The 42,940-nt window shown below is 54.9% G+C and carries 38 protein-coding genes and 2 tRNA genes (1 of these 40 running past the window's edge); 17 read left to right on the forward strand and 23 right to left on the reverse strand.

Features of this window, described 5'->3' with window-relative positions:
* On the forward strand, positions 1 to 605 hold the 3' portion of the coding sequence (locus tag AVO44_RS03340) for a response regulator (protein WP_068332436.1). The gene continues 529 nt to the left of window position 1, outside the view; only the last 605 of its 1,134 coding nucleotides appear in the window; its start codon lies off the left edge, out of view; it ends in the stop codon at positions 603 to 605.
* 58 nt (positions 606 to 663) lie between these two features.
* On the opposite strand, the gene AVO44_RS03345 is transcribed toward AVO44_RS03340, so the two are convergent.
* The gene (locus AVO44_RS03345; protein WP_068332438.1) at positions 664 to 2,010 is read right to left on the reverse strand and encodes a cytochrome P450; all 1,347 of its coding nucleotides are present in this window, start codon (positions 2,008 to 2,010) and stop codon (positions 664 to 666) included.
* A 287-nt stretch (positions 2,011 to 2,297) separates the two neighbouring features.
* Between AVO44_RS03345 and AVO44_RS03350 the strand changes: the two genes are divergently transcribed.
* The gene (locus AVO44_RS03350) at positions 2,298 to 3,710 is read left to right on the forward strand and encodes a sensor histidine kinase (protein WP_068332440.1); all 1,413 of its coding nucleotides are present in this window, start codon (positions 2,298 to 2,300) and stop codon (positions 3,708 to 3,710) included.
* A 45-nt stretch (positions 3,711 to 3,755) separates the two neighbouring features.
* Here AVO44_RS03350 and AVO44_RS03355 read toward each other — a convergent pair whose 3' ends face one another.
* Positions 3,756 to 4,415: a class I SAM-dependent methyltransferase gene (locus AVO44_RS03355; RefSeq protein WP_233421904.1), complete on the reverse strand. Its 660-nt coding sequence runs from the start codon at positions 4,413 to 4,415 to the stop codon at positions 3,756 to 3,758.
* An 88-nt stretch (positions 4,416 to 4,503) separates the two neighbouring features.
* Between AVO44_RS03355 and AVO44_RS03360 the strand changes: the two genes are divergently transcribed.
* Positions 4,504 to 5,397, forward strand: a complete 894-nt coding sequence (locus AVO44_RS03360; RefSeq protein ID WP_068332445.1) for a LysR family transcriptional regulator — start codon at positions 4,504 to 4,506, stop codon at positions 5,395 to 5,397.
* A 156-nt stretch (positions 5,398 to 5,553) separates the two neighbouring features.
* On the opposite strand, the gene AVO44_RS03365 is transcribed toward AVO44_RS03360, so the two are convergent.
* The 3 genes from AVO44_RS03365 to AVO44_RS03375 form a co-directional block, all read right to left on the reverse strand.
* Positions 5,554 to 6,675 carry an adenylate/guanylate cyclase domain-containing protein gene (locus AVO44_RS03365; protein WP_068332447.1) on the reverse strand — a complete coding sequence of 374 codons (1,122 nt, stop codon included), beginning with the start codon at positions 6,673 to 6,675 and terminating at the stop codon, positions 5,554 to 5,556.
* 70 nt (positions 6,676 to 6,745) lie between these two features.
* Positions 6,746 to 7,153 (reverse strand): universal stress protein, encoded by a 408-nt coding sequence (locus AVO44_RS03370; protein WP_068332449.1) that lies wholly within the window; start codon positions 7,151 to 7,153, stop codon positions 6,746 to 6,748.
* A 59-nt stretch (positions 7,154 to 7,212) separates the two neighbouring features.
* On the reverse strand, positions 7,213 to 7,662 hold the full coding sequence (locus tag AVO44_RS03375; RefSeq protein ID WP_068332455.1) for a phasin family protein: 450 nt from the start codon (positions 7,660 to 7,662) through the stop codon (positions 7,213 to 7,215).
* A gap of 641 nt (positions 7,663 to 8,303) precedes the next feature.
* Here AVO44_RS03375 and AVO44_RS03380 point away from each other — a divergent pair.
* Entirely contained in the window at positions 8,304 to 9,524 is a 1,221-nt protein-coding gene (locus tag AVO44_RS03380; RefSeq protein ID WP_068332458.1) for an APC family permease, read from the forward strand.
* 45 nt (positions 9,525 to 9,569) lie between these two features.
* The gene (locus AVO44_RS03385; protein WP_068332467.1) at positions 9,570 to 11,186 is read left to right on the forward strand and encodes an MFS transporter; all 1,617 of its coding nucleotides are present in this window, start codon (positions 9,570 to 9,572) and stop codon (positions 11,184 to 11,186) included.
* Here AVO44_RS03385 and AVO44_RS03390 read toward each other — a convergent pair whose 3' ends face one another.
* On the reverse strand, positions 11,187 to 12,779 hold the full coding sequence (locus AVO44_RS03390; protein WP_068332470.1) for a trypsin-like peptidase domain-containing protein: 1,593 nt from the start codon (positions 12,777 to 12,779) through the stop codon (positions 11,187 to 11,189).
* Between the two features lie 174 nt (positions 12,780 to 12,953).
* Positions 12,954 to 13,457, reverse strand: a complete 504-nt coding sequence (locus AVO44_RS03395) for an Hsp20/alpha crystallin family protein (RefSeq protein WP_068332473.1) — start codon at positions 13,455 to 13,457, stop codon at positions 12,954 to 12,956.
* A 268-nt stretch (positions 13,458 to 13,725) separates the two neighbouring features.
* Here AVO44_RS03395 and AVO44_RS03400 point away from each other — a divergent pair, with 268 nt between their 5' ends.
* Positions 13,726 to 15,030 carry a ferredoxin reductase family protein gene (locus AVO44_RS03400; RefSeq protein WP_068332474.1) on the forward strand — a complete coding sequence of 435 codons (1,305 nt, stop codon included), beginning with the start codon at positions 13,726 to 13,728 and terminating at the stop codon, positions 15,028 to 15,030.
* A 212-nt stretch (positions 15,031 to 15,242) separates the two neighbouring features.
* Here the strand turns inward: AVO44_RS03400 and AVO44_RS03405 are convergent, their stop codons facing one another.
* From AVO44_RS03405 to AVO44_RS03445, 9 genes are read right to left on the reverse strand one after another with little or no spacing between them, the layout of a single operon-like run.
* Complete coding sequence (locus AVO44_RS03405) at positions 15,243 to 16,067, reverse strand: 3-oxoadipate:acetyl-CoA acetyltransferase (protein ID WP_068332475.1); 825 nt, start codon at positions 16,065 to 16,067, stop codon at positions 15,243 to 15,245.
* A gap of 1 nt (position 16,068) precedes the next feature.
* Positions 16,069 to 16,953 carry an intradiol ring-cleavage dioxygenase gene (locus tag AVO44_RS03410; protein WP_068332476.1) on the reverse strand — a complete coding sequence of 295 codons (885 nt, stop codon included), beginning with the start codon at positions 16,951 to 16,953 and terminating at the stop codon, positions 16,069 to 16,071.
* Between the two features lie 39 nt (positions 16,954 to 16,992).
* Entirely contained in the window at positions 16,993 to 18,750 is a 1,758-nt protein-coding gene (locus AVO44_RS03415) for an FAD-dependent oxidoreductase (RefSeq protein WP_068332477.1), read from the reverse strand.
* A gap of 13 nt (positions 18,751 to 18,763) precedes the next feature.
* A complete protein-coding gene (locus AVO44_RS03420; RefSeq protein ID WP_233421905.1) occupies positions 18,764 to 19,849 on the reverse strand; it encodes a branched-chain amino acid ABC transporter permease in 1,086 nt (361 codons plus the stop codon).
* Complete coding sequence (locus tag AVO44_RS03425) at positions 19,849 to 20,712, reverse strand: branched-chain amino acid ABC transporter permease (RefSeq protein WP_068332478.1); 864 nt, start codon at positions 20,710 to 20,712, stop codon at positions 19,849 to 19,851. Before AVO44_RS03425 ends, AVO44_RS03420 begins: the two co-directional genes overlap by 1 nt.
* A complete protein-coding gene (locus AVO44_RS03430) occupies positions 20,709 to 21,419 on the reverse strand; it encodes an ABC transporter ATP-binding protein (RefSeq protein WP_068332480.1) in 711 nt (236 codons plus the stop codon). The genes AVO44_RS03425 and AVO44_RS03430 overlap by 4 nt, the downstream gene beginning before the upstream one ends.
* A complete protein-coding gene (locus tag AVO44_RS03435) occupies positions 21,419 to 22,138 on the reverse strand; it encodes an ABC transporter ATP-binding protein (protein ID WP_068332485.1) in 720 nt (239 codons plus the stop codon). Before AVO44_RS03435 ends, AVO44_RS03430 begins: the two co-directional genes overlap by 1 nt.
* A 45-nt stretch (positions 22,139 to 22,183) precedes the next feature.
* Entirely contained in the window at positions 22,184 to 23,458 is a 1,275-nt protein-coding gene (locus tag AVO44_RS03440) for an ABC transporter substrate-binding protein (RefSeq protein WP_068332488.1), read from the reverse strand.
* 25 nt (positions 23,459 to 23,483) lie between these two features.
* A complete protein-coding gene (locus tag AVO44_RS03445; RefSeq protein WP_068332491.1) occupies positions 23,484 to 24,545 on the reverse strand; it encodes a maleylacetate reductase in 1,062 nt (353 codons plus the stop codon).
* A 104-nt stretch (positions 24,546 to 24,649) separates the two neighbouring features.
* Here AVO44_RS03445 and AVO44_RS03450 point away from each other — a divergent pair, with 104 nt between their 5' ends.
* From AVO44_RS03450 to AVO44_RS03460, 3 genes are all read left to right on the forward strand, one after another.
* Positions 24,650 to 25,576 carry a LysR family transcriptional regulator gene (locus tag AVO44_RS03450; RefSeq protein ID WP_068332495.1) on the forward strand — a complete coding sequence of 309 codons (927 nt, stop codon included), beginning with the start codon at positions 24,650 to 24,652 and terminating at the stop codon, positions 25,574 to 25,576.
* A 202-nt stretch (positions 25,577 to 25,778) separates the two neighbouring features.
* A complete protein-coding gene (locus tag AVO44_RS03455) occupies positions 25,779 to 26,498 on the forward strand; it encodes a vWA domain-containing protein (protein WP_068332498.1) in 720 nt (239 codons plus the stop codon).
* Positions 26,498 to 27,172, forward strand: a complete 675-nt coding sequence (locus tag AVO44_RS03460) for a DnaJ domain-containing protein (protein ID WP_068332501.1) — start codon at positions 26,498 to 26,500, stop codon at positions 27,170 to 27,172. Before AVO44_RS03455 ends, AVO44_RS03460 begins: the two co-directional genes overlap by 1 nt.
* Positions 27,173 to 27,310: 138 nt before the next feature.
* Here the strand turns inward: AVO44_RS03460 and AVO44_RS03465 are convergent.
* From AVO44_RS03465 to AVO44_RS03475, 3 genes are all read right to left on the reverse strand, one after another.
* Positions 27,311 to 27,396: transfer RNA gene (locus AVO44_RS03465), tRNA-Leu, on the reverse strand.
* Positions 27,397 to 27,765: 369 nt separating this feature from the next.
* Positions 27,766 to 29,076, reverse strand: coding sequence for a GH1 family beta-glucosidase (locus AVO44_RS03470; protein ID WP_068332505.1), 1,311 nt, complete (start codon positions 29,074 to 29,076; stop codon positions 27,766 to 27,768).
* A 1-nt stretch (position 29,077) separates the two neighbouring features.
* Complete coding sequence (locus AVO44_RS03475; protein ID WP_068332508.1) at positions 29,078 to 30,109, reverse strand: LacI family DNA-binding transcriptional regulator; 1,032 nt, start codon at positions 30,107 to 30,109, stop codon at positions 29,078 to 29,080.
* Positions 30,110 to 30,325: 216 nt separating this feature from the next.
* On the opposite strand from AVO44_RS03475, the gene AVO44_RS03480 reads away from it, so the two are divergent.
* The 8 genes from AVO44_RS03480 to AVO44_RS03515 all read left to right on the forward strand — a co-directional run bounded on the left by AVO44_RS03480 (position 30,326) and on the right by AVO44_RS03515 (position 40,039).
* Positions 30,326 to 31,684 carry an ABC transporter substrate-binding protein gene (locus AVO44_RS03480; protein WP_068332511.1) on the forward strand — a complete coding sequence of 453 codons (1,359 nt, stop codon included), beginning with the start codon at positions 30,326 to 30,328 and terminating at the stop codon, positions 31,682 to 31,684.
* 55 nt (positions 31,685 to 31,739) lie between these two features.
* A complete protein-coding gene (locus AVO44_RS03485) occupies positions 31,740 to 32,765 on the forward strand; it encodes a carbohydrate ABC transporter permease (protein WP_068332514.1) in 1,026 nt (341 codons plus the stop codon).
* A 3-nt stretch (positions 32,766 to 32,768) separates the two neighbouring features.
* Positions 32,769 to 33,917, forward strand: a complete 1,149-nt coding sequence (locus AVO44_RS03490; RefSeq protein WP_068332517.1) for a carbohydrate ABC transporter permease — start codon at positions 32,769 to 32,771, stop codon at positions 33,915 to 33,917.
* Between the two features lie 9 nt (positions 33,918 to 33,926).
* Complete coding sequence (locus tag AVO44_RS03495; RefSeq protein ID WP_068332519.1) at positions 33,927 to 35,582, forward strand: alpha-glucosidase; 1,656 nt, start codon at positions 33,927 to 33,929, stop codon at positions 35,580 to 35,582.
* 3 nt (positions 35,583 to 35,585) lie between these two features.
* Positions 35,586 to 36,671: an ABC transporter ATP-binding protein gene (locus tag AVO44_RS03500; RefSeq protein ID WP_068332523.1), complete on the forward strand. Its 1,086-nt coding sequence runs from the start codon at positions 35,586 to 35,588 to the stop codon at positions 36,669 to 36,671.
* 550 nt (positions 36,672 to 37,221) lie between these two features.
* Positions 37,222 to 37,297 (forward strand) — tRNA-Thr (locus AVO44_RS03505).
* Between the two features lie 107 nt (positions 37,298 to 37,404).
* Entirely contained in the window at positions 37,405 to 38,211 is an 807-nt protein-coding gene (locus AVO44_RS03510) for a hypothetical protein (RefSeq protein WP_233421906.1), read from the forward strand.
* Positions 38,186 to 40,039 carry a 7-cyano-7-deazaguanine synthase gene (locus AVO44_RS03515; RefSeq protein WP_233421907.1) on the forward strand — a complete coding sequence of 618 codons (1,854 nt, stop codon included), beginning with the start codon at positions 38,186 to 38,188 and terminating at the stop codon, positions 40,037 to 40,039. Before AVO44_RS03510 ends, AVO44_RS03515 begins: the two co-directional genes overlap by 26 nt.
* Here the strand turns inward: AVO44_RS03515 and AVO44_RS03520 are convergent, their stop codons facing one another.
* The 4 genes from AVO44_RS03520 to AVO44_RS03535 all read right to left on the reverse strand — a co-directional run bounded on the left by AVO44_RS03520 (position 40,040) and on the right by AVO44_RS03535 (position 42,758).
* Positions 40,040 to 41,101: a tyrosine-type recombinase/integrase gene (locus tag AVO44_RS03520; RefSeq protein WP_068332528.1), complete on the reverse strand. Its 1,062-nt coding sequence runs from the start codon at positions 41,099 to 41,101 to the stop codon at positions 40,040 to 40,042. It abuts the gene before it with no gap.
* On the reverse strand, positions 41,079 to 41,585 hold the full coding sequence (locus tag AVO44_RS03525) for a helix-turn-helix domain-containing protein (protein WP_068332531.1): 507 nt from the start codon (positions 41,583 to 41,585) through the stop codon (positions 41,079 to 41,081). The genes AVO44_RS03520 and AVO44_RS03525 overlap by 23 nt, the downstream gene beginning before the upstream one ends.
* Positions 41,585 to 41,788: a helix-turn-helix domain-containing protein gene (locus AVO44_RS03530; RefSeq protein ID WP_058272705.1), complete on the reverse strand. Its 204-nt coding sequence runs from the start codon at positions 41,786 to 41,788 to the stop codon at positions 41,585 to 41,587. The genes AVO44_RS03525 and AVO44_RS03530 overlap by 1 nt, the downstream gene beginning before the upstream one ends.
* Before the next feature lie 310 nt (positions 41,789 to 42,098).
* Positions 42,099 to 42,758 (reverse strand): LysE family translocator, encoded by a 660-nt coding sequence (locus tag AVO44_RS03535; RefSeq protein ID WP_233421908.1) that lies wholly within the window; start codon positions 42,756 to 42,758, stop codon positions 42,099 to 42,101.
* Positions 42,759 to 42,940 lie beyond the last annotated feature (182 nt).

Genomic DNA, 42,940 nt, shown 5'->3' on the forward strand with positions numbered 1-42,940 from the left:
AGGACCCGCTTTCGATAGAAGGGCTGGAGCGGTGTTTGCGCTATGTCGAATTCGACAATTACGTTGATCAGCTTTCAAGGGGGCGCCGCTTTGACACCTGGGTGACTGCGGTCAAGCTTCAAGGGGCCGAGTACCGTTTTGACATGAGTGACTTCGGCATGTTTCGGCGCGTGATTTCTGACATCGGTAAATGCATCGAAAAGACATCCAAGAAGGCAAACGCAGTATTCTCGTACCGGGGAAGTGGTACTTTCCTGGTTGTCACGCATGGACGCAATCGTACGAACCAACTGCCAACCGAAGAAGTCCTTAACCGAAAACTAAGAATGGTCCTGAGCAGCCGGCTTACCTCGTCGCATTTAAAGGTCGCGATGAGTCCGCCTGTGTCAATGCGGTCATTCTCAAAGTCAGGCGCGATCTCAGCTTTGAACCTGGCATGCGAAAAAGTAAACGGCAGAGAGAGGGCAATGACCAAAAGCGTTACAGTACAATCCCACGTTCGTCCAAAAGAAGAACCCGTGCGCGAAGAACACATGACAGCAAGACTGTATGACACAGTTCTACGAGAGCTTTACGGCGACAACACCTATCTGAACGGAAAATAGCCGATAATCAGATAAAAACATGCTTTTTAAAGACTCCGCAGGATACCCACCCACCACGTCACGGCGCTCGTTCGGCTTCAAGTACGAGCGGGCCACTGGTGCGCATGGTGAATGTCAAAACCGGTTCGGGCATTTTGGCCTCACCCAATGAAAAATGCACGCGCCGCAAGACCGACGCCATCAGAACCATGATCTCTGTCTCCGCGTATTGGGCACCAATGCAGATTCTGGGCCCATCACCGAATGGAATGTACTGGCCGCGCGGCAGAGTAGCCCCCAAAAACCGCTCTGGCCGATAGTGGTTCGGAGCCTCCCACAGTTTTTCATTCCTGTGCAGCGAATAGACAGGGAAAAACAGCGCGTCGCCCTTTTCAATCTTTACCCCCTTGATTTCGACGGCTTCCGCTGCATCCCTGGCGAAAAACGCTGCAGATGGGTAAAGGCGCAGTGTTTCCTTAACATGCGCACGCAGAAGTGGCATGGATTCAAGGTCAGAAAACTCGACCAAGCCTTCGGCGCGTACTGACCTGATTTCCCTACGAATTTTGTTCTGCACTTCGGGGTTCAGTGCTAACAGATAATATCCCCAAGCCAGTGCATTGGCCGAGGTTTCGTGCCCTGCAACAACGAAGGTCAACAGATTGTCGACTGTAGTCTCTTCGTCTTCAAAGTCGGTTTTCAATGCCTCAATCATAAAATCAAGAAAATCTCGGGGTTCGCTCCGGTTTTCAAGTCGGCGTTGCTCGATCACTTGTCGGGCAAGTTCGCGCATCGTGGTCACAGGTGCCTTGCTGGCCAGCCATTTCTTTCGCGGCATCCATTTTGGTAACCCCATCAAGTCAAACAGAGAAATATCTGAGATGTACTTGAAATACTCGATCAACCCCACACGGATTTGTTCCGAACTGACTTCTTTATTGCCTGAGAAAATCACCCGAGAGATATTCGTCAAAGTCGATGCAGGGGCAACCTGGGATACATCCACAGGGCCTTCGTTTTCCACCAGTGACTCAGCGACCTCGGATCCGGTTTCCGCAAAGTAACGGGCAAGCGTCGGCAGGTTTCTGGCTGCAAACAAAGGGGAATACCGCCGCCGCTGCTGCCGCCATTTCTCACCTTCGGAAAGGATCAAGCCGTTACCGACAGCCGATCCAATGATATCCTTGGTAAACTTGGCTTTCGGAAATGACCGCCCCTGCCCAACCAGCAATTCGGTGATCATTTCCGGGTCGCAGAAATAATGAATGTTCAACGGGCCGCGCACATAGGTCTCGCGCAGAGTTTCGGCTGGTATGACTTCGAGCATGTTTCGCCCTGCCGACCTTGCGAATTGAAGCAATGTCACCGGTTTTTCCGCAAGCCGCGCCGCAACCGGAGTGACGTCGAACTGCTTCATTTTCGTCATTCCAAACGCCGTCAAAACGCAGCTCCTTGGTGTATCTCAGCCTAACCTCGCCTCAATTTAGGTGGAAAATCGCCATATTAGCAACAAAATCATAGGCTTTTGGCTGCAATGTGGGCAGTTGCGCAACAATAATGTCACCCGCAGATCCTGCCTTAACTTAGTTAGAACTCAACAATTTGGTGATGAGCGTCTGGATTATTGCCAAACTGTGAACCCAATTCCGACCAACTGCGTCCTCATTGTTCCGCTATCGCAGTTCCAAGAGTGTCAGAAACGAAGATTTTGGAATGACGGCCATCGATCCAGGGCAGTTGGACCGGTCAACCGGCGAGCCGGAAAACCGGCTTCTGCAAAACATCAAGGACTACACTGCCATGAGCTTTGCGCTTTTGTGGCAGCGACAGGCTATTTTTCTGGCGACGACAATCCTGACCGGGTTCTTTTTCGAACCCATGAACGCATTTTTGTTCTATGGAACGATCCTGGTCTGCGAAGCACAGGACTTGATGCTTGCCAAACGTGTGCCACGCCTAAAGCCGGACCAACACAAGGCCATCGCAATGATGGTCGCTTGGATCATCCTGAATACGATCCTAAGTTCATTTGCGATCTGCGTTTATGCCATTTCAGTGGCTTTGAAACAGCCAACTGGCGGACATTTTACACCCCTGTTCTTCCTGTTCGCCGCAGCGTTGTTTGCAGCGATGAACAATCACCAGTTTGTCTGGGCAATGATTGTGCGCCTGACGATGTACGGTGTTTCGTTCATGGTGATTGTCGTAAGCGACATATGGATTGTGCGACCCGAGCTTTCCTCTGATCTTTGGTTGCAGTTTTTCACAGTCATTTTTGTCATGTACTTCCTGATCGACTGTTCCTTGGTGTTTCTCAAACTCTACCGCAGAAATCTTGAACAGCTTGAAAAACTAAAAGAAGAACATGAGAGAACAAAAGCAGCGTTTGTTGCCAAATCTCAATTCATTTCAACCGTCAGTCATGAACTGCGCACACCCCTGACCTCCATCAAGGGCTCACTTGATCTGATCAATTCCGGCGCATTGGGTGAGGTTCCTGCCCCTATGCAAAACCTTGTTCAACTGGCAAGCAAAAACAGCGAACGCCTCGCTTCACTGATCAACGACGTGCTGGACATTCAGAAAATGGAAGCCGGAGAAATGAGCTACCGCGAGGGCACGATCGACGTACACGAACTGATCCGCGAAGCAATTGCGTGTAACTTGGGATATGTCAGCGCTCATAACGTGGAAATCACCGAGGATATTCGCGGCAAGGACAAGGTCTTTATCAAGGGGGATGACTCGCGGCTGCTTCAAGTGTTGGCAAACATGATTTCCAACGCGGCCAAGTTTTCCTTTGAAGGTGGTACAGTCACCGTCGGTTGCGAAAAAATGGGGACGCATATACGAATTTTTGTAAGAGACCAAGGCGTCGGTATTCCAAAAGGCAGCCGGGAAAAGGTTTTTGACCGTTTCTCGCAGATCGACTCATCGGATGAACGGCACGCGGGTGGCACTGGGCTTGGGATGCATATCTCGAAGGAAATTGTCGAGCATTTTGGTGGCCGAATTGATTATCACAGCGTTCTTGGCAAAGGCTCGGTGTTCTATATTGAGCTGCCCATCCTGAAAAGCAGCGCAGCGGAACCTAACGAACCGGCGCGCGCCATGCAGATCGGTTAGGCGTCGCCGGCATCGTCGAGGTGTTTCGGATATCTGCCAGACCGATCACAGTTTTCGTGCGACTACATAGTGGCTTGTTAGCATTCCAGTCTTATCCCCGGCCTCAACGATGTCGAAGCCCGCGGTTTTGATTTTCTGTTCAAGAGTGTCTGGAGTAATGAAGGACACAAACGGAGCCTTCCCAATGGCCTGCATCACCGGAATCGCGACCTTGCTAATCAGGGCGTATTTCCAGCCACCATGTGCAGGGGCGCACACGGTTTTCGAGATGAAAAGACCGCCAGGTTTAATCAGCGCGGCTATGGATGCAAGGGCGCGGTCAAGCTCGGGCAGAAGATGCAGCAAGTTATGCGCCAGCACGGCATCGTATGGTGCTTCGGCACTTGAATGATCACGAAGCTCGGCCACTTTGAACGTGACATTTTTCAAGCCTTCGCTTGCCAGCTTTTCGTTAGCAATCTCGATCATTCCCGGCGCAATGTCAGTGGCGGTGATGTGCGCAACATCTGGTGCGATCAGCAGGGCCGTCGATCCGGTGCCGCATCCGATTTCCAACACGTTGTCTTTTGGTTCCAAATAGGATTTCGTACGTTCAAGCGTCTTGAGATACCCATCCATGTCCCGGATCGGGCTGGACGCATATTTACGAGAAATTTTGCTCCAGAATGCGGCGTCTTTGGGTAAGGCTCCCATTGTCAAACTCACTTATTCAAAATGCGGTGTGGGCGCGTCATACGCTGCCATGTGATTTAATGGAATTGCGTCTGTTTGCAGTAGTGATATGCATAAATGCATGAATTGGGGGGCGATCAACTTTGACTGGAACCAGGTGCGTTCGTTTTTGGCAACCGCCGAAAAGGGATCTTTTTCTGCGGCCGCGCGTGTGCTTGAGCAATCCCAGCCAACCGTTGGTCGTCAGGTTGCTGCGTTGGAGCACTCGCTCGGCGTGACATTATTCGAACGTGTCGGCAAGTCGCTGAATCTTACCAGCGCTGGCGAGGAATTGCTGGTTCATGTTCGGGAAATGGCCGATGTCGCAAATCGGATTTCGATAACTGCGACAAGCCAGTCTAACACCATTGAGGGACAAGTCAGGATAACGGCATCTGACGTTATGTCCGTCTACCAACTGCCGCCCATCATCAAGCAAATACGCGAAATGGCCCCGCGCCTGGAAATTGATGTCGTTGCGGCCAACGACCTACGTGACATCCAACGCCGCGAAGCGGACATCGCCATCCGACATGTTCGCCCGACCCAACCGGACTTGATCGCAAAGCTGGTGGCCGAGGCAAACGCGCATTTCTATGCCGCCTCTTCTTACCTTGATCAGGTCGGGCGTCCGAAAACCGAAGAAGACCTCGCCAAGCTCGATTTTGTTGGTTTTGGGGATGTGACAACGATGATTGGCCTTCTCAACTCCGCCGGTATTCCTGTCACTGCGCAGAACTTTCGAACAGGGTCGAAAACCGGGATCGTTGCTTGGGAACTGGTGCGCCACGGCCTGGGCATAAGCGTGATGGCGGACGATGTCGCCGCAATGACACCCGGTGTTGAAAGGGTGCTTCCAAGTCGTGAGCCGTTTAAATTTCCGATCTGGCTGACAACGCATTCTGAACTGCATACCGCACGGCGGATAAGATTGGTTTTCGACCACCTAGCCAAGCAATTGCGCAACTACGCATGATCGCCCGACGATGGGCGCGGATACCCAAACTGACCTGCGTTCGTCACGAACGGCTTCTGTCGCTGACCAGAGGCTGCGCCGTCCGTTGAAAACGGTCGGAGCCAACGGAAAATCAGTGAAAGCGGCAGTTTTCAGATCACGTCGAAGTCCGTCAGGTCAGTTCGTAAAGACATCAAGCTCACCAATGTTTTTCGCCCGAACGCGGAATTGGCTGCTAAACCGTTGCCTCTGGAACTCGCTTAACTCATCCCAAAACTCCCGGCTGAGTCTTATCCCGCCCAAAACGCCATTCCCTTGCACGATGTCATCAGAGTGAGCTTGCTCCAACCTTGCCGCCTTGTTGACTTCGGGACCAATCATCGTGAATTGGTGGCGGGTTGCCGAGCCGAAATCCCCGCTGACCACCAATCCCAGATGCAACCCGATCCGCAATGACAAGGGCTCGTTCCCAATTCTAATTTTTTCAACATTTCGGGCCGCCTGCTCTGCTGCGTTGAGAGCTTCGGCGCAAATTGCTGTGGCACTGTTACTTTTGTCTTTCATGACCCAAAACGCCATCAACCCGTCACCGATAAACTTGTCTATGTGACCGCCAGCATCCAGAACCGGTGTCGTTTGTGCGTTGAAGAAACGTTGGACGACATCCGCAACCCGTTCCGGCGCTGTCTTCAACGTGAATCTGCTGAAATTTACCACATCCGAAAACCAGATGACCGCACGTTCAACAACGTAGTCGGCCTGATGTGCGCTGCCTGACTGCATTCGGCGGCTCAGGGCGTACTGGTTTGTATAGGCATGAAGAATGCGTGTGTCGTCTGCCAGTTGACGACCCAGAGAAGCCGTCTTTCTGGTGGCGTTCCGCAGCTTGATCGAGATGATCTTTGCGATGTTTCGCCAAATAACACCCGCTTCGGGATGTTCCTCGATTTTCGATTTGTCGATGATCAACACTTCGACGTTGCTTTCGTCGGCGACCAATTCATAGACGCGGCGATATCCGTTCCCTGCCAAATGCTGCTCGCCGATCACTTCATTTCGGTGCCTGACGAACAACGTCTGGTGGTTCAGCCTTACGGCAACCGAACCGGTTACGATAATCCAAAGGCATTCGGCCGGATCACCGGGCTGGCAGATACTTTCACCTTCGGCATACCTGTATGGCCGCGGTTCCAGCGCCAGCGGGTCTTTGACATCGTCCACCAAACCGCAAAGAAACAGAGCTTCCTCATGATCTGCGTTGAGTTTCTTGATCCGGGTAATCGACGACTTGGCAGCCATTTCTTACACTCCTCAACCGCTCTGCAGCTCATGAACTGCTCGGAAACAAAAGCGCGTCACCAACATGGGTTCAGCGGATTACATGAACCGAGCACTTCGCATGATGAACGACCCTGTTTGCGGTGGTACCCAGGAATATGTCTTCGAAACCGGGTTTGTGCGACGCCAGGATAATGCAGTCGATGTCGTTTTCATTAGCAAAATCGACAATCGCCCTACCCGCATGCCCGGATATGAGATACGCCTTCGCACCGGGAAGCTCCTTGGCGTTTTGATTCAACTGCTCCTGAATCTCATGCCGCGTGCGCGCAAGAACGTCATTCGGAATCTGAGATGCCGCGTAAGCTGGGATCGGTTCTTGGACATGCACGACGGAAAAAACCGCGTCTGTATCAGCAAGCAGGCGCGCTGCTTGAAATGACGCCTGCGTGTCGTGGGCCTTGTCCAAAACAACCGGGACCAGGATATTTTTGTACATTTGAATAATTCCTTCCTGCTGCCGATGACTTCAGCCTGACTGGTGTGACAACAAAAGCCCTACACCGGTTCAGACTTTGAAGATTTACCGACTTTCTTTGCCGCCGTAGTAACGTCATCAACCGTTTTCTCGACTGCCTCCGCCTCGGTTTCGGCAACATAGGCGGCACAGCGGGTCACGGTTTCGAACCATTCCTGGGCATCCGCAACCAACCGTTCGGCTGAATTGCGCTGCCAATCCGCCATACTCTGCAAGGCTTTCGACGGGTCAGACGGGTTCGCGGATGACGCCGTGCGCGCTGCTTGCAGCGCAGAGCGAACGGCTTCGTGACGTCGTTCAAACCAGTGCTTGGCAAAAACCTCGGTCTCTTCAAGCATTTTTTCCTGCGCGTCCCAAAACTGTTCTATCTGCGCGCTGAACGCAGAACTGCCCAACGAGGGCGGCTGCATTTGCTTGAACACGTCGACAAGATTGGTCGGGTAACTTGTGCTGGGCTTCTTGTTTGACATCGTAAGTTACTCCTTATCCATTGAAAAAAAATTTTATCATACGCTACCTTGTTGCGCCTTGTCTCAGATCAGCGACCATTGTTATTTGCGTGCCTCGAAAGGACACGGGACGGGTCGGCTATCTTCATTTTCAAAAACTCCCCGCAGATGCGCGATTTTTGCTCCCACAATACGATGCACTACGACCTTTGCTTCACCATCCGTTAGCTCCGGAGAGTTTTGCACCGGTCGATCAAAAGATCGCCGTCACCCCAACATTGCTGTCAAACATCAAGGCTGGAAAAAGCGAACGTATCTAAAAATGAGCCTTGCAGACGCTGCAAGCATCTTGATTGACATAGATCAAAGCGATTAAAACATTCACATAGTGATATACGATTGTTTTAAAGTGATCTACGTTCGCTCAGCTATCCCCAAGCAAAAACAACGGCGAACGGAATTGCAAAAGCGTGGACGTTCCACCGTGGGGCTCGGCAGGAGTGGGTCCGGGCCCCTTTTTCTTTACCAGCATGCTAATGGCTCATGCGTTAAGGCAAAAATGGCGCGGCGCGGCATTGTTCGGTGTCTTGAGCAACGAAAAGAAAAACGATTGCCAGCAAATTATCCTTATCAGACCGAGCAGCAACCGAAGATTACGTCTTATGAGCACGAGTGAAGCAACGGAACAAAAGCTAAAAAGGGCGCTTACGACTCCGATGCTTACGCTCTACGGGCTTGGGGTAACGGTTGGAGCGGGAATTTACGTGCTTGTTGGTGCAACGGCGCAAATAGCAGGGCCCTATGCTGCGTTTTCGTTTGTTGTTGCTGCGCTTGTGGTGTCACTTACCGCGCTGTCCTATGCGGAACTGGCAACGCGCTATCCCGTCAGCGCAGGTGAGGCCGCCTATGTCGCTGCCGGTTTTCAAAGGGACTGGATGGCGGTGGTTGTGGGCCTTGCGGTCGCGGCATCAGGAGTGATTTCCGCCTCTGCCATCGCGATTGGCGCCGCATCATACCTGCACGCGTTGACGGGTTTTGGAACACCCCTTCTGACCATGGGCGTTGTTCTGATTATGGGACTGATCGCGCTATGGGGCATCACTGAATCCGTGTTCATTGCAGCCGTCATTACGGTCATCGAAATAGCCGGGCTTCTTTTTGTGATTGGTTGGGGCGTGTCGGTACACGACCCTCAGGGATATGCAGTCACCTCGATGATCCCACCGTTGGAGTCCGGCGCATGGAAAAGCATATTCGCAGCCTCGCTTCTGGCATTTTTTGCGTTCGTCGGCTTTGAAGATATGGCAAATGTCGCCGAAGAGGTAAAAGAGCCTACCCGCACAATTCCCAAAGCGATCTTGCTCACGCTTGCTCTGGCCACGGTACTGTATCTCGGCACGTCAATCACCGTTTTGAACGTCGTGCCTATTGATGTACTCGCAAACTCTGCGGCCCCTCTTGCATTGGTGTTCTCAGAGGCTCCCGAGACCATCAAAAAAGGCTTTTCCGCAGTCGCAATCGTGGCAACGGTCAATGGTGTCCTGATCCAAATGATAATGGCGTCTCGGGTGATCTATGGGCTTGCAGACCGGGGCCATCTGCCGAAAGTCTTGGCAATTGTACCCAAAGCGACCCGCACGCCCATCGTTGCGACGCTGTTGGTTGTCGCAACGATACTGCTACTGACCCAAACCCTTCCAATCGGGCTTTTGGCAGAACGAACGTCGCAGATCGTTCTGGGCGTGTTTGTTTTGGTCAACCTTTCGCTGATCCTGTTGAAAAGGGCTCCAGCCAAAGCCGAACAACACTTTGATGTGCCTCTTATTGTGCCCGTACTGGGTGTTTTGACCAGTTCACTGCTTTTCGCGGCCGGATTTCTCTGAGTAAATGCAACAGACTGCGACTTTAACCAAGCGACTTTAAAGCATATGAACACCGACCATTCTTCGATAGGCACGCAGGTTTCAGCCTGGTGGCACCGGACCTTTGTTGATCTGGCGCAGCAATTGCGGTGGTCTTACCTGCCGCCGTTGATGGTCTACTTTGCTGCAGGCGTTTCTGGCCTGACATCAGTCGTCGGTGCGTTTTTTCTGAAAGACTATCTAGATTTATCCGCGTCGTTTGTTGCCGGGCTGGCGTTTTGGGCCGGACTTCCGTGGATTCTAAAAATGCCACTGGGGCATGTGGTCGATCTGTTCTGGCGCTGGAAGTCCTTGTTGATCTTGCTGGGCGCGTCACTGATCACATTGTCGCTCGTTATAATGTACGGGCTTGTGACCGCGCCAGCGCTTATGTCAGGCACGATGCCATTGGAAGATTGGTATGTGGTCGCCCTGCTGCTGGCCCCCTCCGGCTATGCAATCCAGGATGTTGTCGCCGACGCCATGACGGTCGAAGCGGTTCCAAAGGTCGACCAGGATGGCCGCCCTTTTACACCTGAGGAAAGCCGTGCGCAGCACACCACCATGCAGACCTTGGGCAGAGTCGCGATAATCTCGGGGTTTGCCGCAGTTGCAGCGGTGAATATATGGATTTTCTCTGGTGCGGATGAGCTGCAAAATTCGGATCGGCTTGAGCTATATGGCCAAGTCTATCTGATCGCCCTGATTATCCCGCTGCTGTCTGTCAGCGGCGTAGTACTCCACACGTTGATCCAGCGTCAGCGCCGCCTCCGGGGTCACCCAGCACACGGCCCAGAAGACGTAACCGAGGTGAAGTGGTCCATACTGTTGGGTGGCCTCGCGTTTGTTGCACTCAGCATAACGTTGGGAACAGCGGAATTCGCATTTGCGCAAGAGACTATTTTTGTGGTGTCCCTAGCGGTCATCCTCTACCTCATGTCGCGCCTGCTAAAAGAGCTGGAGCCAGCACAGGCGAAAGCCCTGATTGGGACGGCAACAATCATTTTCGTGTTCCGCGCCGTCCCCCTGCCCGGCCCCGGACTGACCTGGTTTGAAATTGACGAGTTAGGTTTTGATGAACAGTTCCTCGCAATCCTGGCCCTTTTGACATCCCTGCTTGCGTTGCTTGGCCTATTCATCCTGAGGCCCTTCATGGCCAATCGTTCCATTGCCCATGTTGTTGTGGTCCTTACGATCGCTGCGGGTATCCTCGCCCTGCCCAACCTCGCGCTGTACTACGGCGTGCATGAATGGACGGCAGCCCGCACAGGCGGGATTGTCGATGCAAGATTCATCGCCATTCTTGATACGGCCGTGGAATCCCCGCTCGGGCAGATTGCGATGGTCCCAATGCTGGCGTGGATCGCGCGCAACGCCCCAACGCAGTTGAAAGCGACTTTCTTTGCCGTCATGGCATCGTTTACCAACATGGCCCTGTCGGCCAGTAGCCTCGGCACAAAATATCTGAACGAAATATTCGTGGTCACGCGTGAGGTGACAAACCCGGAAACCGGTGTCGTAACCTCAACCGCTGATTACAGTGAATTGGGCTACCTGTTGATCACAGTTGCCTTGATCTCTGTGATTGTACCGTTGGTCATGGTTTTGCTTGTCCAAAATTCTCGTTTCCATACGAGCGATTGACTACTGACCCTCCACCTCACCCAGCAGAGCAACGAGACCCGACACTGGTACACCGATATTCGAGCCGCCAAATTCCGGCAGAATCGCAGCATTGATTGCCACGACCTCACCCCTTCGGTTCAGAGCCGGCCCCCCACTGCCGCCAGTTGTGGTTTCGGCATCATAGACAACGGAACCCGGACTTGTTCGCGCAACGATCCCGCGGCTGGCAAGTGGTTGGATCTTGCCTTCGAAGGAAAGCCGGGATGCGATCGACCAGAAGTTTAGTGTTCCTTCCTTCTCAAGCGTTTGTAGGAATCCCGGCCCTGCTTGTGCGATCAAGGCTTTCAAACCCGTTGGATAGCCCAGCAAGTAAACCTCTTCACCCGCACGCGGCGCGGCATCCGACAACGGCAATCCCAGCCCCTGAACACGGTTGGCATCCACTGACAAAAGGGCCAAATCAGCCGTTTCACTATACCTAACCAATGTCGCCTCTATCGGCTCGGCTTCACCCGGCAGGTAGGCCAGTAAATTCAACATCTCCGCCTCAAGACCCGCAGCCTTAAGGGCTTTTTCGCGATCCGCCGAGGTCCAGGGCAAAGCGACATGTCGGTTTGTGACTATCAACGGTATACCCTCAAGCAGAAAACCGGTGCCCGTGAACTGGAACTCAGCAGGTTCTCCGGTTCCATCCGGTTCGATCCACGGTTGCCCGAACGGAGTTTGCAGCTTTTCTCCGTTCGGGCCCAAGACGTGCCGCAAAAGCTTCCCACTCTCGATATGGCGCAATCCGTAAGCCCCTTGAATGAAAGCAACGGACCGCGTCGAGGCAGTAATCACCCGGGTTGGTGCGCCCGCGCGTTGTTCCAGCGTCCCAAGCCGCTGTTCGGTCGAGATGATCTGATTTTCAAACGCGTTTCTCAGCGCATTCAGGTCTTCCGGTGTCAGCGCGTCCTCTCGGGTCTGCGCAAGCATGACGGCAACGGCTTCGATCTTGCGAGACTCCTCGTCGATACTTTCCGCCAACCTCTGGTCGTTCTGGTACAGCAAGTACACAAGGCCCGCGATCAGAAACAAAGCAGCAAGTACCGTGATCCGGAAAAGGATAGTGGTTTGCGATGCAAGGCGACGCCCACTGTCGCGCAGCGCACCGGACATCCGTTTGGCAAAAGGTCGTCTGCTGGACCTGGCGTATGCGTAGGCGTCACTCAGAATATCTTCGACGGTATGATGCGTGGGAAACAAGTGGTTGCATATTCTGTACCGGGTCATCGGACCTTTTTCGCCAAACTCGATCATGTCGCCATGTCCAAGGCGTTCTGACGAAACCAATCGCCCGTTGACCCATATCTTGTTGCCAGAGAACGCGGTAATCGAATAGCCATCGCCGGCCCATTGCAGCGCGGCAACATCGTTGTCATGGGGCGGGTTGTCATCTTTCAGCCGCAGGCTCAGCGCTCTGTTCTCACTAACCGAAACAGTCAGCGCATTGTCGACAAGCCAGATCACGTTTCCCCGTGACGGCCCGGTTAAACTTTCCAAAAAGGCGCGTACGTCACCGCCTTTGACGTCCTGTGGTGGTCTTATTCCATTTGCGTCCGGTTTGCGCATTCAAGTCCCCTGTCAAAGGCTACACTTGCACTTTATCACGCATTCAGGGTGTCTCGAATGCTCTGGTCGCAGCCTTTCAAATCCGGCTTGGGACAGCGCGACAGATGTCGCCCAATCGAAAGAAGGCCGCCCAATGGCCAGCCTTCTCTATGATCAAATGCCAGAGAATGAACACTACTTAGAAGAAACCTTGATCTTTCGACTTGGGTCCCGTGGTTCGGTTTTCGGCATGTTTATGTGCAGAACACCCTTGTCGAACGTCGCTGAAATCCCCTCGATGTCGACGTTATCCGGCAGTGTCATGGCACGCGAGAAACTGCCATAACTTCTCTCGCTCACACGCAGGTCGCCCGTTTCGTCATGCGCGATGTTCTTCTGACCGCGTAGTGTTAGTCGACGGTCCTTGATTTCGATTTCAACGTCATCTTCTGTGAGGCCCGGCAATTCGGCCGTCAGAATAATAGCGGTATCCATTTCCTGAACATCAATCGCAGGAGAAATCGCGCCCGTCATGTCCAGAGACGGAAACCCTGAGCGCTGCGCAGCTGTTTCAAGCGGCAGGAAAGGTGACCCGCCACCGAAGAACCGCGACATCATGGATTCCATTTCTCGCCGGAAATTGTCCGAGAGAGGATGCGTACCAGTAAAAAGTTGCGGGGTCTTTTTGTCTTCCAGCATTATCAAACCTCCTTCTTTGGTGCGACTTCACAGAGGCGATATTATGACTGAAGAAAAAGCCGTAGACCTTGATCTTGCTCAAGCCCACGCAGCAGGTTTTTTGATTACCTCGACCGCAGAGCGTGCCGGAAATTTTGTGGATAATGACTGACCGACAAATAAAAATAAAAGGCCGACCAAAGAGGCCTTGATGAACGACCGCAAGCTTCCTGGCTTAGCTAACTCAAAAGCAGGAACTGCCTAGTTTCAGCATATTGGAGCATATTTGATGAAATGGCCGTATCTGGTGCTGGTCTACATGGCGCTGATCCTGGCGCCGCTGGGGTTGTCTTGGTCCCTTGATTGGCCGCCGCGATCTTTTCATCAAGAACTTGCATCCGCGCTTGGAATGCTTGCGTTTTCGATAATCTTGATGGAGTTCCTGCTATCCGGACGCTTTAGATTTATCTCTTCCGGTGTTGGTATGGACGTGACAATGCGGGTGCATCAGGTGATGGCGCGCACGGCGCTCGCGTTTGCGCTGTTACATCCGCTGCTGTATCAGGGCACACCCTCTGGCGGTCAACGCCCTTGGGACGTATCTTCCCAACTGACGATTACGACTGACTTTTTTGCGCTGGCTTCGGGGATCGGTGCCTATCTTTTGCTGTTCATTCTCGTCATCTCGGCGATCGCGCGGAAGACACTTGATTACAAGTACGAAACCTGGCGTCTCTTGCATGGTATCGGGGCCTTGTTCCTCGCTTGTCTTTTGCTGCATCACACGGTTTATGCCGGTCGCTACGGCGGGCATCCGGCAGTGGCGTATCTATGGATCGCGATGACTGGTATTGCTGTGGGCACTTTGCTGTATGTCTATGTCGCCCATCCTTTGCTTCAAATGCGAAGGCCGTGGCGCGTGGTTTCGATCAATCGGCTGACGCCAAGGCAATGGGAATTAAAGGTCCGACCAGATGGTCACAATGGTTTAACCTTCGCTGCGGGCCAGTTCGCGTGGCTGAATGTCGGTCACAGCGCGTTTTCTCTGCACGAACATCCCTTTTCGATCAGTTCCGCCCCTGTGGACAGCCCTACCATTTCTTTCGTGATAAAAGAGCTTGGCGATTTCACCCAAACGCTGGGACAGATTAAGCCGGGTACCTTAGCATATCTTGATGGGCCGCACGGGAATCTCTGTGTGGATGATCGCCCTGAACGCGGCATTGTTCTTGTGGCAGGTGGCGTGGGCATCGCACCGTTGCTGAGCATATTGCGCCAAGTCCGTTCGAACGCAGATCAACGCGACGTCAAATTGATTTACGGAAATCGTCTGGAAGAGCAGATTGTTTATCGGCAAGAACTGTCCAAGGAAGACACGGTTTTTGTTTTATCTGAACCGCCAGACAACTGGTGCGGGGAAACAGGCTGGATTGACGGCCCGCTTCTGGATCGCACGTTGTCTTCCGAACAGTTTGACAACTGGCTGTTCGTGCTCTGCGGGCCGACTGCCATGATGGATGTTGTCGAAGATCACCTTATTGCCAGAGGCACTTCATCACAGCGGATTCTGTCTGAGAGGTTTGACTATGATTGATCCGCTAAGAAATCTACCGGTACGTCGCAAGGTTGAGCTGTCAGTTTGGGTTGTAAATATCGTGGTTTGCGCCGCACTCCTTTGTTTTTCCCTCAGGTAGTCAGCGACCTTTTGGATCATCGCCTGTTTCTGCGCAATGCGGTCGCGCAGCAGGTTTAAATGCAAGGAGCGACGCATCGCTCCTTTGCCATGGTGACCGTGGCGGTTCAGGGTCAAGCCAACCCAAGTATCGACCGGGCTTGTGCAGGTGTCGCGACCGGGCGTTCGTACTGCGCGCAGATGTTTGCAGTGCATTCGACCAGAGCGGCATTTGACGGGGCCAGAGTATTTCTATCCATTCGAACGTTGTCTTCCAAACCTGTTCTGGCGTGCCCGCCCGAAGAGATCGCCCAATCGTTCAAAACGATCTGGTTTGGACCTATCCCGGCCGCGCACCACGGTGCTCCGGGGAACAACCTGTTCACCGTTTTGACGTAAAAATCGAACACGTCCCGATCAGCTGGCATCGCGTTTTTGACACCCATCACGAACTGTACGTAAGGCGTATCCTTTATCTTTCCCTTCTTGTGCATCTCGGCAGCCATCAGGATATGGCTCAGGTCAAAGGCTTCTATCTCTGGCTTGACATCATACTCAATCATCTCAGCCGCGAGCCAATCAACAAGGTCAGGCGGGTTTTCATAAACGCGCGTTGGGAAATTGTTCGAACCAACTGATAACGAGGCCATATCCGGCCGCAACGGCAGCATGCCACCACGTGTCTTGCCCGCGCCGGAACGCCCGCCTGTGGAAAACTGGATGATCATACCGGGGCAGTGCTTCTCCAGCCCTTCTTTCAGTCGGGCAAATTTCTCGGGATCGCTCGAGGGCGTTTCATCGTCGTTGCGCACATGGGCGTGACAGATCGCGGCCCCTGCCTCGAACGCTTCCTGCGTGCTTTCGATTTGTTCTTCCACAGTTGTGGGAACGGCTGGATTATCGGCCTTGGTGGGCACAGACCCCGTAATTGCCACACATATGATACACGGTTCCGCCATTTTACGCCTCTTTTGGTGCGAGTACAAAGTCGAACTCAACATCCCAATATGGCCCGTCAAAGCCAACCTCTTTTGACCGCGCCGGGTCATCGACGCGCTTGAATTCAGCGATGAGACTTTCTTTGACCCCAAAAACCGCGTCCGAATTTATATATTCGTCGTCAGGATCAAAGATATGGGTCGTCAGATCATCAAACCCTTCTTTCGAGACGATATAGTGCAGATGCGCGGGCCGGTAGGTGTGCCGCCCAAGGCGATGCAACAGGTCGGCAACCGGGCCGTCATCAGGGATCGAGTAGTTCTTGGGCCGAACAGCGCGGAACCAATAGGTTCCGTCAGCCCCCGTGGTAAAGACACCGCGCAGGTTGAAATCTGGCTGGATACCCTTTTGCTGGACGTCGTAGAAACCGTCATCATTGGCCTGCCAGACATCAATCTTGACGCCTTCCAGCGGATTGCCGTCCACATCGGTAACGCGCCCGCGAACGACCATGTCCTCGCCCTTCTGGTCAAGGCAGATATTGTGCCCCATCTCGTATTCCGGCGCGCCGCCCACATGGAAGGGGCCGAGCACGGTGTTCTCTGAGGCTCCGGTCGGACGGCGCGAGTTTACGGCGTCCACCAACATCGACACACCCAGCACGTCAGAAAGCAGAATGTATTCCTGCCGCCAGTCATCGCACATGTGCCCCACCTTGGTCAGGAACATGATCGCCTCGAACCACTCCTCCTGTGTGGGTTCAATTTCTTTTACGGCTTCATGGAGCTTGCGGATAACAACCTCCATCACCTGTTTAAGCCGTTCGCTTTCCGCATTCTTGTTGCGCGCAGAAACAACCTCGGCCGAGTTTTCCTCGGTAAAGTATCCCAACTCATGCGTTTCCATAGTAACCTCCAAACCTGTGTAAGCTTGATCCGACTTCGCTCAGCGCGAAAGGATTGCGCTCAGCGCACGTCTTAATTCGGCTTCGGCATCGGCGGGCAATTCTGCGGAGCGCCACGCGACGTGTTGATCGGGACGAACCAGCAAACAGCCGGTATCTGAGATTTCGGATGCTCTTGCCCAATCCCCTGTATGGTCAACATAGGTTTGGCGCGGCCCGATGACATGGCACCGAATGGGCATCCCGAACTCAGCGGACACGGCCAGGGCTGCTGTCACCCACGCTTCGCCGCCTATGCCGGTGAAAACTGTGAACTCTCCGCGACCGCACAGATCCAGCGTTGAATGCTTGTTGCCCGTGTCGTGATCAAAAACCCAGACATGCGGAATGCGCGCACCCGGCCATGTTGTCGGCTGATAATGCAGCTCGGCGTCTTTTTCGAAGCCGGGATCAGGTTGGCCGTCTTTTTCAACCGCGCATGAGTCGTAGCGTTGGTTCATTTCGACGCCATGCGCATCAAACTCATACTTCTTGAACGCAATGGCCTCGCGGATCGCCTGCCGTTGGGCCTGTGCGTCAGGTGTCGAGCCCGTGCGTGCCTCAAGGTTGCTTTGCATAACCTCCGGATCAACTCCTTCGGCCATTCCAAGCGCTTCAAAAATGGGTCCGAATTCGCCAATAGACTGGTTGGCCCGCGTGACAATCTGCTTGGCAACCGGCGCGCGTTCTTCGCTGTAGCTGTCCAGCAACTTTGCCCCGGCATGCCCTTTCAGAACGGCAGCCAGTTTCCACGCGAGGTTAAAGCTGTCCTGGATCGACGTGTTCGAACCCAACCCGTTCGAGGGCGGGTGACGATGCGCCGCGTCGCCCATGATGAACACACGATCTTTCTGCATATGCGTGGCGTACATGTTGTTGACGGTCCAGGTGTTGGCGCTGATCAGCTCGATCTCAAGCTCGGGGTCACCAACAAGCTGGCGTGCAACCTGCGTTGCCATGGCCTCATCGACCTCGGGCGCTGGTTGATTGATGTCATAGCCCCAGACAATCAGCCACTCGTTCCACGGCCTGACCATCCGCACCAAACCCATGCCGATGCCGCCCACATTCGCGCCGGGTTGCATCACCCAGTAAAGCACCGAGGGGCGATGCGCCACGTATTTGCTGAGGTCAGCGCGGAACAGAATGTTCATCGACCCGCCGACCCCCATCTGCCCCTCAAAGGGCAGACCCGCGTGTTCGGCGACCAGCGAGTTACCACCATCGGCGCCCACTAGGTATTTCGACCGCACCGTTAGGGTCTCGCCCGACAGGCGATCAAGACACGTGGTCGTGACACCGTCTTCATCCTGTTCGTGGCTCAGGTACTCGGTACTCATCCGTGCCTGCGTGCCACGGCGACAGGCAGTGCCAAACAAGATAGGTTCCATGAAGGTTTGCGGCAGGTCATTCATCATGGTCGGGCTGGACAACAGATGTTCAGCCTTCGAAAGCGGATGATTGCCCCAGCTTTTCATGCGCCCGATTTCTTCACCGGCCAGGCTTTCGCAGAACACGTTTTCGCCCATCAAATCCTGATGCGCGGCATGCATATAGGCTTCGGCCTCGACCTCGTGCCCGAGATCCCGCAAAACCTCCATCGTGCGTTGGTTGGTTATGTGCGCCCGCGGTGTGTTGGCCAGCCAGCGATAGCGGTTGATGACCATATTCTCGATGCCATAGCTTGCCAGCAAAGCCGCCGTGGCTGATCCCGCCGGGCCAGTGCCAATGATCAAGACATCTGTTGTGATGGTGGCCATGTTGCGCTTCCTTCTATTTGTCAGTTTTTGGTGTGTTGGCGCCGTCTTGCGGATTGGTCAGCACAAGGCGACGGCGTACGGGGAACAGTTGCAGCCCGGTTTTTTCAGAGATCAGCCCCCACAGACCGCGCGGAGCAAAGAGCATGACCACGATCCCGATCAGCCCCAGAACCATGAGGTACCAAGAGCCGTAATCCGCCAGCAGACTTTGCAGGATAAAGAACACGAGGACACCAAGGATCGGACCTTCGATCGTGCCGATCCCCCCGATCACGACGATGAAGATCACGTAAGCTGTCCAATCGGTGACCGAAAACGCGGCGTCGGGCGAAATGCGGACCTTTTGAACATAGATCAATGCTCCGGTCAGGCCGGTTCCCATTGCTGAGACAAGGTAGACCAGCCATTTCATCCGCGCCGCATCAACGCCAACCGATTTGGCGGCTTCGACATTGTCGCGCACAGCAGCCAGCGCCAGACCGCGCTTGGTTCGCAGCAGCCAATAGATCCCAGCAATCGTGGCAATCACCAACCCAAGGGCCAACCAATATGTCAGGATATCCCGCGCAGCAGCCCCTCGGACATCAAAGGTGGCCTGTATCCACTCGGTCGCCCACATCTCACGCGTTGCCGTGCGCGGCAGAGAGGTGCCGGTGCCTCCACCCAGCAGCTTCCATTGGGCGACCAGCAGGCGCATCACCTCGGCGATCACCCATGTGCCGATGGCAAAGTACGCACCTTGCAGGCGGAAGGCGAAGAACGCCGTGGGAATGGCGACAATCAAGGCCGCAACTCCGCCCAGAAGGATCGCGGGAACCGGGTCCATGCCCCAAAGGATCACGCCACCGAACATGGCGTAAGCCCCCATGCCCACAAAGGCCTGCTGACCCACGGAAACAAGACCACCATAGCCCGCAAGCAGGTTCCAGAACTGCGCCAGCACCAGCATCGTGAAGATGAAAAACAGGTCTTGGATCAGACCCCTGCCGGCAAAGGCGGGCAGCAGGATGAACACTGCGATCAAGACGACGCAGACTGCCCCGGCACTGTATGAGGCGCGCGTTTGCGTCCTGACGCGATACATCGGGATATCAGCCATCAGTCCACCGCCCTTGGAAACAGGCCTCTGGGTTTGATCAGAAGCACGATAAGAAAGGCCAGATGACCAGCCAGGATTTGCCATTCTGGATTGATCGCGGCACCAAGCGTTTGCGCGACGCCGATGATGACACCGCCCACAAGCGTACCCCACAGGCTGCCCAGCCCACCGATAATCACCGCTTCGAACGCATAGATCAGACGTGCAGGGCCGATATTGGGGTCGAAGTTCGCCCTCATTCCCAGATAGAGGGCCGCCAGCGTCACCACCAGCATCGCAATCGCGGTTGCGGTTGCAAATATGCGTTCCGGGCGGATTCCCATCAGACCGGCGGTAACGGCATCATCCGATGTGGCACGGAAGGCTCGGCCCAGTTCGGTGCGATAGAAAAGCTGGTTGAGGCCAACGATCACAAGAATTGCCGACGCAAAGGTTAGCAGCGGCAGCACACCCAGGTTCAAACCGCCTAGCTGAACCGAGGCCGTTGCGATCTCACCAGTTGGCAGCCGTTGGCTATCTGCCGAAAACCCTTCCAGCAAAGCGTTTTGCAAGACGACCGACAAGCCGAAGGTGACCAGCAAGGGTGGCAGGATGTCAGGCCCAAGCACCCGGTTCAGAACATGCCGCTGCAAGGCCCAGCCGACGCCAAACATGATCGGTGCGGCGATGATTGCTGCCAGAAATGGGGAAAGTCCCAGCAGCGACACAAGCAGGAGGATCAGGTAAGCGGCGAAGATGATCAGGTCGCCGTGGGCAAGGTTGACCAGTCTCATGATCCCGAACACCAGGCTCAGCCCGGCGGCGAAAAGCGCATAAAGCCCCCCCAGCAGCACACCCTGAATGATGGTGTCGATCCAGATCATATGGTGGCTCCTCCGAAATAGGCATCATGGATGGCCTCGCGGCTGAGCGTGTCCGCTGCCCCCTCAAGGGTGACACGGCCTTCCATCATACAGTAGACGCGGTCCGAGACCTTCATCGCTTGCCCGATATCCTGTTCGACCACGATCAGGCTGGCCCCTGCGTCCTGAATGCGGGGGACGGCAGCGTAAATGTCCTTGATAACCACGGGGGCCAGTCCAAGGCTGATTTCGTCACAAAGCAGAACGCGCGGATTGCTCATCAACGCCCTGCCAATCGCAACCATCTGCTGCTGACCGCCCGAAAGTGCGGTTCCCGGATGGTTTCGGCGCTCTTGCAGAATGGGGAACAGATCATAGACCGTTTCAAGCGACCAATGTCCCGCGACTTTCCGGCCATAGGTTCCAATAAGCAGGTTTTCTTCGACACTCAGCGAAGGAAACAGCCGGCGGCCTTCGGGTACCATTGCAACACCGCGCGCCATGATCTCATCCGCAGTCAGGTGGCCAATGGGCTGACCGTCAAACTGCACCTGATCTGTTTCATTGATCAAAACGCCTGAGATGGATCGCATCAGGGTCGATTTTCCCGCGCCATTCGCGCCGATGATTGCAACGGCCTCGCCCTCTTCCAGACGGATATCCACGCCGAACAAGGCCTGAAAATCCCCGTAAGAAGCCGTCAGCGCATGGGTTTCCAGCAAACTCATCAGACTTCGATCCCCAGATAGATTTCTTTGACTTCGCGGCTGTTCATGATCTCGTCCGGATCACCCAGGCCAATTACCTTGCCGAAATCCAGAACCAGAAGCCGCTCAACCACGGATGTCAGCGCATGAAGGACATGCTCGATCCAGATGATCGTCACACCGCTGGCGTGCAGGCCTTTGATCGTATCAATCAGGGCAGTGCATTCGGCATCCGTCAGCCCACCGGCGATTTCATCCAAAAGCAGCAGCTTTGGACGTGTCGCCATCGCCCGCGCCAGTTCCAGGCGCTTGCGTTGCAACAGCCGAAGACCACCTGCGGGGTTATTCGCCACCTCCGACATTTCTGTCTGTTCCAGAATTCGCACGCAGTCTTGTTCGACCTCGTGCTCTGACTTGCCCTGCCCGTGTGTTGCGGCGACAAGCAGGTTTTCAAAGACGGTCAAGTGATCGAAAGGCTGGGGAATTTGGAAAGAGCGCCCAATTCCAGACAGGCACCGCTGCATCGGCGGAACGCGGGTCACGTCAGCCCCATCGAAATGGATCGACCCCGCATCAGACGTCAAATTACCGGTAATCAAATTGAACAGCGTCGATTTGCCAGCGCCATTGGGACCAATGATGCCAAGCGCCTGCCCCGCCGCGACGTCAAAACTGACGTCGTCTGCAACTGTCAAAGCTCCGAAGCTTTTCGAGACGTTTCTAAGTGAAAGAATTGTCATACCGGTAGTCCTGCCCCGGAAACCGGGGCTTTGGTTTTGAAATGATCAGGAGATTTCTTCCATGACGCCGGCTGTTGGAATCTCGGGCGCTGAAGAATTGTCGACGATCACAAGGTCGTAGCTGCCATCGTCAAGCAATCGCCACTGCCCACCGACCAACGGCGTTTTTGCGACGTTCTTCGCGGCAAAGGGTGGCAGTCCCGCGCCATCAAACGCGATCCGGCCAACGATCGACTCCAACTGCGTTGCAGCGATTGCTTCCGCCACTGCGTCTCCGTCACCGGCGTCATCGACGCGGCCCATGACATTGGCTGCCATTTCGAACAGCGCATGCACAAAACCGATGGGTTGGGTCCATTGCCGGTTGGTGGCGGCCATGTAGCCTTGCGCCAATTCCGCCGAACTCGACCCCGTCAACGAGGAGGAGAATGGATGCGTCGGAGACCACCATACTTCGGAACTCAGGTTGTTGCCTGCGGTGCCCAATGCCTCGACCGCTTGCGGAAACAGGATCGCCTTACCGATACTTGCGGCCTTGGGAGTGAACCCTTGCTGTTTGGCCTGGCTCCAGAATGTTGTGAAATCGGGCGGGATCGGAACGCCGGTTACGATTTCAACATTCGCCTGTCGGAACGCGTTGATCTGGGCCGAGAAATCGTCGGTCAGGTTTTGATAGCGTCCCGGGTCCGTCAGGGTATATCCCAGCTCGGACAACACAGGCGGGAAGCCAACATTTGGATCACCCCAGGCGTTGCCGTCACCGTCGTTGGGGAACAGGCCGCCAACTTGCTTGTTGGTCTCCAACTGTCCCCACATAGCAGTGAACACTGAAATCACATCTTCCAGACCCCAGAAGAAGTGGTAGGCATAATAGAAAGGTTCCCAGCTTGACGGATCACCGGGGTTGCCTTGCTGCCCGATGAACCACGGCTGCCACGGGGCGACGGTTGAGATACAGGGCATCTCTTCGGCCTCGCATGTCGCGGCGACCGGGTTCGTCGTTTCGGGCGTTGAGGCGACAAGCATCAGGTCAATCTCATCATCCACAATCAATTCACCCGCGACATCCGCGGCCCGGTTCGGGTTTGATTGGCTATCTTTGACAATGACTTCGAAATTCGCACCAGCCTCTGACGCGGCAAAGTTGTCCAGAATGAATTTGTCCGCCTCGGAAAACGCAGCCAGCGGCCCGGACTGAGGGCTGACATATCCGAGTTTGATTTTCGCACCCTGCGCGATTGCAGGTGCAGCTAGAGAGCCTGCCGCAAGGCCAAGGCCGGTTGCAGCGCTTGATTGTAACAGTTTGCGTCTTGTGATCATGTGTCCCTCCCTTGACACGGTGAACTCAAATGCCCGGGGCGTTTCCAGCCCAGGCGTTTTGCAGCAGCGCCCGCAACCCATCAGCGGTTATTGGCCGTGGGTTCCAATACGGGTTCCTGAGTGCAATCTCGGTCGCGCGATCCAGATCGGCTTCGGAAATTCCAAGATCCTTCAAAGCCATTGGCGCGCCCATTTTCTTGGCAAAATCCCAAAGCGCCTGCCCTGGCTCGCCACCATCCAGTATTTGCGAAACTGGCGTCAGCAGTTCAGGCACACCCACGGCGTTGTAAGCAATGGCATGCGGCAGAACGATTGCGTGGGTTTCGGCATGCGGCAAGTTGAAAGAGCCGCCCAGCGTGTGACAGAGCTTGTGATGCAGCGCCATTCCGACCTGACCAAGAACGGTGCCGCAAGCCCACGCCCCACGTTGCGTTTCTTCTCGCGCCTTTAGATCGCCTGGGTTTTCGACAACGTTTGGAAAGCCTTCGGCAAATGCTTTGAGACCATCAACGGCAAGTTCGGTCGTTTGATCCGTGCGGTCCTTGGCGTACAGCGCTTCGGCTGCGTGGGCCATGGCGTTCAAGGCGCTGGTCACGGTCATCGCGGGCGGCAGTGTCGCGACAAGTTCGGGATCGTACAGAATGACGCGTGGCAGAACCTTCGCATCTGTCAGGGTTTTCTTTACCCCACCCTCCGTCTGCCCAAGGATCGGGGTGGCCTCGCTCCCGGCATAGGTTGTTGGGATCGCGATCTGGGGCAACCCGGTACGCAGGGCAATTGCCTTGCCTAAACCGATGGTCGAACCACCGCCAATTGAGACTAGGCTATCGGCTTGAATTGACAGGGCATGCTCAACCGCTTCTTCGGTCACGTCGACCGGTGTGTGCATCGTTGCGCGAGTGAAGAGGCCCGACGCACGATCACCAATCGCGGTCGCCAGTTCCATCGCCATATCCACCTGCTGAGGTGTCGAAAGCACGAGCGCCTTTTCAGACCCCAGCTCTGACAGCTCGGAACAAATGTCGTTACGCAAACCAACACCAAACCGGACCTTCTGACCATTGATGCTGGTGATGCCAAATGCCATTGAAGTTCTTCCTGACCTGCGCGGACTTATCGTGTTAGGGAAATCCTAGCAGGTTGCGAATTCACTCTTGATCGAATTTTGGACGATCAATATAACTTTGGGTTATGAAGCTCGACCCAAGACATCTTGAAATCCTTGCAGCTATTGTTGAATCCGGCGGGTTGACCGAAGGCGCCGCTTTGCTGGGAAAATCACAGCCAAGTGTTTCACGGAGTGTTTCCCTGCTGGAAGACCGCGTGGGTGAGCCCCTGTTCCTTGCCGCCCGAAGACCGCTTCAGCCCACAGAACTTGGATTGGCACTTGCCCAGGAAGGCAAAAGGATTCTTGAGGCGGGCCGACACGCCAGCTGGCTGGTGGATGAGCATCGTCAAGGGCTGTCCGGCGCAGTCCGGGTTGCGGGCACGCCGATCTTCATGGATGGCGTAATCTCTAGTGTTATCGCAGAATTTCAGGCCGAGCATCCAAACATCCGGATCGATCAGTCATATGGCTACCCCGCCGAGCTGTTGTCCAAGATTTCCAGCGAAACGCTTGATGTGGCAATTCTTCCAATTCGACCAGCCGACCTGTCAGAAGAGTATGAGTTCCGGCAAATCCTGCCCGGCAGAAACGTCATTGCCTGCCGTGTCGGTCATCCATTGGCGCGCAAAACCGAAGTAAAGCTTGAGGACATCACCGAGTATTCCTGGATTGCTCCGCCAGCGAACAGTCCGCTGTTCCGCGACCTGAGGAACACGTTGGACGGCATAGGTGTGCGGGAACTGAAGATCAGTTTCACCGGAGGCTCGCTGAGTGCTGTTGTTAACGTTCTGGCGGGATCAGATTCACTGACAGTCCTGCCATTTTCGGTCGTTTTCATGATGCAACGGCAGAATATGATGACATCCTTACCGATTAAAATCGGGGACCCGGACCGCCATTTAGGATGCGTCATGCGTCGCGATCGCCGAATGTCGGCAACCTCAAATCGGTTTCTGGCTTTTGTCGAGCGGAAATTCGAACTGCTGGACCGTTTGATATGCAAGGCTTGACGCGCGTTTGCGTCAGCGTGTGCACCGCTGCCGGTTGGCAAAGGGTCTTTCAAATCGGGCAGATCGCGCGTTGAAAGTGGAAGCAACAGACATCCAGCAAGATGCCTTCTGTTCTCACCGTCAAATCGGGCTAATATCTTAAGCAGCACCCCAGAACGCTCAAAAGGTGTACAGAATCGCCCGCAACAAATACTCTAGTGTGATGCAACGCAACGACCTTTCACGTCAGAAAGAAACCGACCTTCCAGCTGCGCGCAAATCAACTGAAACAGAGATCAGCGATTTCCTGTTTCAGGCCAAACAGCTGGCCGCGACGCAGTCCGCGTCGCCCGGGCGAATGATTTTTGCGTTGGATGCAACCATGAGCCGCCAACCGACGTGGGACATGGCCTGTGCCCTACAGGGCGAGATGTTCTCTGCCGCTGAGGCGGTCGGCAACCTGTCTGTGCAGCTTGTCTATTTTCGCGGCAATCAGGAAGCTCGCGCCTCTCGGTGGGTCAATGACGCAAACAGCTTGCGCGCGATGATGGAGAAAATAGATTGCCGAGGCGGTTTGACCCAAATTGCCAAGGTCTTTAAGCATGCCAAGAAAATGGCCGAGCAAGAGCCCCTGACCGCTTTGGTATATGTCGGCGACTCAATGGAAGAAGACGTGGACAAGCTATGTGGGCTGGCCGGTGAATTGCGCCTGAACGGTGTTAAAGTGTTTGCATTTCATGATGGTGCTGACCCAACAGCCGCAATCGCGTTCCGCGAAATCGCGCGGCTGACCGGGGGTGTCTACCTGCCGTTTAACGCAGGGTCGGCCGATGAATTGAAGGCGCTTCTTGTTGCGGTTGCCACATATGCGGCTGGCGGTCGAAAAGCGTTGGAGGCGCTTGATAACTCGCAGGCCAAACAACTTCTGTCAGACATGCGCTGATGCCTCCATTCCTGACCGTTGTCGCCAGTGCTGTCGGTTTAGCGTTTTTGCTGTGGGTTCTGATGAACGCGGCCCGGTCTATCCTAGGCAGCCGCGCGCAAAGGGCGATGGGTTTTGCGTTGATTGCGATTGGTGTGGCGCTGATAACCACACGTGCTTTTGCGCTTGCAGTGCCTCTGGTAATCATGGGCGTCAGTTTGGTTCTGCTCAGAGGATCATCGCTGGGCCAAACCAGCAAAACGCGCACATCAAAGGTGCGCTCAGCGCGTTTGGAAATGACGCTTGACCACCAGTCAGGAAAAATAGACGGGCGGATTCTGACCGGTAAACACGAGGGCCAGCTGCTTTCAGACCTCGACCTGACAGAACTGATGTATCTGCACGCGGCAATCGGTGATGATGATGAAACTGAGCGATTGCTTGAAGCTTACCTTGATAGTGCGCACCCCGATTGGCGCTCTTACACCCAAGAAGACAAACCCCCGAACTTGCACCCGCTCAGCAAAGAAGAGGCGTACCAGATTCTTGGCCTGAATGCGGGCGCCAGCGCCGAAGAAATCCGTGAGGCGTACAACCGGCTGATAAAACGCGTACATCCTGATCAAGGCGGCTCAGCTGCGTTGACAGCGCAAATTACCGAAGCAAGAAACATTCTGCTTGGCGACCAGAATTAAGGGGTTTTCGCCTACTCAGAAGGTACGGTGCCCAGCGCGTGGCCGGACGACCGTTTAATAGGCGGTGAATGTGCGAGACGCATGTGCCCAAGGGATCACACCGAAAATAAAAAGTGGGATTCTGATTTTTCCTGAGTGTGGTACCCGCGGCCGGACTCGAACCGGCACGGCCTTTCGGCCCAGAGATTTTAAGTCTCTTGTGTCTACCATTCCACCACGCGGGCAAAGCGTGTCAGGCCTTAACCGGACCTCAAAACTCACTACGGCCATAAGGCCTTAGAAACAATGGCTTCCCGAGAACGCGGCAGGAAATTAAGCCTGTTGCAGTCAGAGGTTTAGCCACATTTGATTGCCATCAACCCGGTTGAGCCGCTGACGTCAGAAACTCTTACTGCCAACCAGTCCGATTGAAAAGCCGCTAAGTTGAATTGTTCCAATCCAACGGTCTAATGACAGCGACCGCGAAAGGATCACCTGCCGTATCGCGCTTCTGTCCGCTTACAATCGCGAACTGAAAGATGGCCTAGGGCGAAAAAAGTTGTGTCACAAGTCCTTTTCTACCCAAGCGCTGATCCGCCATCAGCCCTAATCATTCACTCGCTGGCAAGGGCATGTTTCAGGGCAAAATAAGACGCCTTGGGTGTTCGCTTCAGGGTATCGAAATCCACATCCACCAACCCAAAGCGTTTTTCATAGCCCAAGGCCCATTCGTAGTTGTCCAGCAAAGACCAGACAAAGTACCCCTTTACCGGAACGCCTTGGTCAAGCGCCGCCTGAACGGCAGACAGATGCTGATCCAAATAGTCGATACGGTCATTGTCCTGGCTACGCTGCGGGCTGGCCATACCGTTTTCCGTCACATAGATCGGCAGATCACCCGTGTACTCTGTGGCCGTACGAAGCAGAAAACGGGACAAGGCCGCCGGATCAATCTCCCATCCCATCTGTGTTTTGGGCAAGGGCCCGGGAACCTCACGCAAGCTCGGCCATGGCGTTTCCGCAGGCGCGATCAGCTTGCGGGTGTAGTAGTTTATACCGCACCAATCCACCGCAGCACCGATTGTATCGAAATCAGTCTGCCACCCATATGGCAAATAGGGTTCAAGCCCGTCCAGAACTGTATCGGGATACGACTTCTTAAATACGCCGCCCAAAAAGAAACGGTTGTAAATACCGTCATAGCGTGCAGCCGCCTGTTGCGCCTGCGGGCTGTCGTCAGCCGGTTCGGCCCATTCCAGATTAAACACGGCGCCCAAATTGGACATGCCCAACCCCCGCATCACCTCGATCGCGCGGCCATGGGCCAGCAGGACATGGTGCATCGCACGGGCTGTTGCGCGAATATCTCGCAGGCCGGGGGCGTGGTGACCTTCAAAATGGCTCAGCCAACTGACGCACCACGGCTCATTGATCGGGGCAACACTGAACATGCGATCACCGATACGGCGCATGATGATTTCGGTGAAATCTGCGAACCATCCGGCGATATCCCTGTTCCTCCATCCGCCCAGATCAGCCAGCGGCGAAGGCAGCTCCCAATGATACAAGGTTGCGCAGGGACGGATGCCGCGCTCTAGCAAGGCATCCGTTAGCCGGTCGTAGAAGTCCAAACCTTCCTGATTGACCGGGCCGCGCCCTTCTGGCAGCACACGCGCCCAACTGGTTGAAAAGCGATAGCAGTCGAAACCTGCCCCCTTTATCAGGTCCAGATCATCTTCGAACCGAGTGTAGTGGTCGCAGGCCACATCCCCGTTTTCCGCGTTTACGACATTTCCGGGCGTGGCTGCGAAACTGTCCCAGTGGGTCATGCCAGCACCCCCCTGCCCATGTCCTTCGATCTGATAGGCCGAGGTTGCGACCCCAAACAGGAAATCGTCTGGAAAATCACTTCGCTTGTGCTTCATTTTACAACCTCTGCCGAACCGGACCTGTTGAGTTGCCGACCACAAGCTCTGCTTCAAGAAGGCAAGACTTTGGCGGATCATCGGGTGCATTTATCCGCTCGATCAACATCTCAGCCGCAAGTTCGCCGGCACGGCGCACGGACGACCGTGTGGCGGTGAAAATCGGAACGTCCTGGCCGTTGCGCATGTAAGACAACTCATCATCATGCGCGATGACCGATATATCGCGGCCCATTTTCAACCCGTTTTCCTCTAACGCGCGACGGACACCAACCGCCGAGATGATGGACGAGGCCAGAATGGCAGTGGGCGGGTCATCCAGTTTCAGCATGTCACATACGGTCTGATACCCGTAAATCTCGGTCATCTCTGCGCTGCGCAGCAACGCCGGATCGGGTGTAAACCCTGCCCTTTGCAGCGCCGCCATGTAGCCGTTACGGCGACGTTGCGCAAAATCCATCTCTTCCAAGCCGTTGATCAACGCGATACGTCGATGCCCCAGATCAATCAGAAACTGTGTTGCCCGCTCGAAAGAACGTTGGTTGTTAACGTCGATCCAATCATAGGGTAAGTCCACACCGGTCGAGCGGCCATGCACGATGAATGGAACGCCCATATTCGACAGCACGGAAATCCGCGGTTCGTTTACTTTGGGCCCCTGCAGAACAACGCCATCAACCGCACCGCGTGAAAAAAGGCTGCGATAGGAATCCTCGATCGAGGTGTCCGGCGCGTGGGTAAACATCATATTGTAGTTTTTTTCGGCATAGGTCCGGGCAGCGCCGGCGACAAAGTCGCCAAAAATCGGGTTCACCATCTCGTGCCGTGACGACGTTGGAATCACATGCCCGATCACCATCGAACGCCCCGTCGCCAGCCCTTTGGCACGGATGTTTGGCCGGTATCCATGCTTGTCCGCCGCAGCCTGCACACGAATGCGCGTACCCTCGTTCACCTCGGGGTATCCGTTCAGTGCGCGGCTAACCGTGGTCTGCGACAAGCCGAGGATTTCAGAGAGCTGCTTGAGGTTCATGGCTTTCAAAGCGCCTTCAAATTTTTTGCCAGATACGTTTTCAATCCATTTTTATTCCACGTCAACCCGCCTTGCCCCTTGCGCTAAACCTCAACAAATAAACTTTCCTGTTCCCGATATTGACAGAAACTCGATGTTAGCGGATAAAGCTGGGTATTCAAAGCGCTTTGAAAACCGAGTCTCAAAAGGCGCTGGAAAGTGATGGGAGGAGAAGTCATGAAACACTCGCTATACGCAGGTGCGGCCGTGTTTGCCTTGATGGCCGGTTCGGTTCAGGCACAAAGCGATCTGCTGCACGCCGTCGGGGACGGCAGTTTTGACTGGGATGGATACCAGGCCTTCGCAGATGCGCATGACCTGAGCGGCGAAGACCTGACTATTTTCGGGCCTTGGCTGGCGGGTGAAGGCGAAGCATTCGAAAACCTCGTCGCGTATTTCAATGCAGCGACGGGTGCGAATTCCAGTTATGTGGGATCGGACTCGCTGGAACAGCAAATCCTCATCGATGCAGCGGCAGGGTCGGCGCCGAACCTGACCGTGTTTCCCCAACCCGGCCTTGCCGCGAACATGGCAAAGAACGGATACCTGACGCCCCTGGCCGAGGGATCGGCAGATTGGATTAAAGACAACTTTGCTGCGGGTCAGTCCTGGGTGGATCTTGGAACTTTTGAAAACGCCGAAGGCAACCAGGATTTCTACGGCTTCTTCTTCAACGTGAATGTCAAATCCCTGGTCTGGTACATCCCTGAGAACTTTGAAGATTTCGGATACGAAGTTCCTCAGACCATGGAAGAATTCAAGGCGCTTATGGATCAGATGGTTGCTGACGGCGAAACACCGCTATGCGTTGGCCTTGCATCTGGTGGTGCGACCGGATGGCCCGCGACCGACTGGGTTGAGGATCTGATGCTGCGGACGCAACCCCCCGAGGTTTATGACCAATGGGTCTCGAACGAAATGAAGTTCGACGATCCGCGCGTGATTGCAGCGATCGAGGAATACGGCAGCTTTACACGCAACGATGATTACGTTGTGGGCGATGCCGACGACACGGCGGCAATCGACTTCCGCGACAGTCCGAAAGGTCTGTTCGACAGCCCGCCTGCCTGCATGATGCACCGTCAGGCCTCGTTCATTCCGGCCTACTTCCCAGAAGGCACCGAGCTTGGGGTGGATGCCGACTTCTTCTACTTCCCGGCCTACGCAGAAAAAGACCTGGGGACACCGGTACTGGGGGCAGGCACGCTGTTCACCATCACCAATCCAAACCCCGCCGCCGAGGCGTTCATGGAATTCCTCAAGACCCCGTTTGCTCATGAAATCATGATGTCTCAGGATGGTTTCCTCACCCCGCATCTGGGTGCAAATCCTGACAATTACTCAAACGACACGCAACGCGGGCAAGGCGAAATCCTGACCAACGCCACCACGTTCCGTTTCGACGGGTCCGACCTGATGCCGGGCGCGGTTGGTGCGGGTACCTTCTGGACCGGAATGGTCGATTACTCGTCGGGCGCGAAAGACGCGGCCACTGTCGCTGGTGAAATCCAGTCCTCGTGGGACGCGGCAAAGTAACTGACGCGTGGGGCGGCCACCGGGTCGCCCCAAATTCACAGCGAGTGAGGGCATCATGACACCGGCACTTCAAGGCCTGCTGACCATCGCCATCGGTGTGTTGGGTTGCGTGGGATATTTTTATCTTTCCAATCAGTTTCTTGACAAGGTTCTGTGCCCTCCGCGCGGACCAAATGCGGGCCGCAACATCAACCGGGCGAACATGATCCGACCGTGGCTGTTCTTGTTCCCGGCAATAGCAGCGCTTGGGTTGTATCTGGCCTACCCGGTCGTTGAAACGCTGCGCCTTTCTCTGACTGAGCGCGTGCCGGGCGGTGGATACCAATGGGTTGGCCTCGACAACTACGCACAGATGGCGGCTGAGCCCAAATTCTGGGAAGCGATGCGCAACAACATGCTCTGGCTCATCGTCGTCCCCGCAATGTCGACAGCGTTTGGCCTGCTGGTGGCGCAGCTAACGGACCGCATCCGGTGGGGTAACGTCGCGAAATCACTGATTTTCATGCCGATGGCGATTTCATTTGTGGGTGCCTCGGTCATATGGAAGCTGGTCTACGACTCACGCCCGGAAGCCGAGGATCAGATCGGCATCCTGAATGCTTTGTATCTGTTCTTTGGCGGTACCGACCCGCAGACATGGCTTACTATTCCGTTCTGGAACAGTTTCTTCCTGATGATCGTTCTGGTCTGGATTCAAACCGGCTTTGCCATGGTTATCTTGTCCGCCGCGCTGCGCGGTATCCCTGAAGAAACGATTGAGGCTGCAATTCTGGACGGCGCGAACCCGTTCCAGATTTTCTTTCGCATCAAGGTGCCTCAGATCAAGGCGACTATTCTGGTCGTTTGGACCACGATCACCATCACCGTGCTCAAGGTCTTTGACATCGTTTTCGCGATGACCAACGGCCAATGGGAAACGCAAGTTCTGGCCAATTACATGTATGACAAGCTGTTCCGCGCCAATGACTGGGGTGTCGGTTCGGCGTCGGCGATGGTGATCATGCTTCTGGTTACTCCGATTCTGATCTGGAACGTCCGGCAGGTCCGAAACGAAGGTTCGCCTTCTTTGGGTGGAGACTGATAAATGGATAGCTTTGCAGGTGAAAAACCGGCCCTGAGATGGGTTGTCCATGCCTCGGTTCTGTTTCTGGTGGTGTTGTGGGTGGTTCCGACGCTGGGGCTTTTGATCTCGTCCTTTCGCACGGCGGATCAGATCGCGACAAGCGGTTGGTGGCGTGCGCTATTCCCGTCCGAGCAGAACCTGACCCTGCGCAGCGCCGCGCCTGAGACACAGGTGCTGGAAGATGGGCTGTATGTCATTCAGGGCAAGCTGTTCGGCGACGATCAGACAGTAAAAATCTCAAGATGGGGTATCAGTTCGCGTGAAATTGATGCCTTCACACCCGGTGAAACAGCCGAGCTTCGCCGCGGCGGGACAATCACTGTTGACGGGGATGGAAACTACCGGATGGAGAACACCGAGGAATTCACCGGCAATCGCGGCGCCCGGATTTTCGTGACCGCCGAGCTGCCGCCAGAGTTCACGTTCGACAATTACCAAACGGTTCTTTTCGACAAAGGCAGTTCTGACAGTATGGGCCGGGCGTTCTTCAGTACATTGACCGTAACAATCCCGGCGACAATCATCCCGATCCTTGTTGCGGCTTTTGCTGCCTATGCCCTCGCTTGGATGGATTTTCCAGGCCGGGCGCTGCTGATCGCCGCTGTGGTGGGCCTGTTGGTCGTGCCGCTGCAACTGGCATTGATCCCGCTACTCAAGTTCCATCTGAATATTGGAATCGGTAAAGGCTATCTGGGGGTCTGGCTGGCCCATACCGGTTTTGGGATGCCGTTGGCGATCTACTTGTTGCGAAACTACATGGCCGGGCTGCCCCGCGACCTGATTGAAAACGCGCGCGTCGATGGCGCGACCGAGTTCCAGATATTCACAAAGCTCATCCTTCCGCTCAGCTTTCCGGCACTGGCATCTTTTGCAATCTTCCAGTTCCTTTGGACATGGAATGATCTGCTCGTCGCAAAGGTGTTCCTGATCGATGCCACGGGCCAAACCACGGTCATGACAAACCGCATCGTCGAGCTGCTGGGCACTCGTGGCGGCAACTGGGAAATCCTGGCCACGGCGGCGTTCGTCTCAATCGCGGTGCCGCTGGTCGTCTTCTTTGCAATGCAGAAATACCTGGTCCGCGGACTGCTGGCCGGATCAGTCAAATAAAGGCGTGTTATGAACGTGCAGAACATCACAAAACAACAAGATGCAACCCAGGTTTCGTCCGACTGGTGGCGCGGTGGCGTTATCTATCAGATCTATCCTCGAAGCTTTCAAGACAGCACCGGCGACGGGATCGGGGACCTTAACGGGATTACGCAGCGCCTGCCCTACATCGCTTCGCTTGGGGTGGATGCGATCTGGATTTCGCCGTTCTTCAAGTCTCCGATGAAAGATTTCGGCTATGACGTCAGCGACTATCGCGCCATTGACCCAATGTTCGGCACGATGGAGGATTTTCGCACCCTTCTGGAGCAAGCTCATGCGCAGGGTCTGAAGGTGATGATCGACCTCGTTTTGTCGCATACATCGGACAAGCACCCCTGGTTCAGCGAAAGCCGCGCCAACCGGGATAATCCTAAGTCAGACTGGTATGTATGGGCCGACCCGAAACCGGACGGAACTCCGCCCAATAATTGGCTTTCGATTTTTGGCGGGTCCGCGTGGCAGTGGGATACGCGGCGTCAGCAGTATTACCTTCACAATTTCCTTACATCCCAGCCCGATCTGAATTTTCACTGCGTCGATGTACAGGATGCGCTGCTGGACGTGGCGCGGTTCTGGCTGGACATGGGGGTGGACGGGTTCCGCCTGGATACGATCAACTTCTACTTTCACGACAGTCAGCTGCGCAACAACCCTGCCCTGCCCCTTGATCAGCGTAACGCCACGATCGCGCCGCAGGTAAACCCGTACAACCATCAGGACCACGTGTATTCCAAAAGCCAACCGGAAAACATCGCATTTCTTGAACGCCTGCGGGCTTTGACAGATCAATACGAAGGCCGCGCTTGCCTGGGTGAGGTCGGCGATGCCCAGCGCGGGCTGGAGCTTATGGGGCAATATACCAGCGGCGATAAACGGATGCATATGTGCTATGCCTTCGAATTTCTGGAAAAACGCGCTTTGACCGCAGCTTATGCCAAACAGGTATTTGATCAGCTTGAAGACAAGGCCGGCGATGCATGGCCCTGCTGGGCTTTTTCCAATCACGACGTCCAGCGCCACGGCACGCGTTGGGGGCTGGACGATGCCGCCTTGCGGCAGCACGCAGTATTGATGATGTGCCTGCGCGGCTCTGCCTGCCTGTATCAGGGTGAGGAACTGGGCCTGCCCGAGGCCGACGTGCCCTTCGAAAATCTGCAAGACCCTTATGGCATCGAATTCTGGCCCGAGTTCAAAGGCCGTGATGGTTGCCGAACGCCAATGGTCTGGGCGGCCCAGGACGAACACTCTGGCTTCAGCACCGCCAACCCGTGGCTGCCGGTAAGCCAAACGCAAGCGGAACGTGCCGTGGACCGGTCCGAGCGGGACCAGGAGTCGATCCTGCACCACTATCGCCGCGCGATTGCCCTGCGTCATGCACATACGGCCCTGACATCGGGGGCGCAGGTTGACATGACCCAAACAGGTTCCGTGCTGACGTTCATACGCGAGGATGCGACCGAACATGTATTCTGCGCGTTCAACCTTGGCCCTGATACAGCCGAGGTCGCGTTGCCGCAAGGCGATTGGCGCGTAATTGGCGAGGATTTGGGGGCTGTGGATGCGGTCGGAACCGCCGTTCTCAAGGCCGCACAATTCTGCTTGCTGACCAAGGAAAAGAGGTAAGCCATGTCGGAACTCAAGCTCACGGATGTGGCCAAGACCTATGGGTCGGTTGACGTGCTCAAGCATATCGATCTTGAGATTGATACCGGCGAACTGATCGTGTTCGTCGGGCCTTCGGGCTGCGGGAAATCCACCCTGCTGCGTATGATTGCCGGGTTGGAAAAGATCTCAGGCGGAACGCTGGAGATTGAGGGGCAAGTCATGAACGACGTCCCCCCCGCCCAGCGTGGCATAGCGATGGTGTTTCAATCCTATGCTCTGTATCCGCACATGACTGTGCGCGAAAACATGGCCTTCGCGCTGAAGATCGCAAAAATGCCCAAGGCTGAGGTCGATGCCGCCGTCGACCGTGCCGCCAAAATTCTACAATTGGAACCCTTTCTGGACCGTCTTCCCAAGGCGCTGTCGGGCGGGCAACGTCAGCGCGTCGCCATCGGACGGGCCATTGTGCGCGACCCCAAGGTTTACTTGTTTGACGAACCCCTTTCAAACCTCGATGCCGCCCTGCGCGTTGCCACTCGTATCGAGATCGCGCGCCTGAAAGAAGCGATGCCCGACAGCACGATGATCTACGTCACCCACGACCAGGTAGAGGCCATGACACTTGCCAGTCGTATCGTTGTTCTCGCCAATAAAGGGATCGCGCAGGTTGGTACGCCGCTTGAACTGTATGAAACGCCCGATAACGAGTTCGTTGCACAGTTCATTGGCTCACCCGCGATGAACTTACTTCCCGGCGTGATATCCAAGACAGGGGAACAGACCGCGGTCACACTTGAGGCAGGCGGAACAGCCATTTCCTCCATTGCAACCGACCCCGAGCAAATGGGCCTAAAGGTCAATATCGGTGTGCGGCCCGAGGATTTCTTTGCCGACGACGACTCCGGCTTCATGGAAGGAGATGTCGACTTCATTGAAGCCTTGGGGGAAGTCACCTTGTTGTATTTCGCAAGTGATCCAGGGTCGGACGGGATTGTGGCAAAGTTTCCAGGAATCGGAAAAAATCTGCGGGGTCAAACCCTTAAACTAAATGCCGACCCTGCCAAAGTACACCTGTTTCACAATGGACTGTCGATAAGAAAGAGGTAACAGAGCCCTGTCGCTGCACCAAACACGGGACCTTGTGTTGCTTCATAGCCCGTAATCAACTGTTGCGGACAGACCGGCTGTGGTGATCTCTCTCAATAAGTCCCGCCAGCAGGATCTTTGATGGTCTGTGCGTATATTCCTGCAAGCAAGTGCTGATGCACGATCAGCGAGTGTTTCGTCCTTCTTTAGCGGCCCAAAGTGCGCCTTCCGCGCAGCAATCTCTGCGCGTTGTATCGCGATCCATTCTTCTGCGATTGATACAGTTCAAATCAGCTACAGCTCACTACCGAGTCCACGCCCATACTCTTGGCGCCATCACCACATGTTCAACACCGGGTAACTGAGAAGGGGTACGCCACAACGCGACGAACGCGCGCGCCGGTTTCTTTCAAAAACAAGCGCACAAAATGTCACGGCAGGGGTTGTAGGGTCGAAAAAAACTCGCTAAATGCGGCGGCACTGGAAATGACGGAAATTACGTCGCCCATGTGCCGACCTAAATGCAGGTGGACTTGGGCAGAATTCCGATAAAACCAGTGCAAACTACGGTGCCCCTATAGCTCAGCTGGTAGAGCAACTGATTTGTAATCAGTAGGTCCGCGGTTCGAGTCCGTGTGGGGGCACCAATTTTTTCAAAGACTTACGATGCGATCTCATGCTTAACACTCGCTTCGGGTAAGCGTAGGGTAAGCGTAGATGCCGATTTTTCCCTTTACATTCGCCTGATGGTTGTATGACTCTTCAGGCAAGGGAGGAACTGATGGGACACATCAGGCTTGGCACATTGCCTCGGTCCAGGAAGTGGCGCGAGGTCGTTAATCTGATCGCAACCGATGCGTCAGTCGAAGAGATCGCCGAGGCGGCGGCTGAGGCATCCGACAAAGATCTCGCGCGCGCGAGTCGTGACCCTCGGTTTCAGTTTGTAAGTGATCTCCTCGTGAGGCTGCCTTTACTTGCAAGGGCTCCGGGCTTCGAAGACGCTTTGGCTGACTTGGGTATTGCGACGTCGGAACTCGGTTCAGTGACCGGCTTGCTGGCCGGTTTGGATCGTGCCGTTGATGGCAGGAGCTTCGATCTCCGAAGTTCCTCAGATGCAGGAGAATTGGCGAAGGTCGCGCTCTTGGAAAGCCTTTCCGTTCAGCTGCACGACCGGTTGCCATCCCTGTTTGAACCGACACCGCAAGAAATTCGCCAAGCACTCGCGAGTTTCGCCTCGGGCGATGCTTTTGCAAGACTCGCGCGGGATTTCTTTGCCCGGCTGACATACCGCTCTCTAGACTACTATCTGAGCCGGGAACTCGCCAATCACACTGGCGAGGATCGACGTTTTTCCACCGATGCACAGCGAGTGGCATTTCAACAAGCCCTCGCCCAGCACACATTTGAAGTGTCTAGAATTGTCGAAGAATATGCGGGCGGCTGGTATGGTAAAACCGTCTGGCAGAAGCAAGCGCTTGATCGCGATGCAATAGACAAGTTCACAGCTTACGCGTTCAAAAAGATGCGCTCGGAGTTTGGGCGCCGTCGCGCCGTTGCCTGAAGTTGAAGTCAGATGGTTGCCGCCCCTGACAAAAAGCGGCGGTGATGAAGTCCTGCGTCTCGACATTGCTGGCCGCGAAGTCGCAATGACGCTAAGGATTGGACAATTGAACCGTCAATTGGTCGAGGGATTGCAGGATCGTGCGCTCGATTTGCTGGAGATTGCCGCGCTTGTCTATTGCGCGGACGCGGCAGTCAGCCGTGGTGGCCTGGCGGATCAGAAGATGGGTGAGAAGTGGCGCAGACGGTTCGTAGCCACCATGCCGGTACGCGATCTGGATTTCTGGCAACGTGAGAGCGTAGTACAGACTCTGGAAGAAACGTTGATGTTTCTATCCGGCGACCGCTTTGAGTTTTCTTTTTCGACCAAAGACGAACCGGATGCAGAGCGATCGCGCTTCTTCAAATTCGGCCGAAATAGTTCATGGAAGCCCCACCGCGTTCTGATGTTTTCCGGCGGGCTCGATTCCTTTGCGGGCGCTGTGGAAGAAATCGTAGAACAGAAGCATCGGGTTGCTTTGGTCAGTCATGCCTCATCCACGAAAATAGCGCCGGTCCAGAAACGGCTGATATCAGCGTTGAGCAAACGGTACGGACCGGAAACGTGCCGTCACATTCCCATGACCGCCCAGTTGAAGAGCCGATCGACCGCGGAAAGAACGCATCGCACACGCTCATTCTTGTTTGCGGTACTTGGGTCGATCACTGCAACGGCCTTTGGACTGGACCGCGTGTCGTTCCATGAAAACGGGGTCGTGAGCCTCAACCTACCGCCGGTCGGCAACGTCGTTGGAACACGAGCGACGCGAACCACGCATCCAAAGACACTGAAGCTGTTCACCGGTCTTCTGCGGCTTGTTTTCGAGAACGATATGCGCGTCGACAATCCCTACTTCGCGCGCACTAAAGCTGAAGTCGTGGAGCGCATCTCCCAACTTGGGATGGCAGACCAGATCGTTGAGACGCGCAGTTGTGCTGATGTGCATAATCAAACCCATCAATACTTCCATTGTGGGCGCTGTTCGCAGTGTATCGATCGGCGGTTCGCGATGCTTTCAAAGGGGTTGGAGCGATTTGACCCGGAAGATGCCTATCGCGTGGACTTGATGTCGGACGCTCGACCGAACGGCATCGACCGGGAGATGGCGTTGTCCTATGTGCGCAATGCAGTGTTGTTTGAAAACGCCACACCAGATGCACTGATCCGAAATTTCCCCGTTGTGTTGGATGCGGTCAATCATTTCGACAGTCCACCAGATACAGCAATGTCGATGATCGCAGATTTGCTGAACCGCCACGGCAAGGCGGTCACATCGGTTATGCGCAGAACTCTCGAAAGCAAGTCACCAGGCGAGTTCCCAGAACAGAGTTTGCCAAGACTATATGGCGAGATGCAGAGCGCCTTGTCCTTGCCTTTTGTGCCAGCTCCCTCAGTTGATAAAAACGAGAATGAGAAACCACCGCTGACCATAGAAATCGACAAAACCTCACGTTTGGTTTTGATCGGCGAACATATTGAGCTTAAGAAAAACGCCACAGCGGATCTGTTGATCGTTTTGGCTGAAGAGTGGCTCCGCGCAGCAGGCAAAGGTCTCGAACCTTTGGAGTATCCCTGCTTGAAGTCTGGCGACCTCGTCGAAAAATTAGGCGTTGAAACCGACGAAGTCGTTAGGCGGAGAATACTGACCGCGCGAAGAACGATTGCAAAGAGATTCAAGTCCGCTGGTCTGTCAATTGATAAGCCCCAAGAGTTGATCGAAAATCTCTCTTGGCACGGATACCGGCTTGCTCCCGAGCGCGTGGTCATTCGGGTGCGTCACCGGAGCTGATCATTCATCAATAACCGCGTCCTCGTCTGGCAACGGTCCACGGCGGCGAAACCGCCCCATCAGTTCGACCTGACGGCCAGGTGAAACAGAACCATAGGAGCTGAACGTCGTCATCACGTCGTCGTGTCCCATGTTCTGCGACCAGGCTTTATAGTCCTCTGGTGTCCTGCAGTGAAGTTTTGCCAGCTCTGCGATCGTATCTCGCACGCGGTGCGGCGAAAACGGTGGCAGCCCGGCTTTAACGAAAGCTTGCTTGAAGATCCTGGCCGCAGACGACGGGCCGGCCCACGGCTCGCGCGCGATACCTACTGCCTCAAACCGTCTGGACGGGCCAACAGCTACGCGCGTCTTTGGGAACAGTGGGTCCGTGTCCGAGAAAAGAAGGTCCTGACGAAGCTCCGTGATCCAGTCTCGCAGAATCCTTTCGACATCATAACCGAAGGGAAAGAAACTGGTCGTGAAGGACTTTCCAAACTTTGTATCCACGGAACGGCCGTCAAACTGCACGCATTTATTGGCTGGATCGACATGCCCCAGCCGCACGGTGATGGCGGCACCTTCACGTGATCCGGTCAAAAAAAGGAAAGCGATCAGGGTGCGGTCACGGCGCTGGATCACTGTTTCTGCAGGCATGATGGACAACAGGTGGTTTACTTGTTCAGGGGACGGATGCGGCTTCCACAGGGTGCTTCGACGGGCCTGTTCCGATTTGCGATCCGGCGTGAGATAGGCAATGTCTGCGCGCGAGATCCTGGACTTGTACCCCGGTTGGTCCGCCATCCAGTCAAAAAGCTTCATGACATCGCGCAACACTCCGTTGATCGTAGCCGCCGACAGTGGCGCGCCCGTTCGTTCATTGCGCAGACCTTGCAGATGGCGTTTAAACGCGCGCGCCCTTTCTGAATGGAACGCCCTGTAGTCCTTGCCCTTGAGCCATTTATCATAGATGGCAATCGATGCTGCGGCTTTGTCGATCGAAGATTGTGACAGCCCCTTTGCGTCCTTCAGCCAGACAAGGTGTTTGCGCTTGATGCGCAGGTTATCCGAGGTGTGTTTTGGCATGGGTCTCGGGCTCCTCTTTCAAGGTCACTTTTGAATGGGGTTCGGTACAGGACACTAATCTTGGGGAGGCTTGTTGACGTGTGACCTCCAGTTTGGCCTGAATGGCTTCCAGATCTGAACGGCGAATGATCTTGTTCATGACCGCACCACACGTCGGACATAGGGCTGTTACGCGGCCGCTGGAAGCTGTTTCCTGAACATAGTCAGCGATCTTGCCGTCGGGTTCGCGCGGACCTCTGCAGCTGAGGCAGTAGCAGTGATGCAATGCCAACTTGCACCGCGCCTTGCGTTGTCTTTGTCCGAGGAAGTCCTTGAGCACATGTCCTTCGATCAACCAAGGCTTGCTGCTGGTATCAGCCGCAAGTCCGTTGTTCCCAATCCAGCGAATGACGGTCTGGCGATGACAGCCCAAAACGTCCGCCACCTCCCAGACTGTGTAGACAAGGTGCGATTTGACTTTGTATGAGGGGAAGGACTTTGCCATTACACACCCTCCCCGGAAATCGGTCCGCATGTATTCTGGCAGACCTGCGCCTCCTCAAAGGCTTCGATCACGCCTTCATCGTATAAAACGCGCGCGCCGATCTTCAAAAACCTGGGGCCCTTTCCGAGCCAGCGCCACTGCTCCAGCGTCCGCGGCGACATGTGCCACCGCTCCGCCAGCTGATCTTGTGTCAACTTGGGCATATCAACCTCAATTGCTCACTGCGGCACGAGGAAGTTCGGTCCGCTTCTGTTGAACAAAGTGAGAGTTCGGATCTCTAAAATCTGTGGCCGCCGCCAATAAAGGCGTGACACATGCCAGGGCTAAATCATTGATATTATGTGACTTGAATCAGAAAGGTGTGACCCATCCGCAAAATGCGTGACCTTGCCATCCGAATCGCAGGGAGTCAGCGGCTGCAAATGACCCGAAAGCTGACGTTAATCAAAAGTGCTTGGAAGACTGCTTCGAGCCCATTTTAACGGATTCTGCGCTTTGCACGAACGACCAGTTTTACTGCCGATCAAGTGCGAGTTTCACTCCGAGCGCGACAAGAATGCTTCCTCCAATTCTGTTTGCAATGCGATTGGCCGACGACGAGGCTTTGAAAAGCGTGGTAATCTTGTCCGCGAGAATAACGCAGATGGCGTCCGCGCTCGAAAACATAATGTTCACGATCGTCCCCAATATGAGCAGTTGCACCCAAATCGGAAGTACAGCGCTCGGATCTGAGAATTGAGGAAGGAAGGCCACATAAAAGATGGCGGTCTTTGGGTTCAAGACTTCAACCGAAACGCTCTCCCAGAAAGCACGTCTCGCACTTTTTTGACCTGCGACTTGTGGTTGGGTAGCCGTTTCCGCTTTGGTCAAGAACATCGAAATGCCAAGCCAAATCAGATAGGCTGCGCCGGCAAATTTGAGCGCAAGGTACAAGATAGGAATTGCTCGGAATAAGATCGCCAGCCCCACCGCCGCTGCCACGACATGGACGTATCCGCCGATATGTATGCCTAGCGCAGCGAACCAACCTGCGCGACGTCCGCGCGCTATGGTTTGCGCTGCGGCATAAAGGGTAGAAGGACCAGGCATATACGCAAAAATGCTTGTGGCGATCACAAAAGCGATCAAGATTTCAAACGATGGCATAAGTTCAGGACCTTCTCGCAAAATCATATGAAGTTACGTCGAAACGCGCAGCGATCCTAGCGCAAAAAACCTAAGCAGCCTTTCAACATGTGCCTTCAGAAGTCCGCTTCGTCTAAGGTTTGTGGCTGCTGTCAGCGTGAGCTGCAGCGGCGATAAATCTGACAAGGAGGAAAGCGCGGGCAGATTTCGGTGCTATGGGGATTGTGGCT

This window comes from Ruegeria profundi (genome assembly GCF_001507545.1).
GTDB classification, from domain to species: Bacteria; Pseudomonadota; Alphaproteobacteria; order Rhodobacterales; family Rhodobacteraceae; genus Ruegeria; species Ruegeria profundi.

Excerpts from the sequence above, each read along its gene's own strand:
- AVO44_RS03535 (WP_233421908.1), bottom strand. The coding sequence starts at position 42,758 with ATGATTTTGCGAGAAGGTCCTGAACTTATGCCATCGTTTGAAATCTTG.
- AVO44_RS03415 (WP_068332477.1), bottom strand. The coding sequence starts at position 18,750 with ATGGCCACCATCACAACAGATGTCTTGATCATTGGCACTGGCCCGGCG.
- AVO44_RS03370 (WP_068332449.1), bottom strand. The coding sequence starts at position 7,153 with ATGTACAAAAATATCCTGGTCCCGGTTGTTTTGGACAAGGCCCACGAC.
- AVO44_RS03350 (WP_068332440.1), top strand. The coding sequence starts at position 2,298 with ATGACGGCCATCGATCCAGGGCAGTTGGACCGGTCAACCGGCGAGCCG.
- AVO44_RS03390 (WP_068332470.1), bottom strand. The coding sequence starts at position 12,779 with ATGCGCAAACCGGACGCAAATGGAATAAGACCACCACAGGACGTCAAA.
- AVO44_RS03460 (WP_068332501.1), top strand. The coding sequence starts at position 26,498 with ATGCCTCCATTCCTGACCGTTGTCGCCAGTGCTGTCGGTTTAGCGTTT.
- AVO44_RS03410 (WP_068332476.1), bottom strand. The coding sequence starts at position 16,953 with ATGGAAACGCATGAGTTGGGATACTTTACCGAGGAAAACTCGGCCGAG.
- AVO44_RS03510 (WP_233421906.1), top strand. The coding sequence starts at position 37,405 with ATGACTCTTCAGGCAAGGGAGGAACTGATGGGACACATCAGGCTTGGC.
- AVO44_RS03500 (WP_068332523.1), top strand. The coding sequence starts at position 35,586 with ATGTCGGAACTCAAGCTCACGGATGTGGCCAAGACCTATGGGTCGGTT.
- AVO44_RS03395 (WP_068332473.1), bottom strand. The coding sequence starts at position 13,457 with ATGCTGGAAGACAAAAAGACCCCGCAACTTTTTACTGGTACGCATCCT.
- AVO44_RS03480 (WP_068332511.1), top strand. The coding sequence starts at position 30,326 with ATGAAACACTCGCTATACGCAGGTGCGGCCGTGTTTGCCTTGATGGCC.
- AVO44_RS03385 (WP_068332467.1), top strand. The coding sequence starts at position 9,570 with ATGAACACCGACCATTCTTCGATAGGCACGCAGGTTTCAGCCTGGTGG.
- AVO44_RS03440 (WP_068332488.1), bottom strand. The coding sequence starts at position 23,458 with ATGATCACAAGACGCAAACTGTTACAATCAAGCGCTGCAACCGGCCTT.
- AVO44_RS03375 (WP_068332455.1), bottom strand. The coding sequence starts at position 7,662 with ATGTCAAACAAGAAGCCCAGCACAAGTTACCCGACCAATCTTGTCGAC.
- AVO44_RS03405 (WP_068332475.1), bottom strand. The coding sequence starts at position 16,067 with ATGGCGGAACCGTGTATCATATGTGTGGCAATTACGGGGTCTGTGCCC.
- AVO44_RS03490 (WP_068332517.1), top strand. The coding sequence starts at position 32,769 with ATGGATAGCTTTGCAGGTGAAAAACCGGCCCTGAGATGGGTTGTCCAT.
- AVO44_RS03420 (WP_233421905.1), bottom strand. The coding sequence starts at position 19,849 with ATGGCTGATATCCCGATGTATCGCGTCAGGACGCAAACGCGCGCCTCA.
- AVO44_RS03455 (WP_068332498.1), top strand. The coding sequence starts at position 25,779 with ATGCAACGCAACGACCTTTCACGTCAGAAAGAAACCGACCTTCCAGCT.
- AVO44_RS03445 (WP_068332491.1), bottom strand. The coding sequence starts at position 24,545 with ATGGCATTTGGCATCACCAGCATCAATGGTCAGAAGGTCCGGTTTGGT.
- AVO44_RS03430 (WP_068332480.1), bottom strand. The coding sequence starts at position 21,419 with ATGAGTTTGCTGGAAACCCATGCGCTGACGGCTTCTTACGGGGATTTT.
- AVO44_RS03525 (WP_068332531.1), bottom strand. The coding sequence starts at position 41,585 with ATGGCAAAGTCCTTCCCCTCATACAAAGTCAAATCGCACCTTGTCTAC.
- AVO44_RS03400 (WP_068332474.1), top strand. The coding sequence starts at position 13,726 with ATGAAATGGCCGTATCTGGTGCTGGTCTACATGGCGCTGATCCTGGCG.
- AVO44_RS03435 (WP_068332485.1), bottom strand. The coding sequence starts at position 22,138 with ATGACAATTCTTTCACTTAGAAACGTCTCGAAAAGCTTCGGAGCTTTG.
- AVO44_RS03380 (WP_068332458.1), top strand. The coding sequence starts at position 8,304 with ATGAGCACGAGTGAAGCAACGGAACAAAAGCTAAAAAGGGCGCTTACG.
- AVO44_RS03450 (WP_068332495.1), top strand. The coding sequence starts at position 24,650 with ATGAAGCTCGACCCAAGACATCTTGAAATCCTTGCAGCTATTGTTGAA.
- AVO44_RS03360 (WP_068332445.1), top strand. The coding sequence starts at position 4,504 with ATGAATTGGGGGGCGATCAACTTTGACTGGAACCAGGTGCGTTCGTTT.
- AVO44_RS03495 (WP_068332519.1), top strand. The coding sequence starts at position 33,927 with ATGAACGTGCAGAACATCACAAAACAACAAGATGCAACCCAGGTTTCG.
- AVO44_RS03470 (WP_068332505.1), bottom strand. The coding sequence starts at position 29,076 with ATGAAGCACAAGCGAAGTGATTTTCCAGACGATTTCCTGTTTGGGGTC.
- AVO44_RS03365 (WP_068332447.1), bottom strand. The coding sequence starts at position 6,675 with ATGGCTGCCAAGTCGTCGATTACCCGGATCAAGAAACTCAACGCAGAT.
- AVO44_RS03530 (WP_058272705.1), bottom strand. The coding sequence starts at position 41,788 with ATGCCCAAGTTGACACAAGATCAGCTGGCGGAGCGGTGGCACATGTCG.
- AVO44_RS03485 (WP_068332514.1), top strand. The coding sequence starts at position 31,740 with ATGACACCGGCACTTCAAGGCCTGCTGACCATCGCCATCGGTGTGTTG.
- AVO44_RS03520 (WP_068332528.1), bottom strand. The coding sequence starts at position 41,101 with ATGCCAAAACACACCTCGGATAACCTGCGCATCAAGCGCAAACACCTT.
- AVO44_RS03345 (WP_068332438.1), bottom strand. The coding sequence starts at position 2,010 with ATGACGAAAATGAAGCAGTTCGACGTCACTCCGGTTGCGGCGCGGCTT.
- AVO44_RS03425 (WP_068332478.1), bottom strand. The coding sequence starts at position 20,712 with ATGATCTGGATCGACACCATCATTCAGGGTGTGCTGCTGGGGGGGCTT.
- AVO44_RS03475 (WP_068332508.1), bottom strand. The coding sequence starts at position 30,109 with ATGAACCTCAAGCAGCTCTCTGAAATCCTCGGCTTGTCGCAGACCACG.